The sequence below is a fragment of the Ruegeria sp. BC1 genome (genome assembly GCF_056539305.1).
This window is the reverse complement of sequence record NZ_JBQFUT010000006.1, coordinates 228592-283303: the sequence shown is the minus strand read 5'-3', so window position 1 is coordinate 283303 and position 54712 is coordinate 228592. Positions and strand designations below refer to the sequence as shown.

The window sequence follows — 54712 nt, the reverse complement described above, 5'->3', positions numbered from 1 at the left end:
GATGACTGAACCACATTCGTGTTGCTTTGAACGCCATCCCCGCCCTGATCGATGTCCGAAACGACCGCAACCTGACTGACAACTGTCACACTCATGGCACTGCCGCCGACCAGGATCGTAGGCGCGTCGACCCACCCTACATTCACCGCAACCTGATTGATCGCGAGGTTGCCGCCAGCAATGACCGAATGACCATCCTCGAATTCCGGATCGTCGGACCGGTCCCATTCTGCTGGAAGCAGATCCGGCACATCATCTTCCGCACCGTTGTCTTCTTCCGTTTTGTGATGCGCGGGAAGCAAGTCCATAAAATCTGGCGCTTCATCGACATACTCACCATTGACGATCACGCCCATGGCATCGTCGCCTTGGAATTGGTGTATTTCGACGCCCTCAACCTCGGCGATTTCGGGCGACTGCATCTGTTCGATCAACTCGTCGATCGCCTCACCCGACAGATACTCGCCTATGTCGAACGAAACCGATGACACAGCATGCAAAGACATCGCAGTTTCCTGAAGCTCCTCACCCTGCTCCATCAGGGTTTCGGCATCACGGAAATCGCCCTCTCCGACCGTGTCGTTGTCACTAAGATGAATGGTCTGGAACGTATATGTGACGGCAGATCCAATCAGTTCCATGTCGAACTCTGGCTCGTAGACCACTTCTATGGAAAGGGATCCTATCTGGAATGCATCCGGGAGGGGAACATCAGGTGCTGTCGCCGGGCCGGAAATAACTCCTGCCCCACCAGTTGGGCCCTGTAATGCGGGCGGTGCAGGGACATCTGCCTGAGGTACGAAAAACTTAAAGGGCAACGCGTCATAGTCGCCCGGGTCCATTTTCAAATGTGCCTTAATCTCAATCTTCGTGGGGTCGTCCAGCTCTTCAAGTTCGGCCTTGCGTCTCAGCGCGACAAATTCTTCGTACTGATCCCGCAGCCGGGCCTGTTCGGCTGTTAACTCAAAAGCTCCAACAAAATGTGCAATCTGTTCCGTAATACTGTCGAGCGACATATCGGTTTCCTTTCCCCGTCCCGGCATAAAATTTCCGGACTTGGGTTAAGCTGGGCCGAGGCCGCATACCGCGGCCCCGGCGTTTTTTTTAAAAGATTCAGAGCCCGCCAATGCGGGCTCTGACACACATTACGCGTCGGTGTCGTCGCTGGAGTAGGTCGAGGTCATCGAACCACCAACCATCGTCGTATCGACCGAGTTACCAAGAACGTTGGCACCCATGACAATCGACTGGTTGAAGGCAGATGTATCAACCACTGCAGCGGCAGAAGCGTAGGATTCGCCAGTTACAATGCCGTCACCCGCATTGTTCGAACCCCATGTTCCGGCGTTACCACCGTTACCACCGTCACCCGAGTTTGCACCCGATGCGTTACCAGCGGTCGTGGTGCTACCCCAGCTATCTCCGAGGGTCGCCTTACCGTGCGCATCGCCGCCGGTTCCACCGGACGCCATTGCGGCACCGCCGCCACCACCGATACCCGATTCTGAGGTACCCCAGGTTTTGCCAGTTCCGGTCGAGGTCGCGTCGTTGTTAGACTTCGCGTCGCCACCATAGCCCGAAATCGCTTTGGCCAGGCTGTCAGCAGAACCATCGGTATCCGCTGTCGAGAACACCTGAGAGTTGCCACCGTTACCAGCGTCGTTGTCAGCGTCCACAGAACCGGTACCATCGCCAGTCGATGTTGCGTCCTGATCAACGGCACCACCGCCACCGCCGACACCGTCTGCCCTTGCCGTACCGGTTCCTTCACCGTCGGCGCGACCGTCAGTATCATTGGTTCCACCAGAACCAGCCTTGGAGTCCGCGGTTTGATCACCAACGCCCTGAGCATCCGCGTCCGCATCTGCGTCGCCGCCGTCGCCCGAGCCACCAGTGCCGTTACCGCCGGTTCCACTACCTGTGATATTTTCGTTCACCGCGTTACCGCCAGTGCCGTCACCGCCACCGCCGCCAGCTACCAGTTCTTCCAGCACTTCGGGACCGCCAGCGCCGCCAGCACCGCCAGTACCAGCGCCACCAGTTGCGTCGTTGTTGTCGCCGTCGCCGCCGTTGCCGTCGCCGCCGTCTCCTTTACCACCATCGCCGCTGGCGTCGCTACCGGCCAGAGAACCCGCAAGGCCAAGACCCAGATTACCTGCGCCACTGTCGCCGCCGTCTGCGCCGTAAGCCGACGAGTCGTTTGCTCCCAGACCTACGCCCTTGGCATCGGCGTCGGAATCGTTGTCACCACCTTCTGACTTACCTGCGTTACCGGCGCCTGACAGACCCAACCCTAGGCCAAGACCGATCGAACCGGCATTACCGCCTGCACCACCGGCACCGTCCGAATCCGCGTCTGCAGAACCGTCGTTGTCTGCAACAGATTCAGAGGCTGCGTCGCCGCTGTCGCCGCCATCGCTGTCACCATCAGCCGACGCATCAGACTTGCCAACACCTAGACCAAGGGTTGTCGCATCACCCGACGCTCCGCCGTCACCGGCACTTGCGTCAGTATCCGCATCGCCAGCGTGACCGCCAAACGCGATTGCTGTGCCACCCTTCGAGTACGAAGTTGCATCACCAGCTGAGGTTGAACCACCATCACCTGATGCTCCACCGACCGACTGTGAACCAATACCTTCCGAAGCATTGGCTTCGCCGCCCATGGCGTCGCCTTTTTGCTCAAAGTACCCGTTGTCATTCGATACGCTTGCCGAATCCAACGTGTCATTGTCAGTCAGGTTGGCAACTTGGTGGTTAATCGCCGACATATCGTTGCCTGGACCATCCAACGAGATATCCAGGTTCATGTCGTCGCCGGGATCATAGTCGAAATCATTGCCGACCGTGATGATGTCCTCGACCGAACCGCCTTCGTAAACGTCTACGTCGACCAGATCCTTATCATTTGGTCTCAGGCCATCTTCGCCGAAATCAATGTTGACTGAGTTCGAGTTGTCGTTGGTGTTGTCACCGTTGACCTGACGCTGGTCCTGATCCTGAGCTTGGTCTTGACCTTGTTCTTGACCTTGGTCCTGACCGTTCTCAACAACAGTTTCCTGAGCCTGATCCTGGCTCTGCTCCTGATCGTTGGTGTTATCTACGTCGTTGTCGTTGGTTTGCTCTTGCTCATTAAGATTGGCATCGATCTCAGCGTCTTCGATGGTAACGTCCGCTTCGACATCAACATGTGCTTCTTCGATCTCGACTTCACCAATGGCAGTAATGTCATTGTGCGGTTGTTGGCGTCTATCCATAACAATTTTCCACTTATTAGGCGCCTGACCGTCATTCATCTACAAAACGGTTACCGGCGCAGTTGAAACAATAATTGGCATTCAGGCGCATTAGCGCTTGTATGCGGAACATTCCTTGATTTCGTTTTTGCACCTCCCTTTCTCGGCTAAGCCGACGCAGTACCCGCGATATTCAGGTTCGTGCTAATTCACGATTCGCGGACACATCAGGACCAAGACTTCACAAATTGAAGCCCGGTCATGCTCGCAGCAGGAAGGGGGTCTGAATAGCTGCCCTAAAGCATTAGATTTGGGAAATATTTGTTTTTAAACGATTTTTATTTACATTAACGCAAAATTAATGGGTTTTTGCTTTCGCAAATCATTTCGAATCGTCTGATTGTATAAATTCTCAGAATTTCACGCTTTTTATGAAAAAACTGACCGCAAACCTAAACGAAAGTTCTAGTTCTACCGAGCAGGTAAACACAGAATGTTGATGAAAATAAGGCTTTCAGTTATACTACGTCTGCATATGATGTTTATTTACTGTTAAGTTACATTCGCTGTGTCGTTTCTGATTTCGTCACGTTTTTTTGTGGCGTGGGTTAATAGGGGGAAATTATGAGCAATCCGTTACAGGATAGTGTTGCCCAAATTAGTGTTTGTCCTGAAGATTTTTCGATCAACTTCATCGGCAAGGAATTGTTTTTCTCAAACCAAACACTGCGCAGTGTTCAGGCTGAGTTTGGTGTCGCCGCACACAGGTATGATGATATCGCTGATCTGACGCGGTCCGCTGCTCTGGGTGCAATTGCTGGGAAGGTGATTGTCGTTGATCAGATAATGCTGGACGACCTGCTCAACAGACCAAGCGCCTATATTGCAGCGGTCGATACGGGCTGCCTTGCTTTTGCTTATCGTAAAGAAGACGCCGCCCGCACTTTGTTTGAAAGTTGGGACAGAGGGCAGTTTGGTGATATCGGCTATCTGCCGATGAATGTCGCCCCGGACGTGTGGCGCTCGATTCTGCGTCTGCTGATGCATGAAGAATTGTACCTGCCCAGCTTCCTTGCGGACTGCATGCCCGTCGCTCAGAATCAAACCGGTCCCTGCCCGGTCAGCCCTAGCACTGACATACCGCAGACAAAGCCCAAAAAACCGCACCCGGCATTCTCCAAATTGACGCGGAGAGAGAAACAAGTCTTGCGCCTGGTATCAAAAGGCCAAAGCAACAAAATCATCGCTTCGAACCTTGGGATTACCGAACACACGGTTAAACTGCACATGCACAATGTTGCGGGCAAGATTGGTGTTAGCAATCGAACGGCGGCCGCACAGTTTTATTTTGAGATGGCTGCGGACGAAGCACGCGGACAGACAGTTGACTGAGGCCATTGAAGCCCGGTTTGACCGCCTGATTTTGCTGGTCGGTCGGCTAAACTATATGTGGACCAACACTGAAAGCTTGTTGATCCACCTGATTGCTGGCTTAAGCGGAACCCAAAAGGACGTCGCGGTCATCATCTTTTTGACTCTGAACACGACGCGCGCGCGTATCGACCTGGTTGAGCGGCTGGCCAAGATGGAAGGCCGCCCACCCGAGGTTCGGGATCCGATCCTCAAGCATACCCAACGGCTGAGCAAACTGTCTGCCATTCGCAACAGGTACAATCACTGTATTTACTCATTCGACGCCGAAAGCGGGAACCCCAAGACGATCCTAATGCGCATCTCAGACCGCAAAACCGACATAAAACTTGGTCGTGAAGACACGGTTGACGAAAAAGGCCTTAAGGAAATCGAGGACATCGTCGCCCAACTTTCAGCAGCGAACCGAGACATTTGGCAACTAATACGCCAACTGGGGTTTCCAATCTAACAGCAAGATATGGTGCGGATGGCGGGGATCGAACCCGCAAGCCCTAGGGCGAGGGATTTTAAGTCCCTTGCGTTTACCAGTTTCGCCACATCCGCATGCCACCCAAGCCCATAAGCTGGTGACGTCTGGAACTCTTACTGCCAACCAAGCCGATTTAAAAGCCGCTAAGTGGGCTCTTTCCAATAGAATTAGCAGAGAGGCCGGCCGGCAACAGAACCGTGCGCCCATGCCGAACTAAAAACCATCGTTGGACGCCCGTTTCCGCTTTAGGCGTATTGTTCATCGGTTGCAGTGTTGTTGGACTTGGACCCATCACAACAGGAATCGTTCACGTGCCGCCTATTCACCTCAAATTGCCAATTGAAGCCTTGGAGCCGCACGCAAAAGTTGTGATGCGCTTGCAAATTCCCGGTTTGAGTTTAAGTTTCGGGGAACAGTCATTTACGTCAAATTTGTTTCGTCATGAGCATTGAGCAGAAGTCTTTTCAAGATCGAATCGCAGGAATAAATCAGCGCGTGGCAGAAGCCGCCTGCAGTGCCCCTCCGCCCAAAACCGAGAGTTTCTTGGTACGCCTGGCCTATCCCGGAGCATTCCTTGGCGCATTTCTCCTGGGTGTGTTCATCGTTTTTCTGACACGTTACTTTCAGTCTCAATTGGTTGGCATCCCGGAAAATGGCCAACCAGGCATTCAAGACTTCATTGGTGTTGGACTGGCGGGCATGGCAGGTATTATTGTTTCGATGTTCCTCAAGGAAAAACAAAAGGAATTCGCGAGCGCAAGCACACTTGGCGTTTTGATGACCACCTTTACGTACCACAATCTTGTGTGGATGTATCCCGACGCCTTCGAACGGATATATGGGCCGGACTGGGTTGAGTTCGTTCAAAAAATTACAGAACCATCAAGCCTGTACTTATTCGGCAACACCATTCTGTTGAGTTAAACGACCGCCTATTCGACTGGAATGTCCCTTCTGCAGCTGCAGACGCTAAGCCCCTACGCCGTGACCTTGGATACAGGCTTACTCATGTTTCTCTCCGGGATATCACCCAAGCCTTCTTTGAGGCTGTCGGTGTCGCCTTGATCAAGCAATGTACGTTCCGCATTGAAAAACAAACTCAAACATTTCCGCTGAGCTAAAAAACCTGCCCAACAAACTAGGTTAAGATTGTCTTCGACTTCTGGCACGCACAGATTCCAGACAATGAGTCACCTAGCGTTCTGAACCGTCACTGCTTCGACTTGGTTGGAATTACTACCCGACCTTTTAACCCACCAAGAGAGGTAGACTTTTGCAGGTCAAAAAGCGCGCCGTAAGCGCTGAGTAGGTCAACTGCAATTGCCAGCCCCAATCCGCTACCGCTTACCGATGTGTCAAGCCGCCCACCGGAACGCAATGCTTCGCGCATTGCGTCCTCCGGTATGCCCGGGCCGTCATCTTCTATACAAATCTCGACACAGTCTTCCTGACGGTTGGCAGTCAGTCTAACTCTGCCGCGACACCATTTGACCGCATTATCCAACAAGTTTCCGAGAACTTCTTCGATATCCTGCGTATCCATGCGCACCCAAAGTTCGGGTTCGCTGTTAACCTCCAGCTTTTTGCCCTCTCTCTCGGCAATCGTTGAAAACAACCGTGCGAGCCGTTCGACAGAGTGTGAAATATCCGTACGCGAATGCGTTAACTCAGCCGTGTTTAGCGCCCTGATCCGAGCGAGTGATCGCCCGAGTTGAGCGTCGATCCGATCCAAAGCTTCATCCGCGATGTTTGTGGCGACTCCGGTCTGCGACAAAGATTGCAGTTCATTTCTGAGGATCGTGGCTGGGGTTTTCAAAGCATGCGCCAGATCAGCAGCTTGCCTACGCGAGCCGGACACAATGTCCCGATTTCGACGCAAAAGCTGATTTAAGTCATCCACCAAAGGAGCCACTTCGTCCGGGTAATCCTCTGGTTTCAGGTCATCATCTGAATCCCAACGATGAGCTACATCCGTGCGCAATTTTCGCAGAGGCCCCAGGATGGCTGACATCAACATCAAAGAAGTAGCTACACCGAACAGACCGACCATACCAAACACCGGAAGAAGACTGCGCTGTGCTGCCCGCCTTTCATTGACCAATAGCGCTTGGCTTTCGGCGACACTGACGCCCCACTCGGTACCGTCTTCGAAGGTGATTGTCTGATACACGCTGCGGATCCTTTCACCCTCAGGACCCGAAGTATTCCAAAGCAACGCGTTTTCAGAGGCGTCTGGGGGTTCCGCGATTATCTCGTCAAACAGAGACGAGGACGTGAATATCTCCCCTTCACCATTGGAGACCTGCCAGTATCTGCCAGAGTACGGAGTGCTGTAAGCGGGGTCGAACATAAGGTCTTGCAAAGCAGCCGGGTCCTGGGTCGTGACACTAAGCCCCACTACAAGCTGAGTGTGACGGTCCAGCAGGGCAGCATCAAAACGATTAGAGACTCGGGCGTCGATGAAAGAAAATACAGCCAGAGTGCCCAAACCAACTGACAAGGCCCCGGACGCGATACCGCCGAGCAAAGCCCGCTGTCGCAGTGACAACATCAGACTGAATCGATCATATATCCACGACCACGCACTGTTCTTATCAGGTCAGGCCCCAGTTTGTTGCGCAGGCGGTTTATGAAAACCGCGATAGTATTCGAATCTCGATCACCGTCATACTCGTAGATATGCTCTGAAAGTTCGGTTCTAGGTATCAAGCGACCGGCGTTGTGGGCCAGATAAGTTAGAACTGCAATTTCCTGGGCGGTTAAATCAACTGGAACGCCATCAACAGTCACCCGCCCATTGCGAGTATCAAGGATAACGTTGCCCATCTCAATTACAGGATTCAGCTGCCCACTTTGGCGGCGCAGTATGGCACGGACGCGTGCCGCCAGTTCCGGCAGATGAAACGGTTTGGTCATGTAATCATCTGCGCCGGCGTCCAGCCCGTCCACTCGTTCGCTCCAGCCATCACGGGCAGTTAGGATCAAGACAGGCGTCTTTATTCCTGCGCTTCGCCAATCGCGCAAAACAGAAATACCGTCCCGTTCCGGCAGACCAAGATCAAGGATGATCATGTCATATGGTTCGGTGGCCCCCAAATGCTGAGCATCGGTACCATTATTGACGATATCGACCACTCGACCTTCAGCGTTCAGCAGTCTCTTGATCTGCTCGCAAAGGTGCGGTTCATCTTCAGCGAGTAAGACTCTCATATTTCGTTTCTACTAGCCTACGGAAAATAGTCTAACCCTTATTTTTTGCCACCGCCATTGCCGCCACCGCCATTGCCGCCACCGCCGTTGCCGCCACCGCCACCGTTTCCGCCACCGTTTCCTCCACCGTTGCCGCCACCGTTTCCGCCACCGTTTCCGCCGCTATTGCCGCCACCATTCCCACCGCCGTTGCTGCCGCCCTTTCCGCCGGAATTACCGCCGCTGTTACCATTGCCGCCCTGATTTCCGTTGTTGGAATTCTTCCCCTGGGCATTGGATTTTCCTTGAGCGCTGGTCTTGGTAGCATTGCCCGGATTGGACCGGGCCGCATTGGAAATCTGGCGCCCAACTTTTGAACGGTTTGGCACCACCACACCAGTTTTGGCGTTAACGATGACACTTACGATCTTCCCATTGGGTTTCTTGACCAGGATGCGATAATAAACCTTGTCGGTCTCGAAAGCGCGCGCATCAACCGGTTTCCCACCGAAAACTCTCTCAACGCCTCTGAGCACTTTCTTTAACCGAATGGCACCACCTGAAGCGGTCGCTTGTCGCAATTCAGATTGTTTCAGCTCGCGCACAGCAGCGTGCCCTTCTCCAATCTGGAGAAAGGTAAACAGAAAGGCGATAATTACGAGCGTTCTCATTCTCCGTACTCAATACTGCGTAATTGTGTCCTAAATCTACAGATTTTGAGGTGAACTTACGATGAACGGTCGGTTCGTCGCAGGTTCAACGATAATGGGCTTTAATTTGTTGGTTGGTTCCTGATTCCGACACACGCGTTCATGCAATTACCCTAAGCGCGACAACATGTGTCGTCAGGCGAAAATCGCACTTAACCCACGAGGACCGCCATGAAAACTCAAACGACCGGCCTTTTGAAAGCCTCCGCTATCGCAATTGCTTTGCTGGGATCTACTGCAATTGTCGCAGCTTTCTCGTTCCCGGATGTCGCATACGCCAAGGAAGGTAAAGGAAATGGTGGGGGGAAAGGTAATGGCGGCGGACAAGGCAATGGAAACTCCGGCGGCAAAGGCGGAGGAAACGGCAATGGCGGCAGCAGTGCTGATAAAGGCAAGGGTAAGAGCGTGGGATCGGACGCACCCGGAAAAGGTCGCAGTAAGGGGGTAGGAAAATCTGGGAGCAAGTCCTCTGGCCAAAAAGGGGCGTCTTCTAATGGTAGATTCTCTCTCAAAGGTTTGTTTAGCGGCAGCAAAGGGAAACAACGAAAAAGCTTCAGTAGCTCTGCAAAACACAACAAGTCACTGGCCACCACAGGCGGCACGAAAAAGGCTTCTGTAAAACAATCCCCACGCCCCCGTGTCAGGGCAACAACAGCCTACGATTATGGGACGCTTGAGCCACGCAACCTCGGCAAACTGAATGGCGCAATAAAGTCAAGCGCAAAGGCAAAGCTCGCCCATATCGCCAATGGTCAGTACATGAAGGGAACGGGGCCAGTCAGCCTTGCGGCGGGTCTTGCTGTTGCGGACGCCGATTTCAATCACATCATGGGGGAAGACAACACGCTGAGCCCGCAAGACGTGAAGGATATCAACGAAGCGCTGGATTACCTGGATAACGCCCCTATGTCCCTGGAGGAAGCCGAAGAAATTCTCGACAACGAGGAAGCCAACCCGGGTACAACAGACCCCGAAACCTTGGACAACGCGCAGGCGGTTAAAGATGCACACGACATAACCACAGACGAAGACGGTAATCCGATTGACCGCCCGACCGAAGATCAATTGGCAGCCGCTGAAGCTGTACACCAAGCGGAAGAAAACCTTTTGGATCAATACAAAGGCGACTTCTCTGAGGACGACATCGTCGCGGAAAAACAGCAGGACAAAGTTCTTGACGCTGTGCGTGACTCGAACCCCGATGATGATGCAGTCAAAACCGCGCTTGGCGATCCGTATGACGATGAAGACGACGATGATGATGATGATGATGATGTCAGCATCGATCCAGTCGAAGATGACCAGCCCTCTGAAGGGGAAACAGAAGAAGAGCTGACAAGCAAAAGCTAACCAAACATTCTTTCGGCAAATTGTGAGGGCTAGGACGGTGCCGCCGTTGCTAGCCCTTCGATCATCTGGATGAAACCACTAGATAGAAATCTGAATTTTCAGCAGCAAAAAAGCCCGCTCTTGTTAGAGCGGGCTTTCCCATTTTGTTTTCCCGAGCAGGACGTGATCCGGGAAAACCGCAGACGTCATGACGTTGATTCAGACGTCCTTTTTGCCCTGTGAAGCCGCTTGTTCTTTACGATGTCCATCAGGGCAATTTCGACCGGCGGGAACCGCCCCAAACCTGTCCCCCCAGAGTTAGATAATTCCCTGTGCGCGGTGGAACACGATGGCTTCATGCGTACGGGGGCTTTGTTCATAGCATTTTTATTGGCAGACTTAATCATGCGTTCACCTTCCAGTGAGCCAAGTAATGTTATCTGTCCAGCCTCAACCAGATGAGTATGCGCCACACCAGTTGAATATCGCGAGAACACAATGTTCATGTTTAGTTAAAGTTGTCGCCATTTTGCGGATAATGCTCTGAGTTGCTGTACAGCCCCTGAAATGCAAGGCGATTGCAAATGCGCTTACATTTGCGATCATGCTTGAGGGGATGGCCCCGGCGCCCCCTAACCACCCGGCTGCCGAGCGGACAACGGTGATCCGATTGCGCAAGGCCCGCGTTCTACCTTTTGCCGAGGCCGAGCGCGTCACCAAGTTAGCCAAATCGCGCGAGTTACGAACCGGCGGCCCCCAAGCCTTATGCAGCCTGACGGTTCAGCAGATGCAACAGCTCAACTTGATTTGAAACGTCCGTCTTCGAGAATATCGAGCTCAGGTGCGAACGAACGGTCGTTGGACAAACAGTCAGCGCCTCCGAAACCTTTTTGACAGTCATTCCTTCTTTCATCATAGCACAAATTCGAAACTCGCACCTGCTGAGACCTGCCGGATTTTGAGGATCCAACACTGGGACATAGTCATTGTCCTGAACTTCTCTAAGCAGGTGCTTGCGACCCTTGTCCAAATTCGACGAGATTGAACCGGGTGTACGCTTGCTCCAACAACAAGCCAGCGTTAACGACATCAGGTTCAACAAGTCCAGGTCTAGTTGTGTGGGCTGATGTCTGTAATGCAGTTCTAAATGATCCAGATGTCCTGTGGCCGACTCAAGAGGAATGACGATTACCTCGACTGCCCCACTCGGATTGCTCCCTAAACGGGGAGAGGCCGTTGTCTCGTCAGCGGCCATGGTATCCGATAGTTGCCAAACTGATCCGGCCTTTGCCGTTGCAGTGTAATCACCCAAAATACGATCTAAATGGGATTGGGGCTGAGAGGGCCAAACTTTTCCCTCCTGGCGGCAACACCGAAAAACGTATTTTATCTGCCGCTCACGTTTCAGTGTTCGGGCAATTAATGCAGCATCGGCATTAATTAATTGCATTAGTGTATTTAATGCGCAGGGAATAGAGCCGCTGCTAGTTAAAGCGTGCGTCCACTCCATTACGAAATTAAGGCTATTTTGCGCGCGAGCGCTCTTTGAAAAACTGACACTCATTACTCTACCAACGAACCCAACAAACCAAACTTAGCCGGGCTTACAAACGCGACCCCCACCGCGATTACAAACTTGGTTGGGCATCTTGCATTGAGCAACAGGTTTTGAGGCCGAAGATTAGATCAATCGTTCAGAGAATGTTCACTCATCAGTTTGCAAGATATTGTTTTTTAACATTTTTTTATACAAACCTGTGACATTGCACCCTTTTCTCAATGTGCCTCAAGCATCAAAACCCCATTCCATTTTTATACCTAATTTGAGCACAATACACCACCTTTCCACACCACTGTTTCCGCGTCGAGCGATTCGCCCAAACATTAAGACCTTGTTAATGCACGGTTTATTTTGAAATCCTTTAACGGTATCGCTCGGCAATAAAAACATGTTTAGATTGTATTATTGCCATTTTTAACGGAAGGCAGCCGATTCCAGCATCGCTACCGTTATTTCAGAGCTAATGCGAAATGCCTGGCTTGCGCTGCTACGAAACGCAGCGTTGATTTCCATTTAACCTTTCGGGGGAAACATGACCAAATTTATGAAGAAGTTCGTCAAAGAAGAAAGCGGTGCGGCAATTGTTGAATATGGCCTCGCGCTTTTGGTTGTCGCGTCAATTGCAGTAGGTGCGTTCAGCTTCTTGGGTACTGAAACAGCTAACAACGTTTCTGGCGCGTGTAACGCTCTGAACACCACCAACCCCTGCTGAACTATCACCAATTCGCATTTGGCGAACCACAACAAAATTCTGCGCCGCCGCAACAGTGCACCGGCGCAGAATACACCGCCGGGATTTTCGAAATCATAGGTACGGAAGTTTCGAATTTTCTGAGCGTAACTTTTGGAGACAGAGATGCGTATCAGACCAGTTATTACCACGCTATTTGGAATTGCGATTGCTTCAGGCTCTGTATTCCTGGCGAAAGATCACATTCAGTTTAGTTCGACCGCGCCAGCGCCGTCTTCGAACGCAGATTTGGTAGAAATCTATGTCGCGCGATCGGAAATCGCCTTCGGCCAGACGATTGAAACGCATCACGTCACAACTCATCTTTGGCCGCGCGAGGCCCTGCCCACAGGACACTTCACGGAAATAGAAGTTCTTGTTCCAGAAAATAGCCGTCAACTTCGCCGCGCCAAGGGGCGGTTTTACCCCGGCGAAGTGATGCTGCTTTCTAAAGTTTCAAACTTTGGCGAAAAGGTTACGCTGGTCCAAAAGCTGGGTGAAAACACTCGCGCCATGGCAATCGAAGTTGATGCTGTAACGGCGGTCGGCGGGTTTGTTACTCCGGGCGACTGGGTGGATATTGTACTAACCCAAGGCGCAAAGATGGATCTGCGCGCTGTAACTATTTTGCAGAAAATCCGTGTGATTGGTGTTGATCAGCAGTCTGAAGAGTTGAGCGATCAACCTGAGATTGCTCGCACAATCACAGTGGAAGTGACCCCACAGCAAGGTCAGCGATTGGCCTTGGCGCAAAAGGCCGGAACGCTGAGCCTTACTCTCAGAACCCTGGACGGTGTCGAAGATGAGCCTATGGAAATGGTTCGTCTGCGCGATCTTCTGCAGGAAGAAGGCCCGGTTGAAAAAGTTGACGCGCAACCGACCGTGCGTTTGAACCGCGGCACAGAATCCGAGGTCGTCACTATTCAGAGGACCCCCCGTGCAACCGGCGACACGACGGAAGTTGAAGCAGCACCCAAGGTGGATTCCAGCAATCAGACGGATGCCAATCTTGCGCCAGCAGTTGGCAGCTCGGGTACCAAGCCGAAAGCCCGCCCGATCGAAATCAGCCAGAACACTGCACAGTAAGTCTTGGCCATGGATCAGAAAGCAAACATATCACTTTTTGCGCGGGACGAAGGCGGCACGGTCGCAATCCTCTGGGGCACGGCATTTGTAGCGTTTCTTGGTTTCTTCGCCATCACACTGGATGTTGGTCGACTGAACGCGACCCATGCCGAGCTTCAATCTTTTGCGGACAACGTGGCTTTGGCGGCAGCTGCTGAACTGGACGGGCAACCGGATTCAATCACTCGGGCGACCAATGCTGCCGCAAATTTAATCACTGACAGTCAAACTTTTGCAAACGCGTCCAAAACGCTTTCGGGCACAACAGATTACACGCTTTCGTTTCATTCTGCACTGCCATATGACAAAAACAACCCGTCTATTTCAGATACAATTCCTCTGGGCGGGGATGTAACAACAGATCCGCGCGAAGCTAAGTTTGCGCAGGTCGTGCTGACGCCTAAATCCGTAAGCATGAATCTTGCTTCCGCTCTGGACCAACTGCTTGGCGGAAGCGGCATTTCGGCAGCCAGTGTCTCGCCCGAAGCTGTAGCTGGATATTCCAAAGCGGCGTGTGACATTTCACCATTGATGTTCTGCCTACCGCCGAGCTGGGAGTCTACTCTTACTATTGGTGACCAGATTCTGCTGCGCAGCGGCGGTAATGATACCGCCTGGGGTCCAGGCAACTTCGGCTTTATCGACCTGGAACATTTCGGAGACCTTGACGACGGTGTGTGTGCAAATGAAAAGGGCAACGAATTGGCATGCCTTATCGCGGCGCAGGCCAATATTACCCAATGCATCCTGACCAACGGGTTCACCACCGAACCGGGACAAAAGGAAGGCATTACCACCCCAGCATTCAATGTTCGCTTCGATATTTTCCAAGCCACACTCAATGGGGACAAGAACAAAGCAATTTATGCTCCGGCTCCCAACGTCATCAAAGGGATTGAAAGTAACGGTGGCGGCGCGTGCATCCAAGGTAATGAGCAATTCACCTCCGATACCATGGCCCTTGGCCGCGACACTTGCATGACTAATGGCACCTGCGGTGGCAACAACCGGTTCGGTGACGGCAGCTGGGATCGTCAAGGGTATCTCAACAGGAACCACGACCTTGCTGATGGTTTTGCAGACGGAGTAGGCAGCGCTGGCCACCTGCCCCCATTGACTGGATCGGATGCGATCTATGCAGATACGCGCTACGGAATGTATCTGCGCGAAATCGCCTATGGAAACAGCAATCCAAATGCGCCGGCAATCCTGGACCCTTCACTTTCCGAAACCGGGCGGCCGATGTGTTCCAATAAGATGTCCACTGATCCAGCACGGCGCGTTGTGACCGCAGCAGGTGTCGATTGTTCGAAAACCCCTATTTCTGGCAAGACAACGGATGTCCCCGTTACAAAATTTGTCTCTGTGTTCCTGACCGAACCCGTAGGAGGCAACGGTTCGACGCCCCCCAGCTTTGATATCCACGGCGAAATCGTAGGCTTCCCAGACGTCTCTGGTGTTGGCAGTGGTGGCAACGGATTTGGCGGTATCTTTCGCGACGTCGTTCAGTTGTATCGGTGAGGGAGTGTAAGACCATGAAAACTCTCCTCACTACCGCGCTCAAACGTTTCACCAAGAGTACTGACGGCGCAATCCTTGTAGAATTTGGGTTGGTCATGCCACTCATGCTGCTGATGCTGGCGGTGACATTGGAATCCGCGCGGCTGGTGTGGTCATATCAAGCGGTCATCGCAGGTGTTCGGGACGCCAGCCGTTATCTGGCCAGAGTGACGCCCTCAGATATTTGCGCCTCGGGCGGCTCCGTAACCGGGCTTGCCACAACTTTGAAAACCATCGTCGAGGATGACAGGGTCCTTACCGATGGCAAAACTCTGTTCCCGCCAAGCGTTACAGTCAATTCAGTAACACCCAGCCTAACCTGTGTTTCCGGCACCTATCGAATTGACCCAGCCCCTGTCGGGACGGTCTCGGCGAATGTCACCATTCAATTTCCGATGGGCAGCATACTTTCACTGTTCGGCAGTGGGCTTTCATCGGTGACAACCGACGTCACTGACACTACGCGGATCTTCGGACAATGAAAAAACGGTTCCATATCCTCGCGCAACTGCGCCGCTCGGCAAAGCAAATCCGTTGGGATCAAGACGGCGGTGTCCTTGTTGAATTTGCCATTGTCGTTTCCCTTTTTCTATTTCTTTTCATGTCGCTACTGGATTTCGGCCGCATGTCCTACAGCATTGCGAACGCTCAAAAAGCCTCACAGCTTGCTGCACGTATTGCAATCGTTCGGCCTCCTGCATGCGCCGGAGTACCCACGACACACCTGCGCGGCAATTCCCCGTCGTCACCCCGTTTTGGCACAGCTTGCAGCGCCTCGGTCGGCGTGTGCGAAGACCCGCAAACGCTCCCTTGCTCGGGTGTCGCGACCAATGCCACCGCCTCGGAAATTTGGACCCGTGTCAGCCCGCTTTTGCCGCCTGGCACGACGATAGACAGCTTGCAATTTCATTATGATTTCAACCCCAATCTGGGTTTCCTGGGTGGCCCTTACACACCTATGGTCACAGTTGAATTGAACCTGAACAATTTTCAATTCACGTCACCGCTGGCCGCGCTGGCAAACGCCGCGGGCGCGACAAACAGCACAATTTCTTCGACAGCCGGATACTCGAATTTCAGCGTCTCGCTGCCTGCTGAAGACCTTGCACTAGGAGAGTCAGGATGAGGGATCACACCATTACCACACTGAAATCGCAAACAATTATGCTCGTATCGCAAAACGAGGAAATTGCACGGCTGGTTGAAGATGTCTTTCCCGCTGATGCGGACAACAAAGTCACCGATAATGGGACTTCGTTTCAGGCATTGAACGGAACCGCGATAGAACTTGCGTTCAAGCATGATCTGGTAATCTTTGAAATCAACCCTGATGACATGGGGGAAATCCAGGCGGTCGAGGGTATCCTGGCGCACAGGGACAACGACACTTTGTTTGTCGCTCTGACCCAGAACGATCTATCGATATCCAAAGCACGAGAGTTGCAGAAAATCGGCATCGACGAAGTCCTGCCTCTGTCGATAGATCCCGAAGAACTGAAAGCTGTTATCAGCGAGAAAATTGGCGCACGCGCGGTTTCACAGACAGCATTCGCGAGTGGCACTGCGGCCTTGGGCAAAGTGATCCCTGTCGCAAAATCACGTGGCGGCATCGGTGCATCCACTGTTGCCGTCAACCTTGCGTGCTCCCTTGTTGGTGGTAAGGGAACTTTTTTCAAGAAGTCCGTAAAAAACCGTGTCGCGCTTTTGGATTTTGATCTTCAGTTCGGAAACGCGAATGTGTTTCTGGATGTCGAGGACAATGGCGGCGTTCTTCAACTCATTGAAAGCTCAGAAACTCCTGACGACCACTTTATGTCCTCAATAATGCAGGTACACGCGCTGGGCGTAGATGTACTATGCGCGCCCGCTCCGATGGTTCCCCTGCAATCGATGCGGCCTGATCTGATCGAAGGTATGCTGGACCTGCTGCAAAGACGCTACGATTTTATCATCATCGATCTGCCCTGCGCGGTTGTCGACTGGGTTGAACCCATTTTCAAACGTGCCGCCCAGTTGGCTTTGGTTACGGATACCACTGTTCCCTGCGTGCGGCAGGCACGGCGATTGATCGATTTCTACCGCGAGGCCAACGTCGGCCTTCCGGTTGAGGTCATCGTCAACCGAGAGCGGAAGACCTTGATCAAGCCCTCGCATGTGCGAGAGGCCGAGAAGGTCTTGGAAACCAGTTTAAAACACTGGATTCCAGACAATCCGAAAATTGCCCGAAATTCCGTGGATCTTGGAAGGCCCGTTGTGGACATGAAACCGCAATCGGACCTTGGAAAGGCCTTGGCGAAATTGGCTGCTGCCGTGTCGGCTGACATGCAGCAAGTGGCCGCGAAGAAAGCATAAAAGGAGATCACCGTGTTCAACGAATTCAGATCACGCAAGGCCGCTTCCAAATCAAATGTACTGACGTTGGAACGACCGATTGAAAAGCCTTCCAAATCCAAGGCGGCTCCTGAAGCTGTAGACGCAGATCTGCAGGCGCATCTGGAACTCAAAAGCCGCTTGCATGGTGAACTTCTGGACCGGCTCAATCTTTCAGTTATTGACAAGGTCGAGCGATCAGAACTGAAACGCCAGATCGCGTCTTTGGTTAATGGCCTGATCGAAGCCGAGCAAATGCACATGCGATCCGAGGCTTTCACGGCTCTTGTTGATGAACTCATCCACGAGGTTATGGGCCTTGGACCTCTGGAGCCGCTGCTTGAAGACCCCACCATCAACGACATTCTCGTAAACTCGTATGATAAGGTTTACGTCGAACGCTTTGGCCTTCTGGAGCAATCCACCGTCCGCTTTCGCGACGAACGTCACTTGCTGCGGATTATCGACAAGATCGTAAGTAAAGTCGGTCGGCGCATAGACGAGTCGCAACCTTGGGTCGATGCGCGCCTGGAAGACGGCAGCCGCGTCAACGCGATTATTCGACCGTGTTCCGTCGATGGCCCAGCCCTGTCAATCCGCAAGTTTTCACGCAACCCATTGACAATGAGTAAACTTGTTAATCAGGAAAGCATGAATGACCAAGCAGCCAAGCTCCTTGAAGCGCTTGTCGAGGCAAGACTGAACATCCTTATTTCCGGCGGCACAGGGTCAGGAAAAACCACCATGCTGAATGCCGTGTCATCGTTTATCGATGGCAGGCAGCGAATTGTCACAATCGAGGATGCTGCAGAACTTCAACTTCAGCAAACTCATGTCGTGCGCCTGGAAACGCGACCTGCCAATGCCGAAGGTCAAGGTGTAATCACCCAACGCGATCTGGTTCGCAATGCCCTGCGGATGAGGCCCGACCGCATCATCGTCGGTGAGGTTCGTGGTTCAGAGTGTTTTGATATGCTTCAGGCCATGAACACAGGTCATGACGGGTCTATGACGACCGTTCACGCGAACTCGGCGCGCGATGCATTAAGCCGGGTCGAGCAGATGGTCACTATGCTTGGGGCGGACCTGCCCGTCAGAACCATCCGGTCCCAGATTTCTTCTGCCATTCAGATCGTTCTCCAGCTTAGCCGCCTGAGCGACGGCACACGCAGAGTCGTCAGTATTTCGGAAATTACCGGAATGGAGGATGACACGATCACCATGCAGGACATCTTTGTTTTCAAACGTCGCGGCAAGTCCGAGAACGGTCAGGTCTTGGGAGAATTTTTGCCAACCGGCATTCGACCAAAATGTTTTGATCAACTGATCGCCGCAGGTGTCGATGTAGATACCAACATGTTCATTCACGGAGCGGCGGCGTCATGATTGATCTGCAGCCAAACACACTGAACATCCTTGTATATATTTCGATCTTTCTCGGAATACTGATGGTCTATGAGGGCTTGCAGCAGCTTTTCCTGCGCAACGAGTCCTTCAACGAGGCCAGAAACCGGCGCATGAAAATGATCCAGGGCGGGGCTTCGACGGACGAGGTACTTCAGCTGCTGCGTGATCCTGCAATGGTAGGGTCCGGCAAGAAGCCCGGTTTGATCGTGCGTTTTCGCCGCTTGCTTGTTCAGGCCGGGCTGACAATCGGGCCGATCCCGGTTGTCTTTGCCATAGCATTCTTCGCCGCGGTGCTCTTTGTTGCTGCATCCCGTTTCCTCGCTCCGGAACTTGCTCTGTTGCTTGGCTCCGTTCTGGCCGTGACCCTGTCGCTGTTTGCCTTGGTTGCAATGAAGGAAGCCAGATCCAACAAGCTGACGAAGCAATTGCCGGATGCGTTGGACCTGATGGCTCGAGGTCTGAAAGTTGGCCATCCTGTCGCAGTGACGGTTGGAAATGTGGCATCAGATTTGCCGGATCCAATAGGCTCGGAATTTGGCATCATCCAGGACCAGATCAACTATGGGGACGATGTAGCAACGGCGTTTAGGGATTTTGCCAAACGGGTCGGCACCGAGGACGCGAATTATCTTGCCGTCAGTATCGGCATTCAACACGGAACCGGCGGCAACCTCGCCCGTATCCTGAGCATTCTTTCGCAGGTCATCAGAGATCGGCAAACCATGCAGAAAAAGATCAAGGCAATCTCGGCCGAAGGACGATTGAGCAGCCTTATTCTGACGATCCTACCGCTGTTCATCTACTTCTCGATCGAGCTGTCTACGCCTTCGTTCTATGGTGACATCCGAAGTGATCCGCTGTTTCCCTACTTTGCGTCAGCGATCATCGGACTGACGATTGCGCAGGGCCTAATCCTTAGACGACTCGTCAAGTTCAAGTTCTGAGCGGGAGCGTAAAAATGGAATTTTTTCAAAACCTTCTGAACGGCCAAGACCTTCCCATTCAATATCTCGTGCTGGGCGGCATCGCCGTTAGTGTGTTCTTTGTGTTTTTCGGCATCTCTGGCATGGCCGCAACCGATGACACGGCTGCGCGCCGGATGCGTGTCGGGTCGGCTTCCCGTGGCCACGGAGCAGATTTTGACCTTATTCAAGGGGATAACAGTGACCCGCACGGTTTACTCAAGGCATTTGTGCCTTCGTCGAAACGCGAACGTTCCCGAATTGGAAGACTGCTAAAGCAAGCTGGTATTCAGCGTAAACACGCTATCCGCTCTTTTTATTTGTTCCGTGTGGTTTTGGGGTTCGTGCTCCCAGCCGCCTTCGTTGTGGCATTGGCCTTGCCGCTGGAAACTCAGGTTCAGCTTGGGATTGCCCATCTTTTGCAGGGTATCACCTGGATCAACGCGTTGCAGATTGTCACTGTGCTCATGGTGGTCGGCTTCTACGGTCCAGCCCTCTGGTTGCGGTACAAAATTAAAAAGCGCCGCCAAGCGATTGAACACAGTCTTCCGAATGCGCTGGACCTTTTGCAGGTAGCAATAGAGGCTGGTTTGGGGTTTGATGCCGCTATGGTGCGTGTATCGCATGAGATGGCGCGTGCTGCACCGGAAATTTCGCAAGAGTTCACGATACTTCAACTGGAACTGCAAGCCGGCAAGGAACGGCAGGCTGCCTTTATGGATATGGCGGAACGCGTCGGCATTGAAGAGGTCAATTCCTTCGCAAATGCTCTGCTGCAATCCAATCAATACGGCACCAGCATTTCCGCTTCGTTGCGTAGATTTGCCACTGACATGCGTCTGGACCGCGAACTCCGTGCTCAGGAAAAAGCCAACCGCTTGCCTGTGCAAATGTCTGCTGTGATGGCCATGTGTATGATGCCAGTTCTGTTGATGATCTGCTTGTCCCCAATGGTGATCCGCTGGATTAACATGTTTGGGTGAAGGTTCGTATTACTCTGAGCATCGAAGAATAAGAACACCCCCATTGGCAGCGAGGGCTGATACACTTCAGCCTTCTGCTGCTGGCAGGCTTCCAAATGATCCTTTTTAAAAAGGCTGCATTTTGTCAGACATCGTCTATACGAAAGACGTCGTGGCGCTTGCTTCAGTCACGCCTAGCAACCGGTACGGCAAGATAAATTCTTGGAAGCAAAAAGAAATCTTCGCGTATTCTGTACGACCCAGTACAAATGCTTCCCTCACGTTTAAGCCAAAGAATAAGAAATAGATGAGGAACTCTGTTAAGGTTCCGCGATACGACCTATGCAAGTTCTAGATCCATGGACGATAGCAACTGGTGTGTGCTTTTCGTGATCAGAGTTTGAGATCGAACTGTATTGCGCACTGTGATTCACGAGTGGGTTTTTTGATAAACCAGAAACCCACATAAAACCCCAACACATTGTAATTCAAAAGTTTTACAGGATTTGGTGGTGCCCCCACACGGACTCGAACCGCGGACCTACTGATTACAAATCAGTTGCTCTACCAGCTGAGCTATAGGGGCGCCTGATGTCGATTACTTTCTCTTGTATCGGACTGCAAGTCCATATTTTCATCTTTACTCAGGGAATGACACTTTTCCTGCTTCTCCACAGAACCAGCTCACCACGTTGGCTTGCGTTTGACTGCGCTAGGCACAGACTGTAACCCGGCAATTAAGGTAAAAAACCACGGAAAAGAAACAAATATGCAGGTAGCGATTCACGCGGGGGCGGCTTTTACCGACGAAGGGCGTCTGCTGAATTCGTTGCAAAAAAATTCGGTTGCAATGAAGGCAAACGGTGTCGCGACCTTTGGTCCTCGGCGCTACAAGCAAGTGTTCAGGCCCGCCTTTGACAAGCTGGACACTGGTGGTTTTGATGTGACCACATACCAAAAGCTCAATCAGATTTTACCTACCACCCCACCTGTTCAGCGTGCGGTATTTTCATGCGGGCATTTTGCTGGCGAACCCGCCATCGCATTGAAAGAAGGGCAGCTATATCCACTGGCCGGTCGCAGGATGGCTATGCTGGAACACGCTTTCGAAGATCACCAGGTCGAGTTGTTCATGGGACTACGAAATCCGGGAAGTTTCATCCCCAAACTTTTGATGTCGCTTCCACAAGAGGTCCAAAATGAAATCTACCGTGACACCGATCTGAGCTGCTTAAGCTGGATAGGCATGATCGAGGATATTCGGGATCTGGCCCCCAACATGAAGATCACTTTGTGGAGTAACGAAGATACGCCATTCATTTGGGGTGAAATCATTCGCGCAGTCGGCGGCTTGGGCGAAAGCACCAAACTGGTGGATGAATACGACCTGTTACTGTCCTTGCTGGATGACCCCGGAAAACGCGAAGTACAGGCTTTAACGGCTGAGGATTCTGCGCAAGACCACGCGGATCTTCATGAAAATCTTGACCGCATATTTGAAGACCACGCTCTGGCGGACCAAATCGAGGAAGAATTGGATCTACCAGGTTGGACAAACGAAATCGTAGATGCGTTTTCCGAACTTTACGAACAAGATTTGTCCAGTCTGGCAACCATGCCGGGTGTTCAGGTACTAAGACCTTAAATTCAATGCCCGACATTGCGCCGCGCGGGGTTCGACCATGAAAAAGCCCCACCCTAAGCGGTTGGAGCAATGGGGCGCACGTATACTGGGCAGGTAAGTGATACTTCGGGCCCTTCTCACCATGGCGACATAAGGATACGCCGTGTGAAAGGCCCGCTATGAAATGCTTCAGCTCATGCCCAGAGCTTCTTTGTACATCTCGAGTACGGCTTCTTCCTCGGCGATGTCATCCTTGTCGCGCTTGCGCAGCGCGATCACCTTGCGCATGACTTTCGTATCGTAGCCGCGCGCTTTGGCTTCGGCCATCACCTCTTTTTGCTGTTCCGCCAAGTCTTTCTTTTCGGCGTCCAGACGTTCAAACCGCTCGATGAACTGGCGCAGTTCTCCTGCGGTTACGCGGTAGTTGGCAGAGGCCTGATCTTCGGTCATGTCATCCATATACGTCTCTCCCAGAGGTGGATTTCTAATGCTGTGACAGCGGGCAATACGCCGGATACATTGCCACCGCGCGGGCCGCAAGCGCCCAATGCCTCCCGGGCTTGTACGATCGGTACCTTTCCGCTAAGCGCAACGGAACGCGAAACGCAGATGTGGGGAACCATGTTCGAATTCATCACCTGGGGCGGAGCCGCCCTGTCGCTTGCGGGGCTTCTTGGCCTTGTCTGGTGCATTTTGCGTGTGATGAAGGCGCGCAAGTCCGGCCTGACGGATGACGAATTACGCGCCGTTGTTCAGGGCATATTGCCGTGGAACCTGGCCTCACTCTTTCTTTCGGTGATTGGCCTGATGGTCGTGATTGTGGGAATTTCCTTCGGTTAACTTCAGCACCTAAACCGGCAGGTTATCAAAGCGCGCTTCCATCGCATCTTCGCACAACGCGGCATCAAGCTGCCGAAGGCGTGAGGGTACATGAACCCCTTGTTGGCGCATTCTTTCGATTACTTTGCTGACATTCGGCTGAAGCGCAAGACGCGTATCCAAGCTGGCGCCTTTAAGCTCTTTCTCCAACTGTTCTGCTTCTGAATATAAATGAACTGCTGACATTTTAATCCTCCCAATGCCTCCGATTATTCAGATTTAAGTAACCGTTTTAAGACTTGCTAAAATTAACCCGAAATCACGCGGAAAACCGCTTGTCGGCGGGGCCGGGATGGCCCCCAACCATGAGGTGATTAAATTTTAGACCGATTGGGGCTAACCTGCTTTGATCAGCATCAATTCACACAATGTTGATTGCAATATATTCCGAATTCAATATATGAATGGAATTGCGCAAGCGGAGGGCAAAATGACACCGAAAGTGAAAGCTTTTTTTGACCCTGAAACATTTACTGTTTCTTATCTGGTGCAAGAGCCTGAGGGTCTTGCCTGCGCCATCATCGACAGTGTGCTGGATTTTAACCACGCCTCTGGCCGCACGAACACTGGTTCGGCAGACAAAATCATCGACCACGTGCATAACAACGATTTGCGGGTCGAGTGGATCTTAGAAAGCCATGTCCATGCCGATCACTTATCGGCAGCTCCCTATCTGCAACAGAAACTGGGCGGCAAAATTGGGATAGGTGATCAGATTGTCACCATTCAGGAAACCTTTGGGAAAATATTTAACGAAGGCACTGAGTTTCAGCGTGATGGCAGTCAATTCGACGCCCTGTTCCGCGAGGGTGACAGCTTTCACGTTGGCCAGATGCGCGGTGACGTTCTGCACACCCCCGGTCACACACCGGCCTGTCTGACATATGTGATCGGAGATGCCGCTTTTGTCGGCGATACGCTTTTCATGCCGGATTTTGGGACGGCCCGATGTGACTTTCCCGGCGGATCATCCCAGATGCTTTACACGTCGATCCAGAAGATTCTGTCGCTGCCGGATCAGACCCGCATCTTCGTCGGGCATGACTACAAAGCACCGGGACGCGACGAATATGCCTGGGAGACAACGGTCGGAGAGCAAAAGGCACTGAATGTCCACATTGGTCAGGGCCGCTCGATCGAAGAGTTCGTTGAAATGCGCGATGCCCGCGATGCAACGCTTGCCATGCCGCGCCTGATTCTACCGTCTTTGCAGGTCAACATGCGCGCCGGCCAGATGCCGCCAGCCGATGAAAAGGGCGATGTGTTTTTGAAGCTGCCGCTAAACAAACTCTGAGCAGCCAACGGCTTTGGAACAAAGGATAAATTATGCAGATCGAATGGCTATGGGGGCTCGGCGGAGGCCTTCTGATCGGATTGGGCGCCGCTGTTTACCTTTTGGGCAACGGTCGTGTCATGGGGGCAAGCGGTATCTTGGGCGGGCTGGTTGACGGCAGTGACCGCACGCTTGAACGGCTGGGTTTTGTGGCGGGCGTAGTTGGAATGCCCTTGCTATTGCGGCCGCTGTTCACACCCTTGCCAGAGACACATCTGACCAGCAATCTCGTTATCGTGATCATTGCTGGCATTTTGGTCGGGCTTGGAACGCGTATCGCCAATGGGTGCACCTCCGGGCATGGGGTGTGCGGGATCTCCCGGTTCTCTGTGCGCGGTCTCGTCGCCACCTTTGTCTACATTACGGCAGGAGGGGTCACGCTTGTGCTGTTCCGCCATGTGTGGGGGCTGATCTGATGCGCTTTGCCATCTCCCTTCTGGCAGGGTCTTTGTTTGGGGCTGGCCTGCTGATCTCTGGCATGACCGATACGACCAAGGTACAAGGCTGGCTGGATGTGTTTGGACAATGGGATCCGACACTTGCCTTTGTCATGGGTGGGGCAATCCTGCCCATGCTGGTGGCTTGGCGGCTGACAACCAAACGCCGACCGCTGACCGGCGGGCATTTTCCGCAACCTGCTGCGCCCTCGATTGATCGCCGACTGATCCTGGGTTCCGCTCTGTTTGGAATGGGCTGGGGTTTTGCCGGGCTGTGCCCTGGCCCAGCGCTTGCCTCGCTGACCTACGGCGGGGTTGGTGGTATTGTGTTCCTGATCGCTATGATTGCCGGGATGTTCGTTGCGCCAACATTGGGCGCGCAACTGGACAGAGCCGCCAACGCGGCATAAGCAATTGCCATGGAGATTCGACCAATTACCCCCCGCTACGCCGTCTCGCCGCAAATCACGGTCGAGGATGTTCCATCCATTGCTGAGGCCGGATTCGTCAAAGTCATTTGCAACCGACCGAATGTCGAAGTTCCGTCAACGATGCAATCCGATGCGATCGGTGAGGCGGTGCGCGCAGCCGGTATGGAATACGAAGTGCTTGAGCTGACACATCAGACAATGACCCCCGAGAACGTGGCACAGCAACGCCAGATGGCCGAAAGCTGCGGCGGTCCAGTATTGGCCTATTGCGCCTCGGGCACCCGGTGTTCGGTGGTCTGGGCTTTGGGTCAATGCGACCGGATGAGCACCGACGACATTCTGGATGCCACAACAAAAGCGGGATACGCGCTAGAGAATCTGCGCCCCATTCTGGATCAGGTTCGCAACAACGCAGGCTGATTCACACCGGACCACCTTGGTCCTTCTCTGAGTTCGTCAACCCGGCTAACTTCGAAATCTCTGCGGCGATCTGATCTGAGTCCGCGAAGTTCAGATTGCTCTCCAAATCATCTGCTGTGGTGGCATCGGTCGGGGATGGCATAAGCGAAATTTCCGCCGAAACTGGCATTTCCGAACCTTGTCGCGATGCCGCTGAACGAGCCTCAAGAAATTCTTCAGCGTCCGACCGGGCAAGCACGGTTGGTGAGTTGTATTCATTAAGACGTACAGCGCGCATTCCTCCGCACTGACCCAGCCGACCGATCGCCGCGCGTTTACGGTCAATCGTCAAAACCTCCGCCCGATCCAACCTTGATCCGGCAAGAGGTAGCACGTCGCCAACACCAATCTGTGAAAGAGACGACAGTGGCAGCGACATGCGACAGATTACGGTGTTCAATTCGGCCCGCAAAACACCTGAAGCCTGTACAAGACTTGGGCCAGTTTCCTCTGGTATGGTTCCGTCGTCGTCAGTTTCCGCAGACAGATCCGGCAGGAAGACTGAAATTTGCCCCTGACGCAATCCGCCTCCCAGTTCCACGGTCAGATCAAAAACACGGTACGCGTCTTCAACCATCGCCAGCGACATCGTACGCCGATCCGCGAGACGAGAAGCGAACTCATACCCCATCAAGCAGGATTGATCTGCCGGTGCGTCAACCAATGTAATTGTGCGAGACAGCGCCTCTTCCGCCAAAGGTGCCGCCATCGCGGCATCCGTGTGGGTAAACGACCGGGGTGTGGGAGCTTCGGAAGTCACCTCACCGATTGTCTGCACCTGAACGATGGCCGACACCACGCCCAGATCCATAGAAATTGCCGCGGATTTCCCGTCGTCCCTCACAAACTGCAACAGCAGCCAGTCTTCCCCAACCCCCTCTGCCAGGGCATCGGTTGACCGACAGGACTGTTTCGCGCCGATCACAGCCAGCGGCAACTGCAACCGATCTCCGGCGGCACGGGCGAATGCCAGACGCAATGCCCGCAACACCGAGCGCGGCTTGTCATCCTGCCCTGCCTGTCCCACCGAAAGCTTGCGTGCCAAAGCCGCGCTGACCGTCTGCGTCATGCCCTAAACCGCTGATTGCTGCTGCATCCAGTTTCCGATGTAACCCGACGCAAGTTACCAATGTCTTTACATTCGATCTATTGAGCGGCTTGCTGATAGGCCAGCGGCAACCGGACGCGAAACGCCGCCCCACCCTGCCCCGGAAGGTAGGAGATTTCGCCCCCCAGCCGCTGCATGATCTCGCGGCAGATCGCCAGTCCCAACCCAGCACCGCCTGCTTTATCGCCACCGACGCGGGCAAATTTCTCGAACACCATCGACCGGGCTTCGGGGGGGATGCCGCTGCCATTGTCGGCAAAGTCGATCACAACCTGCCCCCCGACATCGTGTGCTGAGATCGTCAGGATCGGGTCTTCGGCATCACAGTATTTCTGTGCGTTGGAAATCAGGTTGATGAACACCTGCCCCAACCGATCCAGATCGGTTTGCAGCGGAATGCGTTCACTCGCTTTCGAACGCCGCACGGTCAGCGTTTGGCCGGTTCCGGCCAGCGCGCTGGACACCGCCCGATCCAAAACCGAACGCAGCGTATCGCCGCCCACGTTCAAATTGACCCGTCCACTTTCCAGCACGCTCAGGTCCAGTAGATCATCCAGCAATCGGGTCAGGCGCAGTGCCTCGTCATGGATGATAGCGGCATAACGCGTCTGCTCCTCGGCGCTGAGACCTTCTGTGTCGCGCATAATCTCGGAAAAGGCGCGGATCGAGGTCATGGGTGTGCGTAGCTCGTGGCTGACTTGACTGAGGAAGCCGTCTTTTTGTTCGGAAATCTGGGTCAGCTTGGTGTTGGCCTCACGCAATTGCCGCGCAGTGCGCGACAGTTCGGCAGACTTGACCTCAAGCTGACTGGAATATTCCAGCAGCTGAGCAGATTCATCAGCAACGGCCAGCAGGTCCTCGACTGATACCGACGACCCACCAACGATCTGTCCAATCATTGCGTGGGCGGTGGCGGCGCCGACGGAACCGCTCAACTCGCGTTCAAGGCGCTCCAGGAAGGCAGGCGTGGGTTCCGGCAGGCTGGAGCGACCACCCTGTTGCTCTGCTTCTGCCTGAAAAAACTCCTGTGCGGGGCCCGCGCCCAGTATCCGCTGGGTCATAATCATCAGGTCTTCGCTTTGAGCAACGGACCCAGTCCAGCCACGTGGCGCAACCGAATGGTCGAAAACGTTTACGAACTGCGCGCCCTGCAAACGCTCCAGCGGGCTTGGAAAGCTCAGCAACGATGCGGCGCAAAAAGCAATCGTATTCAGTGACAAGGACCACATTACGGTATGCACCATGGGGTCCATCCCCTCGATCCCGAACAGGGCCTGAGGGCGCAGCCAACCCCAACCAAACGGGCCGTTTTGCAGCACGGACTCGGGCATTAACCCACCTCCCATCCCCGGCAGCAGCAGCGTGTAAATCCACAGCAGGAAGCCCACTGTCAGCCCCGCCAGTGCTCCGGTGCGCGTTGCCCCGCGCCAGAACAGGCCGCCGACCAGAGCCGGAAGAATCTGAGAAACCCCGGCAAAAGCTACCAAACCAATCGAGGCCAGCGCAGCCCCGCCACCCGACAGGCGAAAATAGAAAAAACCCAGCGCCATGATCACCGCAATCGACACCCGCCGCGCCACCAAAACGACGTTTCGGACGTCGCCTGAGATAGCACCGGACCCTTCTTGTGTACTCAGCCAGATCGGCATGACCACATGGTTCGAAACCATCGTCGACAGCGCCATCGCGGTGACAATCACCATGGACGTCGCCGAAGAAAACCCACCGATAAAGGACAGCATCGCCAGCCAGTCATTGCCCTGTGACAAGGGTACCGTCAGAACGAACAGATCGGGGTTTGACCCTTCGGGCAACAGGTCCAGACCGACGACGGCGATCGGCACTACAAACAGGCTCATCAGCAGCAGGTATAACGGAAAGGCCCAAGCGGCGGTTCTCAGGTGGCCCTCATCAGCGTTTTCCACCACCATGACCTGAAACATACGCGGAAGGCAGATAAATGCCGCCGCAGAGAGAAAAATGAGCGTGGTCCACCGCCCCGCATCCACATTCCACTGCCCAATTTCAGAGGCATCAATGCGATCCATCACCGGGCCAACACCGCCTGCGACACTCCAGACAACAAAAATACCCACGGCAAGCAGGGCAAACAGCTTGACCACCGACTCCAACGCAATAGCGGTCACAACCCCGTGGTGACGTTCGTTCACGTCCAGATTGCGTGTACCGAACAGAATCGCAAAGACGGCAAGCCCTGTTGCCACCCAAAACACGCTGGACCCTTCGCGATATAGGCCCGACGGGTCAGCTTCGGCAAAGATCGAAAAGGACAGAGTGATAGATTGCAATTGCAACGCGATGTAAGGAGTTCCACCCAGAACCGCCAGAATGGTCACACAGATCGCCAAGGTGTTAGACTTGCCATAACGAGACGAGATCAGGTCGGCGATGGATGTCACCCGTTGGCTTCGACCGACCCGAACCAGTTTGCGCAGCCCCCACCACCAGCTGACCATCACCAGGGTGGGACCCAGATAGATCGTCACAAACTCCAGCCCAGATCGTGCCGCACTGCCCACGGCGCCATAAAACGTCCAGGCCGTACAATAGATCGACAGCGACAGTGTGTAGATCAGCGGAGATCGCAGCCACGCCGCTCGCCCTGCCGCCGCCATCCGGTCAGCTGCAAAGGCCACTCCGAACAGCAACACTACGTAGCCAAGACAGACCAGAATTAGCAGGTTTAGCGTTGCCATCGTTCCGTCTCGGGCTCTGCGTCGTCATGGGTCGACATGCGTCTGGCGGCAATTCCAAAAAACAGGCTGGCCAGGATCAAAGCCGCCCAACATGCGAAGATGTAAAAGATGGCCGAGGACAGCGACACGCCTTCTTGGGCGCTCTGTTCGTCTGGCCACAGCAGCGGGATAGCCAAAAGCGCGGCCCCCACAAAGGGCAGAATACGCGCGGCATCCGACAATCGGCGGCGGCGATAGCTCTGCCGTTCCAGAAACAGCGAAGGCCGCGCAGCGGATGGCTGACGGTCTTCGTCCGAACTCATGACTGTGTCGCCTGCGCGTGCAGGTCGCGTACGGCGGTCAGCATCTCGGTATTGGAAAACGGCTTAGTCATAAACCGGCTGACGCCAGCATTTTCAGCCATTTCCCGGTCGCGGGACTGGCCGCGCGCCGTTAGCATAAGGACTGGCAGACCTTGCATTTCTTCCAGCTCGCGCAGGTCCCGTAGAATTTCCATGCCGCTTTTGCCCGGAAGCATTACATCCAAGATAACAAGATCCGGGCTCGCGCCCTGAATGACCTGCAATGCGTCCGTGCCTTCGGCATGGGTCTCAACCTGCCAACCTTCGCGCGTCAGCAGGAACCGAATGGCCTCAGCTATATTCGGCTCATCCTCAATTAACAGAACCTTTCGGCTCATGATTTTTTGCCCTCCCCGTGACGGGTTACTCAGATGTCACTCCGTCACCGCCAGCTTACGCGCAGTGCCCGGAAACTGTCAAAAACCTTCGCTCAGAATCGAAGGTTCGCGGCGCGACGAGCAGTCGCTGTTAGGGCAGACCCTGCAACTGGGACCAACCCGTGCAACAGCCCCTTCATCTTGCGCGACATCCTCAACCGATCGCACCAGCATGACAGATCGATAAACAGGTCCCTCGTCATATCCGGATATGGATTGCGGCCAGGCATAGGCGTAGCAGTCAAACATTGCAGCCGTCCGACCCACCTGGACAACTCGCTGCCGGATCGGCACCAGAGGGCGATTTAAAGCCTGAAACAACGGCCACAACGGACAGGCTTCTCCAAACCTTGGCATTGCAAAGCCTGGCACGGCTTTTGTGAACAGAATACTGCCGGATGCATCACACTCCACCAGCCCGGTTGGCCGGCCCAGATACCCATCGGGCAGCGCGGCAAGTCTGCGCAGTACTGTCGCCACATCCACAGAAAACCTTGCCGCCAGTTGCAGCGGGTCAAGCGCGGTCTCGGCAAGTTCAGCTTTCACCTCATGCAGTGGAATGGCTCGGGCATCTGCGGCATATACGTCCAGAAAATCCTGCGTAAGTGATTTTGCGGCAGCCGAATCCAGCTCGCTCAGGTCGATATCCGCACCATTGCCACCATCTTCGATCTGCGGGAAATGGTGCCCATTCCTGTCAAAAAACGCTTCGACATCCTCCAAAGGCACGCCACGCCGATCTTCGTCCGAGTCGCTGTCGTCCAGATATGCCACCAAGGACTTGGAGCTGTCTGCCAACCGTTCCGCATCTTGATGCAGGTTCTTGTGGAACCGATCCTGCCATTCGGGTTCGATCTCCTGTGTTTCGGCAAGAATCGCCGCAGTCGAACGAATCGCGGCGGCGGTGGAAAGCACTTCGTGCATGGATGCTGCCAGGTGCGGGTCATGGGTCAGACGGTCCGACAAGGTCTCGACCGTGCGCTCCAGCGAAACGACCCGGCGATGCATCTGCGCCAAGACGCCAGCCCATCCGGGGAACCGACCAGCGAATTCTTCTAGGGTGTCCAGTTCAGCCTGCTGGCCTACCGCGTCAGCAGCGGCCTCGCGAAGTGCCGAGATCAAGGTGGCTTCGATCCCCTGTGTCAGAACCGATGGTTCGACTACCAGAGCAGCCGCGATATCGACCAGAAGCTTTCCCCCGATCCGACGTCGGTTATGTTCGATCAGATTCAGATAGGACGCCGAAATTCCGACCTGCCGCGCCAGCTCGGCCTGCCGCAAACCTGCGATCTGACGCCTTTCCCGAATACGACTGCCTGTCAGCGTATTGCGCATGCTCTCGCCCCTCCCAATGCGGAACCGCCTATTCAAGAGTCGCCTGTTTTTCAGGACTCTTGATGTATTTCTAATAGTTAAGTGGGAATTATCAAAGCTTGTTTACAAACTTAACAAGCCAATCGATCGGGGGTAGCGGCTTTGCAATCCAGATTCTACGCGCCACCCCTTCAATTTTCACCCATTTCCCGGCACGATAGCCAGATGAGCGACCCAGCGTTTGAATATGCGCCAATCGGACTCGTCGAATTGGAAAACCGGATCATCCGGCGCTGCAATCTGCAGTTCGCCCGCACCTTTGGTGGGGAGGCTGCGGATTACCGCAACATGCCCCTTTTGCACCTCTACCCTTCGGTCGCAGATTGGGAACGGATCGGCGCACGCAGCCTTCAGGTGATGCGCGATACGGGCTATTACACTGACGAGCGTGTCATGCGTCGCCGTAACAGCGATCTGTTCTGGTGCCGTGCCCGTGGCCGATCCCTGACCCCGGACGACCCCTTCCGTCATGGCATCTGGAGCTTTTCCGACATCTCGGAAGAACGCCCCCTCGTGGAACTCACAGCGCGCGAACGCGAAGTTGCCATTCTGTCCTGCCGAGGCCTGTCTGCCAAGGAAATCGGCGCGGAACTGGGGTTGAGCTATCGAACGATCGAGGCATACCGCGCCCGACTTCTTGAAAAATTCGGAGCGCGTAAACTTCCGGAATTAGTGGCGAAACTTTCGGGAATGCCACTCTGACACTTTTCCCCGCAAAAACTTGGCAAAACCATACTCTGACAGGGCGAGACTGCGCTTTTCATGGCCGGGCGCATAGCTTATAACGCTGCGTAATCAGATCAAAGCCCGCACGGAACAGACGGGCCAAAGGGGAACCGTCGAGGACACTCATGACAGACACCAAACACGAAGCGGACGTGGCATTCATCAAGGCTCTGGCCGAATTGCTGCGCGAAAACGACCTGACCGAATTGCAGGTCAAACGCGAATATGGCGAAGAAGACAGCCTGAATGTGCGTGTCAGCCGCATGGTTCAGGCCGCGCCTGCCCCCGTACAGATCGCCGCCCCGGTGGCTGCCGCTCCGGCTGCACCTGCCGCTGCGCCCGTTGCTGCCGTAGCCGAAGCGCCTGCAGCCGTTGAGGATCCGGCCAGCCACCCCGGCGCCGTGACCTCGCCCATGGTCGGTACCGTTTACATGCAGGCTGAACCTGGCGCGCCTGCTTTCATCTCGGTCGGTGCATCCGTGTCCGAAGGCGACACCCTGCTGATCGTCGAAGCGATGAAAACCATGAACCACATTCACGCGCCCAAGTCGGGTACCATCAAACGCATTCTGGTGGGTGATGGTGACGCTGTGGAATTCGGCACCCCTCTGGTCATTGTTGAGTAAGGCAGGCCCATGTTCGACAAGATCCTGATTGCCAACCGAGGCGAGATCGCCCTGCGCGTGATCCGCGCTGCGCGCGAGATGGGGATTGCGACGGTCGCCGTTCATTCGACCGCCGACAGCGACGCGATGCACGTGCGCATGGCGGACGAATCGGTTTGTATCGGCCCGCCACCCAGCCCGCAAAGCTACCTGTCCATGCCCGCGATCATCTCGGCCTGTGAAATCACCGGCGCGCAGGCGATCCACCCGGGATACGGCTTTTTGTCAGAGAATGCCGAGTTTGTGCAGATCGTCGAAGATCACGGCATCACCTTCATCGGCCCCACCGCTGAACATATCCGCATCATGGGAGACAAGATCACAGCCAAGGAAACGATGAAGGCGCTGGGTGTGCCTTGCGTTCCCGGCTCGGATGGTGGTGTGCCGGATCTGGCTACGGCCAAGAAGATCGGCGAGGAATTCGGCTATCCCGTCATCATCAAGGCCACTGCAGGTGGCGGTGGACGCGGCATGAAAGTCGCCATGAATGCCAACGAGATGGAAAGCGCCTTCATGACTGCGCGGGCCGAGGGCAAAGCCGCCTTTGGCAACGACGAGGTCTATATCGAGAAATATCTGACCACACCGCGCCATATCGAGATTCAGGTCTTTGGTGACGGCAAGGGTAAGGCGGTTCATCTGGGCGAACGCGACTGCTCGCTGCAGCGTCGCCACCAGAAGGTGTTCGAAGAGGCCCCCGGCCCCTGCATCACGCCCGAAGAGCGCGCCAAAATTGGTAAAGTCTGTGCTGACGCGGTTGCCAAAATCAATTATATCGGCGCGGGTACTATCGAGTTCCTGTACGAAAACGGTGAATTCTACTTCATCGAGATGAACACACGTCTTCAGGTGGAACACCCGGTGACCGAGGGCATCTTTGGCGTCGATCTGGTACGCGAACAGATTCGCGTTGCTGCGGGTGAGCCTATGTCGTTCGGACAGGACGATTTGGTGATCAACGGCCACGCTATCGAGGTTCGGATCAACGCTGAAAAACTGCCCAATTTCTCGCCCTGTCCGGGCAAGATCACTGCTTATCATGCGCCCGGCGGTCTGGGTGTACGAATGGATTCGGCCCTGTATGACGGGTATTCAATCCCGCCATACTACGACTCGCTGATAGGCAAGCTGATCGTGCAGGGCCGCGACCGGAACGAGGCGCTGGCGCGTCTGGAGCGGGCTTTGGGTGAATTGATCGTCGACGGCATCGACACCACTGTGCCCCTGTTTCACGCGCTGCTGCAGGAATCCGACATCCACAGTGGTGACTACAACATCCACTGGCTTGAACGCTGGCTAGCGGAGAATATGGCCGAGTAAAACACTGGGGCCGAAGGGCTGCTGCTCTTCGGCCTTTGGGTATTCCGCATGAGCCTATCCCCTGAACTCTTACTGCACGGCTATTCCATCGGCATATTCCCGATGGCCGAGCATCGTGACGATCCGGAACTGTTCTGGGTCGACCCCAAATTTCGCGGCGTCTTCCCTCTGGATGGCTTCCATGTATCGCGCAGTCTTGCGCGACGTATCCGCAATTGCGGGTTTTCAGTGACAATAAATCAGGACTTTGCCGGTGTTGTTGATGGCTGCGCCGATCGCACGGATACTTGGATCAACGCTGAACTGCGGAGCCTTTATCAGCAAATTCACCAATCCGGTTACGCGCATTCTTTGGAAATATGGGATGCGGGTAATTTGGTCGGAGGGGTTTATGGGGTGACATTGGGCGCGGCTTTTTTCGGGGAAAGCATGTTCTCACGCCGAAAAGATGCGTCAAAAATCGCGCTGGCCTATCTGGTGGATCGCCTACGTCAAACCGGGTTCCACCTATTCGACACGCAATTTCTGACCGCGCATCTGGCCACGCTGGGCGCAATTGAAATTCCACGCGCGCGGTACAGGCAAGAGTTGAGCGAAGCTATCAACGCTAGTGCGGATTTCACAGCACCGTTAAATCAGTCACCCGAAGACGTTATACAGCGGATCACCCAGACGTCGTAGCGGGCATGATCCAGCGCGTTCAGTGCCGGGGACGTTGCGATCATCCAACCGTCAAACAATTGATCCGATTTGTCTTTTTCCCAAATCGTCAGATAGGCAAAGGCATCACCGGTCGGGTTGTCCACCGGATATCGGCAATCCCCCAGCGCAACGTCCAGACCGAAGACAAACCCGGATTCTCCGTTCCGCATTTCGACGTCGATGGTTTGACCGCTGACCTTATCCAGCCCGCGCAGCATTGCCCCGGGACCCGATTGAACCTTTTGTTGCGCTGCCACGCCAGTGGCGAACAGCAGCGCTGCCATCAAGGCAAACCGTTTCATTCGCTGCCATCCCCGGCGACAAATTTCACCAGCAATGAGATCAGGCTGACCGCACCCTGCGTATCTTCGACCTGATCACCAGGTTCGAAATAGAACGGAGACCCGCCGGGCATCACCTCGACGAAATTACCACCTAGCAGACCTTCAGATGAGATTACGATAGCGCTGTCATCTGGTACCAGAATCCCGTCCTGAATCGTGAATGTGGTATCCGCGCGATAGGTTTCAGGGTTCAGCATGACACCGGTTACGGTACCGATCTTGACGCCGGCCAACCGGACATCCGTTCCCACGCTGACCCCTTCGAGCGAGCGGAACGACGCACCCAGTTGATATCCGTTTCCGCCCTGCGAAAAGCCGGTGGACTGGCTCGCGTAGACGCCAAACGCAACGGCACAAGCCAGCACGGCCCCACCGACAAGTACTTCGGTAATGTTATAGTTGGACATTGCTCGCCTCGTATTATTCCGGGCTCCAGGCCTCGTAATCCGTGCGCTCGACCGGGTCCGGGCGGCGCAGAGACCCCGCAGGCGTATACGCCAAAGCGGTCCCTGTCAGGTTCTCCTGATGCGGCTTTTCCCAGGTTTTATGCGGCAACGGCTTGTCAGTCGGAGGCTCATCCCATGTGCGGTGCAGCCAACCGTGCCAGTCGGCGTCAATTCGGCTGGCTTCGGCTTCACCGTTGAAAATCACCCAGCGCTTGCTGTCGTCGGCATTGCGGTAAAAGACGTTGCCCTCATTGTCCTCACCTACCTTCTCGCCTTTGCGGGCGGTATAGATCTGTGTGTTCAAAGTGGCCCCGTTCCACCAGGTTACGGCCCGCAATAGACTGTTCAGGATACCCATCGGCTGCCTCCGGCATTTCTGTTCCCGCAGATATGGACCAAAGGCACGCCGAGGTCCAGTGTCACGAGGACCGCACCCACTAATCCGGCAAAACGGCGGTCACTTCAATTTCGATACGGTCTTCAGGGGTGATTAGATTGCATTCGGTCACTGTCGCCGCTGGTGGATTGGTACCGAATGCTTCGACCAACAAAGGCCAGCACAGTTCAAATTCGCTCATATCGGGAAGGTAATAGTTCACACGGACCACATGCGCAAAACTCGTCCCAGCCTCGGCCAGCGCTTTCTCAATAGCATCCAGAGCGGATTTGCACTGACCGACAATATCTTTGGGAATGTCGTCACCTTGCGCGCAGGTTCCGGCAACAAAGACAAACCCATTCGCAACCACCGCGCGGCAGTATCCGACTTTCGCCTCGAAATCTCCACCTGAAGAAATACGTCTGATCGTCATTTTGCCCCCCACATGAAAACGGCGCGGTCGAAGCCGCGCCGTGATTGGTAAATCGTCCTGAACTTACCCGGCCGAGGCCGATTCCGCCGCATCCGCGTAAATGATCAACGGTTGCTTGTCAGACGAAACCGCCTCTTCGTTGACCACGACCTCGGTCACGTTTTTCATTCCCGGCAGTTCGAACATCGTATCCAGCAGGATATCCTCAAGGATCGAACGCAACCCACGCGCACCGGTCTTCCGTTCGATGGCCTTCTTGGCGATCGCCTTCAGCGCATCGTCAGTGAATTCCAGTTCAGCATCTTCCAGTTCGAAAAGACGCTGATACTGCTTGACCAGAGCGTTCTTGGGCTTGGTCAGGATGGTCACCAGCGCATCTTCGTCCAGATCTTCCAGCGTTGCCAGGACAGGCAGACGTCCGACAAATTCCGGGATCAGGCCGAATTTCAGCAGGTCTTCAGGCTCCAGATCCTTGAAAATCTCACCCACGCCACGTTCGTCATTGTCACGCACATCCGCGCCAAAGCCCATTGCCGAGCCCTTGCCGCGCTGCGCGATGATCTTGTCCAGGCCAGCAAACGCACCACCGCAGATAAACAGGATGTTGGTCGTGTCCACTTGCAAGAATTCCTGCTGCGGGTGCTTACGGCCCCCTTGTGGTGGAACAGAGGCCACGGTGCCTTCCATCAGCTTCAGCAGTGCCTGCTGCACGCCTTCACCCGACACGTCGCGCGTAATCGACGGGTTTTCGGACTTGCGTGTGATCTTGTCGACCTCGTCGATATAGACGATGCCGCGCTGCGCGCGTTCGACATTGTATTCACTGGCTTGCAGCAGTTTGAGAATGATGTTCTCAACATCCTCACCCACATAACCTGCTTCGGTCAGCGTGGTCGCATCGGCCATTGTGAACGGCACATCCAGAATGCGCGCCAACGTCTGAGCCAGCAGGGTTTTACCGCAACCGGTCGGACCGATCAGCAGGATGTTCGATTTCGCCAACTCAATATCGCTGCCCGCTTTCTGAGCATGGTTCAGGCGCTTGTAATGATTGTGCACAGCAACCGACAGAACCCGTTTGGCCGTGGCCTGACCGATCACATAATCGTCCAGCACCTCGCAGATATCCTTGGGCGTTGGCACACCATCCGAGGATTTCAGACCACTGGCCTTCGTCTCTTCACGGATGATGTCCATACACAGTTCGACACACTCATCGCAAATGAACACGGTCGGGCCAGCAATCAGCTTACGCACTTCGTGCTGGCTCTTGCCGCAGAAGCTACAGTAGAGCGTGTTCTTGCCGTCACCGCCTGAATTTGTCGCCATGTTCTACCTTTCGCGCCTCGTCCCTGCGGCCCACCCGGAGCCGCGTTTGCCGCTGTTGGTGCAGCTTAGGACAGCACCGGGGCGGCTACAATCTCAAAATTTCCCCCACGCCGTTGACGCAGGGGGCTATTCTCAGGCTTCGTCGCCGTCCATTTTGGCGCGATTTTCGACGATTTCGTCGATGTGACCCCAATCCTTCGCCTCTTCCGGGCTCATGAAATTGTCACGGTCCAGCGCTTTTTCAACCGCCTTTTTTGTCTGCCCGGTATGACGTACGTAGATGTCATACAGGCGATCTTTCAGTTTCTGCGTCTCGGCTGCGTGGATCATGATATCGCTGGCCTGACCCTGATATCCGCCGCTGGGCTGGTGCACCATGATACGGCTGTTGGGCAGCGAGAACCGCATGCCTTTTTCACCGCCCGCCAGCAGAACAGACCCCATCGAGGCCGCCTGACCGATAACCAATGTCGAACATTTCGGCTTGATATACTGCATTGTGTCGTAAATCGACAAACCGCTGGTCACGACACCGCCGGGCGAGTTGATGTAGATCGATATCTCTTTGCTGGGGTTTTCCGCCTCGAGATGCAGCAGCTGGGCGACGACCAGATGGCTCATCCCGTCGTGGATCGGGCCGTTGATGAAAATGATCCGCTCTTTCAGAAGGCGCGAGAAGATGTCGTAGGCGCGTTCGCCCCGGCTGGTCTGTTCGACCACCATCGGAACGAGCGTATTCATATAGGTATCAACTGGATCGAACATTCTGAACCTGCCTGCTTTGCTATGGATCGGGACATTACCCGAAGAAACGTTACCCGAGTCTTAGTGTTGCCATCGGGGGGCTGCAAGGGGGGCCAGATACTTCGTGCCCTGCAACGACGATTTGGACCCATTACCCGCTGTGTCGGACTCACTCTCTGGTTTGCCGACCAAATTTCACAGCCCTCACATCACATCATTTTGATCCGTGCATATGGAAATACATGATCATAATATGTACCCAGTTGAGTTACACCGCTTTAACCGCTCTGAAAAACACGCACCCGTTCGCGAGTGCAAACAAGGATAACACCGATGGCCCTTCCCCAGCTTTCGCAAGATATGTCACCCGAATCCTTTGATAGGATGGTCGAAAACGCAACCCGCGCGTCGAACTTCCTAAAGGCCATCAGCCATGAGGGCCGCTTGATGATCCTGTGCCATCTCGTGTCCGGAGAAAAATCTGTGACCGAGCTGGAAGAGCTGCTTAGCGCCCGACAAGCCGCCGTCTCGCAGCAACTGTCACGCTTGCGTCTTGAGGGGCTGGTTACGCCTCGTCGTGAGGGCAAGGCGATTTACTATCGCTTGGCCGATGATCGGCCTCGCCGCATGCTCGAAGTGGTTTACGAATTGTTCTGCGGCGATGAGAAAGGCTGACTACACAGCCTTTCTCCATCATTACGACTTCACGATCCGCTTGCGCAGTTTTGATAGGCCACTACCAGTTTGCGCAGCAGTTCTGCATATTGGTCAACGCCGGGCTGTGTTGCGGTGCCGATCGGATCCAGTTCATAAAGCGCTGCACCGGTGCCCTCGATCGCCGTCTTTATCAGACGCGTGTCGTATTGCGGCTCGGTGAAGGCGCATGAGATTTCCTCTGAAACGACCTTTTCTTGCAGCGCGGCCAACCGCGCTGGGCCTGGTGCGGCAGCGTCACCCAAACTGACAGATCCCGACGTTTTTAAACCAAATCGTTTCTCAAAGTACTGGTAGGCATCGTGAAACGTTATAAAGGCGCGGTCCTGCATTCCGTCTAGATCAGCGACGATCTGATCCTGCAGCGCTACCAGCTCATTGTCGGCGGCCTGCGCGTTATCGCGGTATTTTTGTGCGTTTTCAGGATCTGCTGCGGCCAGGTTTTCCGCGATCACATGCACCCAGACGCGCGCATTCTCCGGGTCGAGCCATGCATGAGGGTCAACCCCGCTGTGATCGTGGCCGTGATCGTCATGCGCGTTGCCATTTTCTGCATGGTCTTCATGGTCTTCGTGACCCTCTTTATGTTCCGCGTGGTCGTCGTGACCTTCTTCATGACCCGCGTGATCGTCATGATCCTCGTGCCCGGCGTGATCGTCATGATCCTCCTCATGCCCCGCGTGGTCATCATGATCCTCTTCATGATCAGCGTGTTCGTTGTGATCTTCTTCACCTGCGACGTCCCGGAACTCGTACAAAACTGTTCCGTCCACATCCAGAAGCTCGACGATATTGGCCTTCCCGGACAAAGCGGTCAGAGGTTTTGCCATCCAAGGTGTCAGATCTTCGCCCATCCAGAACACTACATCTGCGGATTGCAGCGCGCGAGCTTCCGAAGGTCGCATCGCGTGGCTATGCGGCGAGGCCCCCGGCGGTATGATCAGATCCGGCTCACCCACCCCATCCATGACACGCGCAACCAGCGAATGAACCGGCGCAATATCGGCAGCCACGTTCGGGACTTCGGCAACGGCCTGGCCCGCCAAGCCAAGGCCAACTACACATAGGGAGGATCGTAACATATGAGCTCCTGAATGATATGTTATTACATTTATCGGCGACTTGATAAGATTGACGTTATAACATATCAAGCCCTAAATACCCGGAGCGCCTTTGATGAGTACAGTTGGATTCAGACAACACGACCACACACATTGCGTTCACACCGCACTGGCTCAGGCTGAGGCAAAGTGCAAAGCGCAGCGCCTTCAGTTTACGCCAGTCAGACGGCGCGTACTTGAAATCCTACTGGAAAAACATAGAGCTATGGGCGCTTATGACATCCTGAGTGTCTTGTCCGCCGAAGGGATGGGGTCACAGCCTCCCGTGGCCTACCGGGCGTTGGATTTCCTCGTGCAGAACGGATTTGTGCACCGGATAGAACAGCTCAACGCCTATGCCGCCTGCGCCCACCCGACGCATGAGCACGTACCGGCTTTTCTGATCTGCCGTTCCTGCAAAGCAGTCGCCGAAACCGAAACAGAACTGACACAAGGAAGGCTTGGTTCCGCTGCCAGTACGTCGGGCTTCCTGATTGAACGCGTCGTGGTTGAAGCCGAAGGCCTGTGCCCCGAATGCATTGGGGCACAAACGTGACGGCACCGTTGATTTCGCTGCGAGACGTTTCCATTCGAGTGGATGGAAGGACCATCCTCGAACAAGTGAACGCGTCGGTTTCCCAAGGAGAGATTGTCACCATCGTCGGGCCAAACGGCTCGGGCAAATCGACCCTGTTGCGCGCAATGATTGGCGCGATCTACCCCGCCGAGGGAACGGTTCACCGCGCATCGGGGTTGCGTATCGGCTATGTACCGCAAAAACTATCACTGGATGCAGCGCTACCGATGACTGTACAGCGCTTTCTGGGCCTACCCAAACGCATCTCGGCACGTGAAGCTGTGAGTGCGCTGGAGATCGCCGGGGTTCCTGATCTACGCAACAGGCAGATGACAAAACTGTCTGGAGGCCAGTTCCAGCGCGTTCTGCTGGCTCGCGCCTTGCTGGAGAACCCGCACCTTGTTCTTCTGGACGAAGCCACCCAGGGTTTGGACCAGCCTGGCGCGGCTGCGTTCTATCAGCGCATCGAACAGGTGCGCCGTGATCTGGGATGTGCAATCGTGATGGTTAGCCACGACTTGCACGTCGTTATGGCGGCTTCGGACCGAGTTCTGTGTCTGAATGGGCATATTTGCTGTGAAGGCTCGCCACGCACGGTGGCTGACGCCCCCGAATACCGCGCCCTATTTGGCAGCGGAACCAAAGGTACCATGGCGCTGTATCAGCACCAGCACAGCCATTCTCACGATCATGATCATGATCACGCACAGGACAATACCCATTGATGCTGGATGATTTTATGGTGCGGGCTGCTCTTGCGGGGGTCGGCGTTGCAATTGCAGCGGCCCCGTTGGGATGTTTTGTGGTCTGGCGACGCATGGCTTATCTTGGCGAAGCGACCGCGCATGCCTCGGTTCTGGGCGTTGCGTTGGCGCTGGCCTTTTCACTGCCCCTGCTGCCTGCAATCATCGCGGCGGCACTTGCTATGGGCCTGGCCGTGACCTTATTGCGCGGTAAGGGCTTTGCAATGGACACATTGCTGGGCGTCATTGCCCATACGGCACTGGCCTCGGGGCTGGTTACAGTTGCGTTGCTGGCAGATGTTCGGCTTGACCTGAACGCCTTTTTGTTCGGCGATATCCTTGCCGTAACAAAAAGCGATCTCGCGACCATTTGGGTGGGTGGAACGTTGATCCTCGGCCTAATGATCTGGCGCTGGTCCGCTCTTCTTGTGGCCACTCTGAACCCCGATCTGGCCTATGCCTCGGGCATTGACCCAAAACGCGAAGAGATCTGGCTGACGCTGGCCATGGCTTTGATCGTCGCCGTTGCCATAAAGGTCGTTGGCGTTCTTTTGATCGCGGCCCTGCTGGTCATCCCGGCCGCTGGGGCACGATCTTTGGTCAAGACCCCGGAAAGCATGGCTGTTTTTGCCGCCCTTATCGGATCACTGGCCGCTCTGGGTGGTTTAGGTGGGGCCTATCTTGCTGACACGCCTGCGGGGCCGAGCATCGTCTGTGCGGCCGCCGTGATCTTTGTTTTCACCGCTGTTTTTGGTCCTTTGTTGAATCGGGAATAAAGATGGGCAAAGTTCTGGTTCCGTTCAGAAAAAACTGCTACGCAACTCGAGACTTACACTAATGGAGACACCGATGATCCGTGCAATTTTGATTGGGCTGGCCCTGTTCACTCTTACCGCCTGCGAGACCGCCAAAGGCGCTGGTAAAGACATTGAGAAAGCAGGCGACGCCATCCAAGGCGCGGCCACGGATGTTCAGAACAGCCTGTAACTGCCCCTTAGTATTGCGTCGCAAAGACATATGCACCCAACATATAGTTGCGCGACACTCCGTTCCGCTGTACAACTTGGGTACAGGTGCATAGACGCGGCATTGCATTTCTGACACGAAGACGGGGTTCTTGTGCATTCACAAGAACCCCGTTCCCTTTTTCAAGGGTCGAGTGGTAGCCTGTCTAAAACCATTGTCCGGCAAAAGGAAAAGGCGTCAGGTGCGCAGACGCGGTCTTTGCACGTGCCCATGCGGACACCCCTGACGCCTTGCCGGGTCGACGCGCCCGAGGGACGCCTCGATCCAGTTGTTGCCGTGGCCCACAAAGGAACCCCAGCCGCTGCGTAGCACCGAAAGGCACCTTGCAACACGCGCCGACCTTCTGAGAGTCTGATCAAATGATGCAGGTGCGAAACCCATCTCAATCAACCATCCACCGGTAAGTCTTTGCAGCAAAGAAAATCCTAAGATCTACCCTGCCGCCTCGACCCCCTTGGCCTTTGCGTCCCACTCTGGTTCCTAAGAACCGTTGCGGTAAACAGACTGTTACATCAGGTTTGTAATCGGACAAGAAAATAGCACTGCAGCATGAAATTTAGCCGGGGATAACGTGTTGACAGCCCTTGGGAAAACATTGTGGAAAACTTTAGAAACCACGATTCCGCGCTGGTTTGACGATGGATAAGTCCAAACAGTGAAAATCGATCCGATTTTCACGCGTTTCTGCGCGTGCGAAGGTCTGCACTGGGGCAGATCTTTGGCAATAGCGTGGTTTTCATCACAGACTACGCCCCGGACCGCCGAATCGAGGTCGCTATTTCCTGTCTCTCGAACCGAATGGTCAATACGAACGCTTCGACCATGAAAGTCAGGCCGGACGGCAGTTATTAACGCCGAAAGTGACAATGCGCTGAAGGACCGCAAACCCAGACGTCCCTACCGAGGAACGCCACAAAGCGGCGGGAAAACGTCTGAAGCCTGCCACCGGCGATAAGGGGCCGCCCGACCTACCCTCTCCTTCAGGAGACGCGGGTTGTGGTTTTGAGAAGCGCTCCGGCCCGATCGGGATTACCAATCACGCGCTGCGGCAACCCGCAGCTAGTACCCCCTACAGACCGACCGGGCCAGAGACACTTCAGTTCACCTGACGTTCCAGAACGGTGCTGTAGGTCGTTCCGTTACGCAGGCTACGGAAATCCGCGTAGATCTTCCCGTCTTCATAGCGAGCATCAATCAAAGCGTTCGCGCCGATCACAAGCGGTGAGGTTTCGACGATGCCTATGGTTCCCGATCCATCCAGGCTGATCGTGCCTGTGGCCTCGTTTTCATTCCATTCGCTATCGCCTTCACGACGCCATTTGCTGGGACCCCAGAAAACGTTGTCTTCCTGAACCTGAACGTCCAGCATCCACTCGGCCTGATTGAACCTTGGCTCGTCGCCACGTTGGAAGTGGCTAGGTGAAACGGTGGTATAGGCCCCCAGCCACGTACCGCGCAGGTCGGGCGTTGTGTCGGCAAGCGCGGCGGTCCCAAGGGTTAAGGTCGTGGCCAGAGCGGCTGCTCCGGCAGTCAAATATCTGGTCATTGGCTCTCTCCTCCGATGTCTGACCATTGCTGGCCTGCTGAACAGATTGGAAGAGAGGGCGCAGGTTACAACTTACCTAAGGGAAACTTCATAAAGGGTTTAGGCGCACATAAGAACTCAGCCGCGCAAAGCCGCAAGTAAACCTGATTTCCACATTATAAATCTTATATTTACAGAATTATCGCCAAAATTTCCGCCAGTCCGATGAGCGCCAGAAGCGCATTCGAAGTCATCATCAATGCCCCTATGTTGTGCCCTGCGACCCCCTTGCCGAAATTGGTTTGCGCAAATTCGTCGTCCATATCGCCGCGCAGGTTCCTGACATCATCCAAGGCTGTGCTACCCGCCAAAATTCCAAACGCGGCAGTGGCAATCACCAGAACGATTAAGACCAACGAAATTCCGTCAGGGCCAAATCCGATGATTGCAGCAAGGGCCACATATGCAAAAATCGTTGTCCGCATGATATGATAATAATGGTCCAGACGACCCATTGTGATACTGGAACGCAGCTGCTGGTCCATGACAGTCCCCCTATGAATTTCTTGTTTACAATGAGGGGAGTATATCACTTTAGACCGGATTCCCGAAATCAGGCCGCGCCTTGACCGGCGCACATAGCTGATGCGCCGGTCAATTGGTAAGGGCCGCATTCAGTCGATGGTAATGCTGCCGGCGATCGTGTTCACGAATTTGCTGGTGTCCGGGTCGGTGAGCGACGAAAAGGTCCCCCCGCCCGTGGCGCTGGCCCAGTTTCCGGTGCCGCCCGAGACGGCCCAGTCCCCCGTCAACGCGCCATCAGCGCCCAGTCCCGTAGCGGTCCAGCTCATCACCGCCTTTTCCCCGGACGCAGTGTCGAACACGCAGTTCCCGGTGCCCGAGACCCCTGCCCCGTTTACCATCACCGCGCCGAAACAGGTGCCTTTGGCGCCTTCCAGCGGGTGGCCTGCGGCGACCTCGAAACTGTCGTAATCAGTCTGAGATTGAATCACCGCGTGGCCGTCTGAAATGCCATAGACCTTATTCGAATTCACGCCCATCCCCTTGGCGCCCCCATCAAAGGTTTCCGCCTGTACCTGGATGGTCAGGCCGACGCTGAGGACGGCGATTGCGGTGGCAGTTAAGAACTTGTGCATAATTACCTCTCATTTCTGAGGGTCTTGCGTTGCAAGCATCTGAATAAAAAGGCCGCCTGAACGCGGTCCCCCGCGCGGAGGATAACACATTCCGATCTTTGCGTCTAAAGCAGGCGCTCAGCCTTCGAGCTTGCGGGCCACCAGAACCGAGATCGGGAACGCCGCCACAAAGCCCACGACCGCAGCGATCAACAGGGATGTCCACGATGCGTTGCCCATGACCAGAACTGCAATCACAGCGGAGCCTGCAAGGGTGGAACCAAGAAAGATGTGAAGGATCAGCGTCAGCGGCGACATAGGGGCCTCGTTCTTGTCAGTCTGTTTGTGCGGAGACTAGGACGAAGGCCGGGAGTGGTCCTTGATCTGGGTCAGAAAACGCAGCGCGTTCAGGCCCATGCCAGTGCTGTTCCAACCATGACGAGGCCAATCCCCGCAATTTCACGGTACGAGAAATTCTCGCCGAACAGAACGTATGAGGCGGTGGCGATCAGAATGACCTCGGCTCCCAGAATGCCGGTGTAGATGATGCCCAGACGTTCCTCGCGCAGGGCAGCGAGTTCCAACGACGCGGCGGCCAGCAGGGTTACAACGATCAAAAGGCTGAGACCGACACCGGGGATTTTCCACCAGAACTTCATCGCGATCATGGCAACAGAATAAAGGCCCGCCGATCCGAATGCGATAAGGGGGATGAGCGATGTGGACATGGGGGCCTCCTGCTGAGGTTGTCGTGGGGTCAACTGTAGCAGGTGCGAAGAGTTGGGGCTGTGAGGCTGGTCACAGTTTCAGCTCCCCATTCGCTTCTCCTGATTCAATTATTGAGCCACCAAAACTTGCGGAGAATGGCCGAACTGTTCAGTATTCATGAATTCACGCATTCGAATTAATCTTGGGGAGGAGGCAATGAAAACATCTCGTGAAATCGGTCGAACCGGGGTGCGGATTCCAGCAATTGGCTTTGGATCAACCGGGATAGGAAGCATTCCTCAGATTTATGGCTACGAAGTTGATGAGAACCGGGCGCGGGAAACTTTGCATGCTATACTTGCGCGTCCGGATGGATTTATCGACACCGCTCGAGGCTATGCTTTGGGGCGTAGTGAAGAGCGCATCGGGAGCGTCATCCGCGAACTCGGCGGCTGGCCGGAGGGCCGAATACTGTCAACGAAAGTTGACCGTGACATGGAAACGGGCGTTTTCGATGCGACCCAAGCACGGAGGTCCTTCGAGCAAAGCCTTGGGGCGCTCGGAGTTGACCGCGTTGACATCCTTCACTTGCATGACCCGGAATACGCAGCCGATGTGACCGAGATCACCCGCACTGGCGGTGCGCTGGATGAATTATTCAAAATCAAAGAAGAAGGTCTTGCGACCGCTGTGGGCCTGGCGGGCGGGCAGCTAAACGTACTGATACCAATGCTGCAGGACAGGGATTTCGACGTAGTGATGACGCATAACCGGCACACGCTCGTAAACATGAATGCTACGCCATTGATCGAACTGGCCAACTCAAAGGGCATTGCGGTATTAAATGCAGCCCCTTACGCCGGCGGAATACTGGCCAGAGGTAGTTCAATACACCACTTCTACGTCTACCGCCCTGCAACAGAAGAAACGCTTGCCCCAGCGCGCGCGGTCGAGGAGATATGTGCCCGCTATGACGTACCCGTGGGGGCGCTGGCGCTGCAATTCTCTATGCGGGACTCGAAAGTTGATTCAACGGTGTGCGGGGTGACGTGGCCCCAGCATATTGAACAGACTCTCGATTGGTCCGACTGGGACATTCCTGAGACGGTTTGGCGTGAGGTCGCCGACCTTGGGCAATCGGAAGCTGATCCAGAAGCCTCGTAAATTCGATCAGGCTAGACGGAAGAAAACGGACAGCCTTCAACTGTCCATCTTCAACGCTGAAATAAACGCTTCCTGCGGGATATCGACCTTCCCGAACTGGCGCATCTTTTTCTTACCGGCCTTCTGCTTCTCCAGCAGCTTACGTTTCCGCGTGGCATCCCCACCATAACATTTCGCGGTCACGTCCTTGCGCAGGGCCGAGAGGGTCTCACGGGCGATGACCTTGCCTCCAATGGCGGCCTGGATCGGGATTTTGAACATGTGGCGCGGGATCAGGTCCTTGAGCTTTTCGCACATCGCCCGGCCCCGCATCTCGGCCCGGTCGCGGTGAACCATCGTCGACAGCGCATCAACCGGTTCGTCATTCACAAGGATCGACATCTTGACCAGCGCGTCCTCGCGGTAGCCGGTCATCTGGTAGTCGAACGAGGCATAGCCCTTGGTCACCGATTTCAAGCGGTCGTAAAAGTCGAAGACAACCTCGTTCAGCGGCAGGTCATAGACAACCATGGCGCGGCTGCCCGCATAGGTCAGGTCCATCTGGATACCGCGGCGGTCCTGGCAGAGTTTCAGCACGTCGCCGAGGTATTCGTCGGGCACCAGAATGGTCGCCTTGATACGCGGCTCCTCAAGGTGGTCGACCTTGGACAGGTCCGGCATGTCGGCGGGGTTGTGCAACTCGATCATCTCGCCGTCTTTCATGAAGACGTGGTAGATCACCGACGGCGCGGTGGTGATGAGCTCGATATCGTATTCGCGTTCGATGCGGTCGCGGATCACCTCAAGGTGCAAAAGCCCGAGGAAGCCGCAGCGGAAGCCAAAGCCCAGCGCGGCCGAGGTTTCCATTTCAAAGCTGAACGAGGCGTCGTTTAGCGCCAGCTTTTCGATCGCATCCCGCAGGTCTTCGAATTCAGCCGAGTCCACGGGGAAGAGGCCACAGAACACCACCGGCTGCGCGGGTTTGAAGCCCGGCAGGGCGACCTCGGTGCCGTTGCGGTCATTGGTGATGGTGTCACCGACGCGGGTGTCGCGGACCTGTTTGATCGAGGCCGTCAGGAAGCCGATCTCACCGGGGCCAAGGCTGTCAACCATCTCCATTTCGGGGCGGAAGACGCCAACGCGGTCGACATGGTGCAGGGTGCCGTTCGACATGAACTTGACCCGCATGCCCTTTTTCAACGTCCCGTCCATGATGCGGACCAGAACGATCACGCCCAGATAGGCGTCATACCACGAATCCACCAGCATCGCCTTGAGTGGCGCGTCAACGGTGCCCTGTGGCGCCGGCAAATGGGTGACGATGGCTTCCAGGGTCTCATGGATACCCTGCCCCGTCTTGGCCGAAACCTGAATAGCGTCGGTCGCGTCGATACCGATCACATCCTCGATCTGTTCGGCCACGCGGTCACAGTCGGAGGCCGGAAGGTCGATCTTGTTCAGCACCGGCACGATCTCATGATCAGCATCGATGGCCTGATACACGTTGGCCAGCGTCTGCGCCTCGACCCCTTGGGTCGAGTCCACAACCAGCAGCGAGCCCTCAACCGCGCGCATGGACCGCGAGACCTCATAGGCGAAGTCCACGTGGCCGGGGGTGTCGATCAGGTTCAGCACGTATTTCTCGCCGTCATCGGCGGTATAGTCGATGCGGACCGTGTTGGCCTTGATGGTGATGCCACGTTCACGCTCGATATCCATGCTATCGAGCAGCTGTTCCTTCATGTCGCGATCCTTCACCGTTCCGGTCTCCTGGATGAGCCGGTCAGCAAGGGTGGATTTGCCATGGTCGATATGGGCGACGATGGAGAAATTGCGGATATGAGCGAGGTCTGTCATGGGTTGGGGATATGTAGAGATTTTGAGGTTTGGTCAATGGAGGAAAGTAAAAGTGAACAGCCTCGCCGGGAACCTCGCTTTAACCAATACCAACCCACGATAAACTGCACCGCGCCTAAGTGGACCAAACCAACACAGTATGGTGGAGCCGATCGCACCAATTGACCGAAATCCTTCTTGACGAGAAACCGATGAAATGCACTCTGCCAGAAAGTGATTTCGGCCTCTGTTGTTGCCCACGACGTGGTCTCGACAACAGAGCTAATAAATGGATTTCAAAAGTTGAAACTAGGTAAGTCTCGTATTCTCATACGTTTGGTCGCACTTATCATTACTGTTTTGGCCGTAGGCTGGATAGTGCGCGAACGACCTGCGAGTTCACTGGTTACTACAAACGATCCAGCAACAGAGTCTTGCACGAACCGCAAGCAAGACCCGAACGTGATCATTGCTATCTGCACGGAACTGATCAATGCCGGAGTTTCATCGTCAAAAACGCTCGCTGCCTTTCATGTGCGTCGTGGATATGCACTGGATCGAATAGACAATTGGACCGAGGCCATCATCGACTTTAATCGGGCTATCGAACTGAACCCGAAAGACTTTCAAGCTTGGCAAGGCAAGAGCTTCGCGCTTGATGGGCTCGACGAAGATCTAGCAGCGTTGGAAGCTGTGGAACAGTCCTTGGCGCTCGCTCCCACTATGAGATATAGCGTGAATAGAAAATTCCGTCTCCTCACCAAGCTTGAGCGTTTTGAAGAAGCGGACGAGTACTATTCCCAACTCATGGCAGCTTATCCTGCTTCGGAAGACCCCAGGAGGTATTGGATGCCGCAGGAACTGGGCAGAATGAGGCTTGCTCTTGGACAACCAGAAGCCGCCGCCGAAGTGTTGAAAATTGCGGTTCAAAGCAACCCACGTGATCAAAAGAGCCGAGAGCTGTTCTTTCGCTCATGCATCGAACTCGGTGCTGATTGCCCGAGGCTTTTGCCAGATTCCGAAGATGTTTCCGAGGACCGGGACTGCAACGCAACCGCCAACCAACTAGCTGCACAATTTCCGAAGTTCTGGGAGTCCCTCCATCCCGAGGCCGCGGGAACTGATGCAGCTCTTGATAAGCAAGTGAACAAGGCACGAATGGAGCTACTTGAGGCAGCGTATATTACCTATTCGATTGCCCTGCAAATGAGCGAAGAAGAAGAAATCCCAGAAGAAAACTTTCTCTTGTTCGAAGGGCTGGTTTCCTGTGTTGAGACAGGTGATCTTTTCAATCCGATTGAAATCGTTGGCCTGTCCGAAGAGACCAAAACATTTCATGGGGGCATCGTTAGAAAGAACATGGTCGATTTGGCGCACTACATGCAAACGAAGGCCGAATAATCTGTATTTCGCTGTATCTGAATGGCACCCAATCACTTTTTCGCAACGTATGATTGATCCCGAATCCACTTTGATTCATACTCCCGCCCAGACCGAGAGGGGCACAAGACCCGTCCGGGCAGGCAAAAACGAGGCATGAGCATGAAACAGTTCCTCTTAATCGCATTCTGTGCCACGTCGCTTTCGACAGTGGCTCCGGCTCCAACCGAGGCGGCTCAGATCAAACGGGCGTGTCTGGCGTCTGACCGCACGGCCGCGACACGGGCGCGGTGCAGTTGCATTCAGCGGGTGGCCAATCAGGCGCTGACCCGCAGCGATCAGAAGACCGTGGCCAAGTGGTTCAGCGATCCGCATCAGGCGCAGGAGTTGAAGATGTCGCAGACCGCGCGCGATGATGCTCTGTGGGATCGGTATCAGAACTTTGGCCAGATGGCGCAGGCGATCTGCAGCTAACGCATTCTGAATACTTGACCTGACGTTGGCTGCGCCCCAGAAAAGGCGCAGCGAAAGGTATATCTGATGGTTATGAAAGGGATGACCCTGCGTGGGCTCGAAGTATTCGAGGCACTCGCGCGAACGGGATCGGTGGCACAGGCCGCCGAAATCACCGGGCTCAGCCAGCCATCAGTGTCGCAGCAATTGCGCAATCTGGAAAACGCCTTGGGCACCGAACTGGTGGATCATGGGCGACGTCCAATGCGGCTGACGCAGGCCGGGCGCAGTTTTCTGGTGCGGACCGAAGCGGTGCTGGCAGAGTTGCAGATGGCCCAAAGCGAACTGACGGTGATGGATCTGGGGCACCTGACGACACTGTCCATCGGTCTGATCGACGATTTCGACAATGACCTGACGCCTCGGTTGGCAACACTGCTGGCTGACAGCCTCACCCGGTCGAAATTCAAACTCATCACCCTTCCCAGCCTGGATCTGTTTGCCGACCTTGAAGCCCAGCGCCTGCATATGGCGGTGTCCGCGCATACCGGTGAATTTCTGGAAGGTGTGGTCGAATACCCTTTGGTTCAGGACCCGTTCATTCTGGTGACCCCCAAAGGCACAGAGAACGCAACTCAGGACCTGCCCTTCCTTCGCTATGCCCGTGAGCAATTGATCAGCCGTCAGATTGAATCTCATCTGTCCCGGCAAAAACTGGACTTTGAAGAGCGGTTCGAGATCGGCTCGCACTTAGCGTTGATGGCGATGGTCGCGCGCGGGTTGGGCTGGGCGGTGACCACGCCGCTGGGTTATATGCGTGCCGCACGGTTCCACAATGGGTTGCAAGTCCACCCGTCTCCGTTTGGCGAGTTCGCACGGACCATATCACTCTTTACCCGCAACGATTGGTCCGACCAGGTGCCGCAAGAGGTTGCGGACATGATGCGTCGCCTGATGCGCAGCCAGATCATCGACCCGGCACTGGATCAATTGCCGTGGTTAAGCGGCAGGCTGAAGGTGATTGGTTAGCCTCGCAAATGTGCATCTAACCCTTCGATCGCGATCTCGATCAGATCCAGCGCTCCATCGAAATCACGCGTGTAGTACGGATCAGGCACGTGATCGGCGCCGGATTGCGGCGCGAAATCAGTCAGCAGGCGCACAGGTGTGCTGTTTCCCGCGGGCCGCAACTGCTCGATGCGCGCGATGTTCTCGGCATCCATTCCAATGATCATGTCAAACCGGTCGAAATCCCCAGCCACAAATTGCCGCCCGCGCAGATCGCTGAGGTCAATGTCGCGCGCCAAGGCTGCCGCTTGCATCGGCTCATAAGGCGGATTGCCGACATGCCAGTCCGAGGTTCCGGCACTGTCAGTGGTATGGTGGGGTGCTCGGGCACGGAAAATGCCTTCGGCGGCGGGGGAACGGCAGATATTGCCCAGACAGACAAAGAGGATACGGTGGGTCATAAGCCATGGTGTAACGCGTAGGGCAAAGATGGAAAAGATTGTCATTTTGACAGGGGCCGGAATTTCCGCCGAGAGCGGGCTGGGCACGTTTCGCGATGAGGGCGGGTTATGGGCAAAGCACAGGATCGAGGATGTGGCCACTCCCGACGGGTTTGCTCGCGACCCGGCATTGGTGCATGGGTTCTACAATGCGCGCCGTGTGCAGGCCGCCGCCGCCCGGCCCAACGCCGCGCACACGGCGCTGGCCCGCCTGCAAAAAGACTATTGCGGCGAGGTAGTGATCGTGACCCAGAATGTCGACAGCCTTCACGAGGCCGGAGGAGCACATCACGTGATCCACATGCATGGCACGCTGGCCGGCGCACTTTGCGCGGCCTGCGGCCACCGCTGGCCCTCAAAGCCTGAGATGGCCGTGGGCGAACCGTGCCCCACCTGTGCCGCCCCTACCGCCCGGCCTGACGTCGTCTGGTTTGGCGAGATGCCCTACCACATGGATGAAATCTATGACCATCTGTCCGGGGCCACGGTATTCGCCGCGATTGGCACATCGGGGCAGGTCTACCCGGCTGCCGCCTTTGTACACGAGGCCAGCCTGGCCGGAGCTTCTACTGTCGAGCTGAACCTTGAACCTTCAACCGGCGCATCGAGCTTCGATGAGGTCGTTCTGGGCCCGGCCACAGAAACTGTACCGCGCTGGGTTGATGGGTTGCTTGGTCAGAAATGATTGCAATATCAATAAAAGTGGGTCGGACAATTCAGTTACACTAAAGGCCCTACAAGCCGGGAGGACACGATGAAAGACCCCCAGTATCCACGTGAAGAGATATTAGACGACAACAGCCTTCACAATCGCGACGCTCTCGGCGATCAACTTGCAGGGCTGTGGTGGACATTTCTCCTGCGTGGCGCCTTGGCCGGCGCCCTTGGAATCGCCGCGCTGTTCTGGCCAACGGGCAGCATTTCCTTGTTGTTGAGGCTTGTTGGCGTGCTGCTGATCTTTGATGGCGGTCTGACTCTCCTGGGCTTTGGTCGCCGCGGAGTGATCGGCGGCATGGGCGTTGGTGCGCTGCTGATCGGCCTAGTTTTGCTAATCTGGCCCGAGGGGGTCGCCAGGCTGGCATTCTTCTTGTTGGGCGCCTGGGCCCTGATTGTAGGTATCGGTTCCCTGATGGCCTGGCGACAAATGCCAGAACGCAACCCCGACGCGCCGACGGTGCGTAATTCAGGTGTTGTGGCCCTCATAATCGGGCTGGTGCTGATGTTCTGGCCCGGCAGTGGCACGGTGGCCCTGGGCTGGGCGATCGCCTTCCTGGCTTTGGCCTTCTCAGTGGTGATGTTTTGGCTGGCGGCCCGTTTCAAACGCGCTCATGCACGCGTGGCTATGCGGGTGGTTAATCGCTGACCCTTTTATTGAAACGAAATCAGGCCGGGTAAAACCCGGCCTGCTGCATGGATGACGGCCGCAACGCGGCCCGAAGACAGGCATCGCCTCAGTTCGAATGCGTCCCGTGACCACCGGCGTCCTGACGTTCCAGATCAACCGGAACCTCAATCTCGACCTCGCCTGCCTTCTCAAAAATCAGGGTGACCGGCACCGTGGCACCCTGCTCGAACGGAGCGGTCAGTCCCATAAACATGACATGGTCGCCACCACGCTTGAGCATATGCGTCTTACCCGCAGGAATAACGA

The 54712-nt window shown here is 55.1% G+C and carries 62 protein-coding genes and 2 tRNA genes (2 of these 64 running past the window's edge); 34 read left to right on the top strand and 30 right to left on the bottom strand.

Features of this window, described 5'->3' with window-relative positions; genetic code table 11:
• Nucleotides 1–1016: the 5' portion of a type I secretion protein gene (locus ACR0IY_RS14730; RefSeq protein ID WP_480674539.1), read on the bottom strand. The gene continues 928 nt to the left of window position 1, outside the view; 1016 of the gene's 1944 nt are visible here — the first part of the coding sequence; its start codon is at nt 1014–1016; its stop codon lies beyond the left edge, outside the window.
• 129 nt (nt 1017–1145) lie between these two features.
• On the bottom strand, nt 1146–3257 hold the full coding sequence (locus ACR0IY_RS14725) for a hypothetical protein (RefSeq protein ID WP_480674537.1): 2112 nt from the start codon (nt 3255–3257) through the stop codon (nt 1146–1148).
• 825 nt (nt 3258–4082) lie between these two features.
• Between ACR0IY_RS14725 and ACR0IY_RS14720 the strand changes: the two genes are divergently transcribed.
• Both ACR0IY_RS14720 and ACR0IY_RS14715 read left to right on the top strand, forming a co-directional pair.
• Complete coding sequence (locus ACR0IY_RS14720; RefSeq protein ID WP_480674535.1) at nt 4083–4628, top strand: response regulator transcription factor; 546 nt, start codon at nt 4083–4085, stop codon at nt 4626–4628.
• Complete coding sequence (locus tag ACR0IY_RS14715; RefSeq protein ID WP_480674534.1) at nt 4621–5118, top strand: hypothetical protein; 498 nt, start codon at nt 4621–4623, stop codon at nt 5116–5118. Before ACR0IY_RS14720 ends, ACR0IY_RS14715 begins: the two co-directional genes overlap by 8 nt.
• 10 nt (nt 5119–5128) lie before the next feature.
• On the opposite strand, the gene ACR0IY_RS14710 is transcribed toward ACR0IY_RS14715, so the two are convergent.
• Nucleotides 5129–5213, bottom strand: a tRNA-Leu gene (locus tag ACR0IY_RS14710).
• 367 nt (nt 5214–5580) lie between these two features.
• Between ACR0IY_RS14710 and ACR0IY_RS14705 the strand changes: the two genes are divergently transcribed.
• A complete protein-coding gene (locus tag ACR0IY_RS14705) occupies nt 5581–6063 on the top strand; it encodes a hypothetical protein (protein WP_480674532.1) in 483 nt (160 codons plus the stop codon).
• 286 nt (nt 6064–6349) lie between these two features.
• Here the strand turns inward: ACR0IY_RS14705 and ACR0IY_RS14700 are convergent, their stop codons facing one another.
• The 3 genes from ACR0IY_RS14700 to ACR0IY_RS14690 are packed head-to-tail and all read right to left on the bottom strand — an operon-like array spanning nt 6350 to nt 8999.
• Complete coding sequence (locus ACR0IY_RS14700; RefSeq protein WP_480674530.1) at nt 6350–7690, bottom strand: sensor histidine kinase; 1341 nt, start codon at nt 7688–7690, stop codon at nt 6350–6352.
• The gene (locus tag ACR0IY_RS14695) at nt 7690–8349 is read right to left on the bottom strand and encodes a response regulator (protein ID WP_480674528.1); all 660 of its coding nucleotides are present in this window, start codon (nt 8347–8349) and stop codon (nt 7690–7692) included. The genes ACR0IY_RS14700 and ACR0IY_RS14695 overlap by 1 nt, the downstream gene beginning before the upstream one ends.
• Before the next feature lie 38 nt (nt 8350–8387).
• Nucleotides 8388–8999 (bottom strand): PepSY domain-containing protein, encoded by a 612-nt coding sequence (locus ACR0IY_RS14690; RefSeq protein ID WP_480674526.1) that lies wholly within the window; start codon nt 8997–8999, stop codon nt 8388–8390.
• A 210-nt stretch (nt 9000–9209) separates the two neighbouring features.
• On the opposite strand from ACR0IY_RS14690, the gene ACR0IY_RS14685 reads away from it, so the two are divergent.
• Complete coding sequence (locus ACR0IY_RS14685) at nt 9210–10388, top strand: hypothetical protein (protein WP_480674525.1); 1179 nt, start codon at nt 9210–9212, stop codon at nt 10386–10388.
• Between the two features lie 742 nt (nt 10389–11130).
• Here ACR0IY_RS14685 and ACR0IY_RS14680 read toward each other — a convergent pair.
• The gene (locus tag ACR0IY_RS14680) at nt 11131–11931 is read right to left on the bottom strand and encodes a helix-turn-helix transcriptional regulator (protein WP_480674523.1); all 801 of its coding nucleotides are present in this window, start codon (nt 11929–11931) and stop codon (nt 11131–11133) included.
• A gap of 529 nt (nt 11932–12460) precedes the next feature.
• Between ACR0IY_RS14680 and ACR0IY_RS14675 the strand changes: the two genes are divergently transcribed.
• From ACR0IY_RS14675 to ACR0IY_RS14635, 9 genes are all read left to right on the top strand, one after another.
• A complete protein-coding gene (locus ACR0IY_RS14675) occupies nt 12461–12640 on the top strand; it encodes a Flp family type IVb pilin (RefSeq protein WP_480674521.1) in 180 nt (59 codons plus the stop codon).
• 144 nt (nt 12641–12784) lie between these two features.
• The gene (gene cpaB, locus ACR0IY_RS14670) at nt 12785–13744 is read left to right on the top strand and encodes a Flp pilus assembly protein CpaB (protein WP_480674519.1); all 960 of its coding nucleotides are present in this window, start codon (nt 12785–12787) and stop codon (nt 13742–13744) included.
• A 9-nt stretch (nt 13745–13753) separates the two neighbouring features.
• Nucleotides 13754–15304: a TadE/TadG family type IV pilus assembly protein gene (locus ACR0IY_RS14665; RefSeq protein ID WP_480674517.1), complete on the top strand. Its 1551-nt coding sequence runs from the start codon at nt 13754–13756 to the stop codon at nt 15302–15304.
• 14 nt (nt 15305–15318) lie between these two features.
• The gene (locus tag ACR0IY_RS14660) at nt 15319–15825 is read left to right on the top strand and encodes a TadE/TadG family type IV pilus assembly protein (protein ID WP_480674515.1); all 507 of its coding nucleotides are present in this window, start codon (nt 15319–15321) and stop codon (nt 15823–15825) included.
• Nucleotides 15822–16469, top strand: coding sequence for a TadE/TadG family type IV pilus assembly protein (locus ACR0IY_RS14655; RefSeq protein ID WP_480674513.1), 648 nt, complete (start codon nt 15822–15824; stop codon nt 16467–16469). Before ACR0IY_RS14660 ends, ACR0IY_RS14655 begins: the two co-directional genes overlap by 4 nt.
• Nucleotides 16466–17695, top strand: a complete 1230-nt coding sequence (locus tag ACR0IY_RS14650; protein ID WP_480674511.1) for a P-loop NTPase — start codon at nt 16466–16468, stop codon at nt 17693–17695. Before ACR0IY_RS14655 ends, ACR0IY_RS14650 begins: the two co-directional genes overlap by 4 nt.
• Nucleotides 17696–17707: 12 nt before the next feature.
• The gene (locus ACR0IY_RS14645) at nt 17708–19099 is read left to right on the top strand and encodes a TadA family conjugal transfer-associated ATPase (RefSeq protein WP_480674509.1); all 1392 of its coding nucleotides are present in this window, start codon (nt 17708–17710) and stop codon (nt 19097–19099) included.
• On the top strand, nt 19096–20064 hold the full coding sequence (locus ACR0IY_RS14640) for a type II secretion system F family protein (protein WP_480674507.1): 969 nt from the start codon (nt 19096–19098) through the stop codon (nt 20062–20064). The genes ACR0IY_RS14645 and ACR0IY_RS14640 overlap by 4 nt, the downstream gene beginning before the upstream one ends.
• A gap of 14 nt (nt 20065–20078) precedes the next feature.
• On the top strand, nt 20079–21065 hold the full coding sequence (locus ACR0IY_RS14635) for a type II secretion system F family protein (protein WP_480674505.1): 987 nt from the start codon (nt 20079–20081) through the stop codon (nt 21063–21065).
• 489 nt (nt 21066–21554) lie between these two features.
• Here the strand turns inward: ACR0IY_RS14635 and ACR0IY_RS14630 are convergent.
• Nucleotides 21555–21630, bottom strand: a tRNA-Thr gene (locus ACR0IY_RS14630).
• A gap of 183 nt (nt 21631–21813) precedes the next feature.
• Between ACR0IY_RS14630 and ACR0IY_RS14625 the strand changes: the two genes are divergently transcribed.
• Nucleotides 21814–22689 carry a hypothetical protein gene (locus ACR0IY_RS14625; protein ID WP_480674503.1) on the top strand — a complete coding sequence of 292 codons (876 nt, stop codon included), beginning with the start codon at nt 21814–21816 and terminating at the stop codon, nt 22687–22689.
• 168 nt (nt 22690–22857) lie between these two features.
• On the opposite strand, the gene ACR0IY_RS14620 is transcribed toward ACR0IY_RS14625, so the two are convergent.
• Nucleotides 22858–23127: a DUF2312 domain-containing protein gene (locus ACR0IY_RS14620; protein ID WP_170445087.1), complete on the bottom strand. Its 270-nt coding sequence runs from the start codon at nt 23125–23127 to the stop codon at nt 22858–22860.
• 162 nt (nt 23128–23289) lie between these two features.
• Here ACR0IY_RS14620 and ACR0IY_RS14615 point away from each other — a divergent pair, with 162 nt between their 5' ends.
• Nucleotides 23290–23508, top strand: coding sequence for a hypothetical protein (locus ACR0IY_RS14615; RefSeq protein WP_480674564.1), 219 nt, complete (start codon nt 23290–23292; stop codon nt 23506–23508).
• A gap of 9 nt (nt 23509–23517) precedes the next feature.
• On the opposite strand, the gene ACR0IY_RS14610 is transcribed toward ACR0IY_RS14615, so the two are convergent.
• Nucleotides 23518–23733 (bottom strand): hypothetical protein, encoded by a 216-nt coding sequence (locus ACR0IY_RS14610; protein WP_480674501.1) that lies wholly within the window; start codon nt 23731–23733, stop codon nt 23518–23520.
• A 244-nt stretch (nt 23734–23977) separates the two neighbouring features.
• Between ACR0IY_RS14610 and ACR0IY_RS14605 the strand changes: the two genes are divergently transcribed.
• Genes ACR0IY_RS14605 through ACR0IY_RS14590 form a run of 4 tightly spaced genes read left to right on the top strand, consistent with a single transcriptional unit; the run spans nt 23978 to nt 26168 of the window.
• Nucleotides 23978–24841 (top strand): MBL fold metallo-hydrolase, encoded by an 864-nt coding sequence (locus tag ACR0IY_RS14605; RefSeq protein WP_480674499.1) that lies wholly within the window; start codon nt 23978–23980, stop codon nt 24839–24841.
• 32 nt (nt 24842–24873) lie between these two features.
• On the top strand, nt 24874–25296 hold the full coding sequence (locus ACR0IY_RS14600; protein ID WP_480674497.1) for a YeeE/YedE family protein: 423 nt from the start codon (nt 24874–24876) through the stop codon (nt 25294–25296).
• Nucleotides 25296–25727 carry a DUF6691 family protein gene (locus ACR0IY_RS14595; RefSeq protein ID WP_480674495.1) on the top strand — a complete coding sequence of 144 codons (432 nt, stop codon included), beginning with the start codon at nt 25296–25298 and terminating at the stop codon, nt 25725–25727. Before ACR0IY_RS14600 ends, ACR0IY_RS14595 begins: the two co-directional genes overlap by 1 nt.
• A 9-nt stretch (nt 25728–25736) precedes the next feature.
• Entirely contained in the window at nt 25737–26168 is a 432-nt protein-coding gene (locus ACR0IY_RS14590) for a protein tyrosine phosphatase family protein (RefSeq protein ID WP_480674494.1), read from the top strand.
• A 1-nt stretch (nt 26169) separates the two neighbouring features.
• On the opposite strand, the gene ACR0IY_RS14585 is transcribed toward ACR0IY_RS14590, so the two are convergent.
• The 5 genes from ACR0IY_RS14585 to ACR0IY_RS14565 form a co-directional block, all read right to left on the bottom strand.
• Nucleotides 26170–27276, bottom strand: coding sequence for a FliM/FliN family flagellar motor C-terminal domain-containing protein (locus ACR0IY_RS14585; protein WP_480674492.1), 1107 nt, complete (start codon nt 27274–27276; stop codon nt 26170–26172).
• Nucleotides 27277–27353: 77 nt separating this feature from the next.
• The gene (locus ACR0IY_RS14580) at nt 27354–30032 is read right to left on the bottom strand and encodes an ATP-binding protein (RefSeq protein WP_480674490.1); all 2679 of its coding nucleotides are present in this window, start codon (nt 30030–30032) and stop codon (nt 27354–27356) included.
• Nucleotides 30020–30334: a hypothetical protein gene (locus ACR0IY_RS14575; protein WP_480674488.1), complete on the bottom strand. Its 315-nt coding sequence runs from the start codon at nt 30332–30334 to the stop codon at nt 30020–30022. Before ACR0IY_RS14575 ends, ACR0IY_RS14580 begins: the two co-directional genes overlap by 13 nt.
• Entirely contained in the window at nt 30331–30711 is a 381-nt protein-coding gene (locus ACR0IY_RS14570) for a response regulator transcription factor (RefSeq protein ID WP_480674486.1), read from the bottom strand. The genes ACR0IY_RS14575 and ACR0IY_RS14570 overlap by 4 nt, the downstream gene beginning before the upstream one ends.
• A 78-nt stretch (nt 30712–30789) precedes the next feature.
• Nucleotides 30790–32085, bottom strand: coding sequence for a short-chain fatty acyl-CoA regulator family protein (locus ACR0IY_RS14565; RefSeq protein WP_480674484.1), 1296 nt, complete (start codon nt 32083–32085; stop codon nt 30790–30792).
• Between the two features lie 204 nt (nt 32086–32289).
• On the opposite strand from ACR0IY_RS14565, the gene ACR0IY_RS14560 reads away from it, so the two are divergent.
• The 4 genes from ACR0IY_RS14560 to aat all read left to right on the top strand — a co-directional run bounded on the left by ACR0IY_RS14560 (nt 32290) and on the right by aat (nt 35516).
• Nucleotides 32290–32826 carry a LuxR C-terminal-related transcriptional regulator gene (locus tag ACR0IY_RS14560; protein WP_480674483.1) on the top strand — a complete coding sequence of 179 codons (537 nt, stop codon included), beginning with the start codon at nt 32290–32292 and terminating at the stop codon, nt 32824–32826.
• Nucleotides 32827–32975: 149 nt separating this feature from the next.
• Nucleotides 32976–33476 (top strand): acetyl-CoA carboxylase biotin carboxyl carrier protein, encoded by a 501-nt coding sequence (accB, locus tag ACR0IY_RS14555; RefSeq protein WP_480674481.1) that lies wholly within the window; start codon nt 32976–32978, stop codon nt 33474–33476.
• 9 nt (nt 33477–33485) lie between these two features.
• Entirely contained in the window at nt 33486–34835 is a 1350-nt protein-coding gene (accC, locus tag ACR0IY_RS14550; protein ID WP_480674479.1) for an acetyl-CoA carboxylase biotin carboxylase subunit, read from the top strand.
• A gap of 48 nt (nt 34836–34883) precedes the next feature.
• Nucleotides 34884–35516 (top strand): leucyl/phenylalanyl-tRNA--protein transferase, encoded by a 633-nt coding sequence (gene aat, locus ACR0IY_RS14545; RefSeq protein WP_480674477.1) that lies wholly within the window; start codon nt 34884–34886, stop codon nt 35514–35516.
• Here the strand turns inward: aat and ACR0IY_RS14540 are convergent.
• From ACR0IY_RS14540 to ACR0IY_RS14515, 6 genes are all read right to left on the bottom strand, one after another.
• The gene (locus ACR0IY_RS14540) at nt 35471–35839 is read right to left on the bottom strand and encodes a DUF2155 domain-containing protein (RefSeq protein ID WP_480674476.1); all 369 of its coding nucleotides are present in this window, start codon (nt 35837–35839) and stop codon (nt 35471–35473) included. The genes aat and ACR0IY_RS14540 overlap by 46 nt on opposite strands.
• Nucleotides 35836–36288, bottom strand: a complete 453-nt coding sequence (mlaD, locus tag ACR0IY_RS14535) for an outer membrane lipid asymmetry maintenance protein MlaD (RefSeq protein ID WP_480674474.1) — start codon at nt 36286–36288, stop codon at nt 35836–35838. Before mlaD ends, ACR0IY_RS14540 begins: the two co-directional genes overlap by 4 nt.
• A 13-nt stretch (nt 36289–36301) precedes the next feature.
• A complete protein-coding gene (locus ACR0IY_RS14530) occupies nt 36302–36685 on the bottom strand; it encodes an NADH:ubiquinone oxidoreductase subunit NDUFA12 (RefSeq protein ID WP_480674472.1) in 384 nt (127 codons plus the stop codon).
• Nucleotides 36686–36764: 79 nt separating this feature from the next.
• On the bottom strand, nt 36765–37139 hold the full coding sequence (locus tag ACR0IY_RS14525) for a Rid family hydrolase (protein WP_480674470.1): 375 nt from the start codon (nt 37137–37139) through the stop codon (nt 36765–36767).
• Nucleotides 37140–37202: 63 nt separating this feature from the next.
• A complete protein-coding gene (clpX, locus tag ACR0IY_RS14520; RefSeq protein ID WP_480674469.1) occupies nt 37203–38468 on the bottom strand; it encodes an ATP-dependent Clp protease ATP-binding subunit ClpX in 1266 nt (421 codons plus the stop codon).
• Nucleotides 38469–38600: 132 nt separating this feature from the next.
• Nucleotides 38601–39233 carry an ATP-dependent Clp protease proteolytic subunit gene (locus tag ACR0IY_RS14515; RefSeq protein ID WP_058282412.1) on the bottom strand — a complete coding sequence of 211 codons (633 nt, stop codon included), beginning with the start codon at nt 39231–39233 and terminating at the stop codon, nt 38601–38603.
• A 312-nt stretch (nt 39234–39545) separates the two neighbouring features.
• Here ACR0IY_RS14515 and ACR0IY_RS14510 point away from each other — a divergent pair, with 312 nt between their 5' ends.
• The gene (locus ACR0IY_RS14510; RefSeq protein WP_480674467.1) at nt 39546–39887 is read left to right on the top strand and encodes an ArsR/SmtB family transcription factor; all 342 of its coding nucleotides are present in this window, start codon (nt 39546–39548) and stop codon (nt 39885–39887) included.
• Between the two features lie 29 nt (nt 39888–39916).
• Here the strand turns inward: ACR0IY_RS14510 and ACR0IY_RS14505 are convergent, their stop codons facing one another.
• Nucleotides 39917–41008, bottom strand: coding sequence for a zinc ABC transporter substrate-binding protein (locus tag ACR0IY_RS14505; protein ID WP_480674465.1), 1092 nt, complete (start codon nt 41006–41008; stop codon nt 39917–39919).
• A 94-nt stretch (nt 41009–41102) separates the two neighbouring features.
• Here ACR0IY_RS14505 and ACR0IY_RS14500 point away from each other — a divergent pair, with 94 nt between their 5' ends.
• The 4 genes from ACR0IY_RS14500 (at nt 41103) to ACR0IY_RS14485 (ending at nt 43333) form a co-directional block, all read left to right on the top strand.
• The gene (locus tag ACR0IY_RS14500) at nt 41103–41582 is read left to right on the top strand and encodes a transcriptional repressor (RefSeq protein WP_480674463.1); all 480 of its coding nucleotides are present in this window, start codon (nt 41103–41105) and stop codon (nt 41580–41582) included.
• Nucleotides 41561–42328: a metal ABC transporter ATP-binding protein gene (locus ACR0IY_RS14495; RefSeq protein ID WP_480674461.1), complete on the top strand. Its 768-nt coding sequence runs from the start codon at nt 41561–41563 to the stop codon at nt 42326–42328. The genes ACR0IY_RS14500 and ACR0IY_RS14495 overlap by 22 nt, the downstream gene beginning before the upstream one ends.
• Nucleotides 42328–43122, top strand: coding sequence for an iron chelate uptake ABC transporter family permease subunit (locus ACR0IY_RS14490; protein ID WP_480674459.1), 795 nt, complete (start codon nt 42328–42330; stop codon nt 43120–43122). The genes ACR0IY_RS14495 and ACR0IY_RS14490 overlap by 1 nt, the downstream gene beginning before the upstream one ends.
• Before the next feature lie 73 nt (nt 43123–43195).
• Nucleotides 43196–43333, top strand: a complete 138-nt coding sequence (locus tag ACR0IY_RS14485) for an entericidin A/B family lipoprotein (RefSeq protein WP_480674457.1) — start codon at nt 43196–43198, stop codon at nt 43331–43333.
• Nucleotides 43334–44468: 1135 nt separating this feature from the next.
• On the opposite strand, the gene ACR0IY_RS14480 is transcribed toward ACR0IY_RS14485, so the two are convergent.
• The 5 genes from ACR0IY_RS14480 to ACR0IY_RS14460 all read right to left on the bottom strand — a co-directional run bounded on the left by ACR0IY_RS14480 (nt 44469) and on the right by ACR0IY_RS14460 (nt 46761).
• On the bottom strand, nt 44469–44918 hold the full coding sequence (locus ACR0IY_RS14480) for a hypothetical protein (protein ID WP_480674455.1): 450 nt from the start codon (nt 44916–44918) through the stop codon (nt 44469–44471).
• Between the two features lie 170 nt (nt 44919–45088).
• Complete coding sequence (locus ACR0IY_RS14475; protein WP_480674454.1) at nt 45089–45442, bottom strand: hypothetical protein; 354 nt, start codon at nt 45440–45442, stop codon at nt 45089–45091.
• Between the two features lie 129 nt (nt 45443–45571).
• Complete coding sequence (locus tag ACR0IY_RS14470) at nt 45572–46054, bottom strand: hypothetical protein (RefSeq protein ID WP_480674452.1); 483 nt, start codon at nt 46052–46054, stop codon at nt 45572–45574.
• Nucleotides 46055–46171: 117 nt separating this feature from the next.
• The gene (locus ACR0IY_RS14465) at nt 46172–46351 is read right to left on the bottom strand and encodes a CTP synthetase (RefSeq protein WP_480674450.1); all 180 of its coding nucleotides are present in this window, start codon (nt 46349–46351) and stop codon (nt 46172–46174) included.
• Nucleotides 46352–46440: 89 nt separating this feature from the next.
• Complete coding sequence (locus ACR0IY_RS14460) at nt 46441–46761, bottom strand: hypothetical protein (RefSeq protein WP_480674448.1); 321 nt, start codon at nt 46759–46761, stop codon at nt 46441–46443.
• A 196-nt stretch (nt 46762–46957) separates the two neighbouring features.
• On the opposite strand from ACR0IY_RS14460, the gene ACR0IY_RS14455 reads away from it, so the two are divergent.
• Entirely contained in the window at nt 46958–47905 is a 948-nt protein-coding gene (locus tag ACR0IY_RS14455) for an aldo/keto reductase (RefSeq protein WP_480674446.1), read from the top strand.
• A 36-nt stretch (nt 47906–47941) separates the two neighbouring features.
• On the opposite strand, the gene lepA is transcribed toward ACR0IY_RS14455, so the two are convergent.
• Nucleotides 47942–49741 carry a translation elongation factor 4 gene (gene lepA, locus ACR0IY_RS14450; RefSeq protein WP_480674444.1) on the bottom strand — a complete coding sequence of 600 codons (1800 nt, stop codon included), beginning with the start codon at nt 49739–49741 and terminating at the stop codon, nt 47942–47944.
• Nucleotides 49742–50182: 441 nt separating this feature from the next.
• On the opposite strand from lepA, the gene ACR0IY_RS14445 reads away from it, so the two are divergent.
• The 3 genes from ACR0IY_RS14445 (at nt 50183) to ACR0IY_RS14435 (ending at nt 52582) form a co-directional block, all read left to right on the top strand.
• The gene (locus ACR0IY_RS14445; protein WP_480674442.1) at nt 50183–51121 is read left to right on the top strand and encodes a tetratricopeptide repeat protein; all 939 of its coding nucleotides are present in this window, start codon (nt 50183–50185) and stop codon (nt 51119–51121) included.
• Between the two features lie 141 nt (nt 51122–51262).
• The gene (locus ACR0IY_RS14440; protein WP_480674441.1) at nt 51263–51574 is read left to right on the top strand and encodes a hypothetical protein; all 312 of its coding nucleotides are present in this window, start codon (nt 51263–51265) and stop codon (nt 51572–51574) included.
• A gap of 66 nt (nt 51575–51640) precedes the next feature.
• Entirely contained in the window at nt 51641–52582 is a 942-nt protein-coding gene (locus ACR0IY_RS14435; RefSeq protein WP_480674439.1) for a LysR family transcriptional regulator, read from the top strand.
• Here the strand turns inward: ACR0IY_RS14435 and ACR0IY_RS14430 are convergent.
• On the bottom strand, nt 52579–53022 hold the full coding sequence (locus ACR0IY_RS14430; RefSeq protein WP_480674562.1) for a low molecular weight protein-tyrosine-phosphatase: 444 nt from the start codon (nt 53020–53022) through the stop codon (nt 52579–52581). The two genes, ACR0IY_RS14435 and ACR0IY_RS14430, sit on opposite strands and share 4 nt — an antisense overlap.
• A 28-nt stretch (nt 53023–53050) precedes the next feature.
• Here ACR0IY_RS14430 and ACR0IY_RS14425 point away from each other — a divergent pair, with 28 nt between their 5' ends.
• Together ACR0IY_RS14425 and ACR0IY_RS14420 are read left to right on the top strand one after the other, a co-directional pair.
• Nucleotides 53051–53746, top strand: a complete 696-nt coding sequence (locus ACR0IY_RS14425; RefSeq protein WP_480674437.1) for an NAD-dependent deacylase — start codon at nt 53051–53053, stop codon at nt 53744–53746.
• 69 nt (nt 53747–53815) lie between these two features.
• Nucleotides 53816–54424: an HdeD family acid-resistance protein gene (locus ACR0IY_RS14420; RefSeq protein ID WP_480674435.1), complete on the top strand. Its 609-nt coding sequence runs from the start codon at nt 53816–53818 to the stop codon at nt 54422–54424.
• Nucleotides 54425–54512: 88 nt separating this feature from the next.
• On the opposite strand, the gene ACR0IY_RS14415 is transcribed toward ACR0IY_RS14420, so the two are convergent.
• A protein-coding gene (locus ACR0IY_RS14415) for a copper chaperone PCu(A)C (RefSeq protein ID WP_480674433.1) crosses the window boundary here: on the bottom strand, nt 54513–54712 show its final stretch. Its footprint extends 274 nt past the window's final position; 200 of the gene's 474 nt are visible here — the last part of the coding sequence; its start codon lies beyond the right edge, outside the window; its stop codon occupies nt 54513–54515.

Coding starts and splice junctions, on each gene's coding strand:
- ACR0IY_RS14725 (WP_480674537.1), bottom strand. CDS start 3,257: ATGGATAGACGCCAACAACCGCACAATGACATTACTGCCATTGGTGAA.
- ACR0IY_RS14720 (WP_480674535.1), top strand. CDS start 4,083: ATGCTGGACGACCTGCTCAACAGACCAAGCGCCTATATTGCAGCGGTC.
- ACR0IY_RS14705 (WP_480674532.1), top strand. CDS start 5,581: ATGAGCATTGAGCAGAAGTCTTTTCAAGATCGAATCGCAGGAATAAAT.
- ACR0IY_RS14700 (WP_480674530.1), bottom strand. CDS start 7,690: ATGTTGTCACTGCGACAGCGGGCTTTGCTCGGCGGTATCGCGTCCGGG.
- ACR0IY_RS14695 (WP_480674528.1), bottom strand. CDS start 8,349: ATGAGAGTCTTACTCGCTGAAGATGAACCGCACCTTTGCGAGCAGATC.
- ACR0IY_RS14690 (WP_480674526.1), bottom strand. CDS start 8,999: ATGAGAACGCTCGTAATTATCGCCTTTCTGTTTACCTTTCTCCAGATT.
- ACR0IY_RS14685 (WP_480674525.1), top strand. CDS start 9,210: ATGAAAACTCAAACGACCGGCCTTTTGAAAGCCTCCGCTATCGCAATT.
- ACR0IY_RS14680 (WP_480674523.1), bottom strand. CDS start 11,931: ATGAGTGTCAGTTTTTCAAAGAGCGCTCGCGCGCAAAATAGCCTTAAT.
- ACR0IY_RS14675 (WP_480674521.1), top strand. CDS start 12,461: ATGACCAAATTTATGAAGAAGTTCGTCAAAGAAGAAAGCGGTGCGGCA.
- cpaB (WP_480674519.1), top strand. CDS start 12,785: ATGCGTATCAGACCAGTTATTACCACGCTATTTGGAATTGCGATTGCT.
- ACR0IY_RS14665 (WP_480674517.1), top strand. CDS start 13,754: ATGGATCAGAAAGCAAACATATCACTTTTTGCGCGGGACGAAGGCGGC.
- ACR0IY_RS14660 (WP_480674515.1), top strand. CDS start 15,319: ATGAAAACTCTCCTCACTACCGCGCTCAAACGTTTCACCAAGAGTACT.
- ACR0IY_RS14655 (WP_480674513.1), top strand. CDS start 15,822: ATGAAAAAACGGTTCCATATCCTCGCGCAACTGCGCCGCTCGGCAAAG.
- ACR0IY_RS14650 (WP_480674511.1), top strand. CDS start 16,466: ATGAGGGATCACACCATTACCACACTGAAATCGCAAACAATTATGCTC.
- ACR0IY_RS14640 (WP_480674507.1), top strand. CDS start 19,096: ATGATTGATCTGCAGCCAAACACACTGAACATCCTTGTATATATTTCG.
- ACR0IY_RS14635 (WP_480674505.1), top strand. CDS start 20,079: ATGGAATTTTTTCAAAACCTTCTGAACGGCCAAGACCTTCCCATTCAA.
- ACR0IY_RS14625 (WP_480674503.1), top strand. CDS start 21,814: ATGCAGGTAGCGATTCACGCGGGGGCGGCTTTTACCGACGAAGGGCGT.
- ACR0IY_RS14620 (WP_170445087.1), bottom strand. CDS start 23,127: ATGGATGACATGACCGAAGATCAGGCCTCTGCCAACTACCGCGTAACC.
- ACR0IY_RS14615 (WP_480674564.1), top strand. CDS start 23,290: ATGTTCGAATTCATCACCTGGGGCGGAGCCGCCCTGTCGCTTGCGGGG.
- ACR0IY_RS14610 (WP_480674501.1), bottom strand. CDS start 23,733: ATGTCAGCAGTTCATTTATATTCAGAAGCAGAACAGTTGGAGAAAGAG.
- ACR0IY_RS14605 (WP_480674499.1), top strand. CDS start 23,978: ATGACACCGAAAGTGAAAGCTTTTTTTGACCCTGAAACATTTACTGTT.
- ACR0IY_RS14600 (WP_480674497.1), top strand. CDS start 24,874: ATGCAGATCGAATGGCTATGGGGGCTCGGCGGAGGCCTTCTGATCGGA.
- ACR0IY_RS14595 (WP_480674495.1), top strand. CDS start 25,296: ATGCGCTTTGCCATCTCCCTTCTGGCAGGGTCTTTGTTTGGGGCTGGC.
- ACR0IY_RS14590 (WP_480674494.1), top strand. CDS start 25,737: ATGGAGATTCGACCAATTACCCCCCGCTACGCCGTCTCGCCGCAAATC.
- ACR0IY_RS14585 (WP_480674492.1), bottom strand. CDS start 27,276: ATGACGCAGACGGTCAGCGCGGCTTTGGCACGCAAGCTTTCGGTGGGA.
- ACR0IY_RS14580 (WP_480674490.1), bottom strand. CDS start 30,032: ATGGCAACGCTAAACCTGCTAATTCTGGTCTGTCTTGGCTACGTAGTG.
- ACR0IY_RS14575 (WP_480674488.1), bottom strand. CDS start 30,334: ATGAGTTCGGACGAAGACCGTCAGCCATCCGCTGCGCGGCCTTCGCTG.
- ACR0IY_RS14570 (WP_480674486.1), bottom strand. CDS start 30,711: ATGAGCCGAAAGGTTCTGTTAATTGAGGATGAGCCGAATATAGCTGAG.
- ACR0IY_RS14565 (WP_480674484.1), bottom strand. CDS start 32,085: ATGCGCAATACGCTGACAGGCAGTCGTATTCGGGAAAGGCGTCAGATC.
- ACR0IY_RS14560 (WP_480674483.1), top strand. CDS start 32,290: ATGAGCGACCCAGCGTTTGAATATGCGCCAATCGGACTCGTCGAATTG.
- accB (WP_480674481.1), top strand. CDS start 32,976: ATGACAGACACCAAACACGAAGCGGACGTGGCATTCATCAAGGCTCTG.
- accC (WP_480674479.1), top strand. CDS start 33,486: ATGTTCGACAAGATCCTGATTGCCAACCGAGGCGAGATCGCCCTGCGC.
- aat (WP_480674477.1), top strand. CDS start 34,884: ATGAGCCTATCCCCTGAACTCTTACTGCACGGCTATTCCATCGGCATA.
- ACR0IY_RS14540 (WP_480674476.1), bottom strand. CDS start 35,839: ATGAAACGGTTTGCCTTGATGGCAGCGCTGCTGTTCGCCACTGGCGTG.
- mlaD (WP_480674474.1), bottom strand. CDS start 36,288: ATGTCCAACTATAACATTACCGAAGTACTTGTCGGTGGGGCCGTGCTG.
- ACR0IY_RS14530 (WP_480674472.1), bottom strand. CDS start 36,685: ATGGGTATCCTGAACAGTCTATTGCGGGCCGTAACCTGGTGGAACGGG.
- ACR0IY_RS14525 (WP_480674470.1), bottom strand. CDS start 37,139: ATGACGATCAGACGTATTTCTTCAGGTGGAGATTTCGAGGCGAAAGTC.
- clpX (WP_480674469.1), bottom strand. CDS start 38,468: ATGGCGACAAATTCAGGCGGTGACGGCAAGAACACGCTCTACTGTAGC.
- ACR0IY_RS14515 (WP_058282412.1), bottom strand. CDS start 39,233: ATGTTCGATCCAGTTGATACCTATATGAATACGCTCGTTCCGATGGTG.
- ACR0IY_RS14510 (WP_480674467.1), top strand. CDS start 39,546: ATGGCCCTTCCCCAGCTTTCGCAAGATATGTCACCCGAATCCTTTGAT.
- ACR0IY_RS14505 (WP_480674465.1), bottom strand. CDS start 41,008: ATGTTACGATCCTCCCTATGTGTAGTTGGCCTTGGCTTGGCGGGCCAG.
- ACR0IY_RS14500 (WP_480674463.1), top strand. CDS start 41,103: ATGAGTACAGTTGGATTCAGACAACACGACCACACACATTGCGTTCAC.
- ACR0IY_RS14495 (WP_480674461.1), top strand. CDS start 41,561: ATGCATTGGGGCACAAACGTGACGGCACCGTTGATTTCGCTGCGAGAC.
- ACR0IY_RS14490 (WP_480674459.1), top strand. CDS start 42,328: ATGCTGGATGATTTTATGGTGCGGGCTGCTCTTGCGGGGGTCGGCGTT.
- ACR0IY_RS14485 (WP_480674457.1), top strand. CDS start 43,196: ATGATCCGTGCAATTTTGATTGGGCTGGCCCTGTTCACTCTTACCGCC.
- ACR0IY_RS14480 (WP_480674455.1), bottom strand. CDS start 44,918: ATGACCAGATATTTGACTGCCGGAGCAGCCGCTCTGGCCACGACCTTA.
- ACR0IY_RS14475 (WP_480674454.1), bottom strand. CDS start 45,442: ATGGACCAGCAGCTGCGTTCCAGTATCACAATGGGTCGTCTGGACCAT.
- ACR0IY_RS14470 (WP_480674452.1), bottom strand. CDS start 46,054: ATGCACAAGTTCTTAACTGCCACCGCAATCGCCGTCCTCAGCGTCGGC.
- ACR0IY_RS14465 (WP_480674450.1), bottom strand. CDS start 46,351: ATGTCGCCGCTGACGCTGATCCTTCACATCTTTCTTGGTTCCACCCTT.
- ACR0IY_RS14460 (WP_480674448.1), bottom strand. CDS start 46,761: ATGTCCACATCGCTCATCCCCCTTATCGCATTCGGATCGGCGGGCCTT.
- ACR0IY_RS14455 (WP_480674446.1), top strand. CDS start 46,958: ATGAAAACATCTCGTGAAATCGGTCGAACCGGGGTGCGGATTCCAGCA.
- lepA (WP_480674444.1), bottom strand. CDS start 49,741: ATGACAGACCTCGCTCATATCCGCAATTTCTCCATCGTCGCCCATATC.
- ACR0IY_RS14440 (WP_480674441.1), top strand. CDS start 51,263: ATGAAACAGTTCCTCTTAATCGCATTCTGTGCCACGTCGCTTTCGACA.
- ACR0IY_RS14435 (WP_480674439.1), top strand. CDS start 51,641: ATGGTTATGAAAGGGATGACCCTGCGTGGGCTCGAAGTATTCGAGGCA.
- ACR0IY_RS14430 (WP_480674562.1), bottom strand. CDS start 53,022: ATGACCCACCGTATCCTCTTTGTCTGTCTGGGCAATATCTGCCGTTCC.
- ACR0IY_RS14425 (WP_480674437.1), top strand. CDS start 53,051: ATGGAAAAGATTGTCATTTTGACAGGGGCCGGAATTTCCGCCGAGAGC.
- ACR0IY_RS14420 (WP_480674435.1), top strand. CDS start 53,816: ATGAAAGACCCCCAGTATCCACGTGAAGAGATATTAGACGACAACAGC.